At 69.3% G+C, this 56,269-nt stretch carries 52 protein-coding genes, 1 tRNA gene and 1 other RNA gene (1 of these 54 only partly in view); 22 read left to right on the top strand and 32 right to left on the bottom strand.

Translation table 11 applies throughout. The features are described from left to right. The 3 genes from ACFWX1_RS27845 to ACFWX1_RS27835 form a co-directional block, all read right to left on the bottom strand. Positions 1-1,321: the 5' portion of a DUF6541 family protein gene (locus tag ACFWX1_RS27845; protein ID WP_378392160.1), read on the bottom strand. It extends 659 nt beyond the left edge of the window; only the first 1,321 of its 1,980 coding nucleotides appear in the window; it begins with the start codon at positions 1,319-1,321; its stop codon lies beyond the left edge, outside the window. 69 nt (positions 1,322-1,390) lie between these two features. Next, positions 1,391-2,713, bottom strand: coding sequence for a lipopolysaccharide biosynthesis protein (locus ACFWX1_RS27840; RefSeq protein WP_378392159.1), 1,323 nt, complete (start codon positions 2,711-2,713; stop codon positions 1,391-1,393). Beyond that, the gene (locus tag ACFWX1_RS27835; RefSeq protein ID WP_378392157.1) at positions 2,710-3,726 is read right to left on the bottom strand and encodes a glycosyltransferase family 2 protein; all 1,017 of its coding nucleotides are present in this window, start codon (positions 3,724-3,726) and stop codon (positions 2,710-2,712) included. The genes ACFWX1_RS27840 and ACFWX1_RS27835 overlap by 4 nt, the downstream gene beginning before the upstream one ends. Positions 3,727-3,790: 64 nt before the next feature. Between ACFWX1_RS27835 and ACFWX1_RS27830 the strand changes: the two genes are divergently transcribed. Continuing rightward, positions 3,791-4,900, top strand: a complete 1,110-nt coding sequence (locus ACFWX1_RS27830) for a UDP-N-acetylglucosamine 2-epimerase (RefSeq protein WP_378392155.1) — start codon at positions 3,791-3,793, stop codon at positions 4,898-4,900. Between the two features lie 643 nt (positions 4,901-5,543). On the opposite strand, the gene recR is transcribed toward ACFWX1_RS27830, so the two are convergent. After that, positions 5,544-6,140, bottom strand: a complete 597-nt coding sequence (recR, locus tag ACFWX1_RS27825) for a recombination mediator RecR (protein ID WP_378392153.1) — start codon at positions 6,138-6,140, stop codon at positions 5,544-5,546. 7 nt (positions 6,141-6,147) lie between these two features. Next, positions 6,148-6,507 carry a YbaB/EbfC family nucleoid-associated protein gene (locus ACFWX1_RS27820; RefSeq protein WP_378326889.1) on the bottom strand — a complete coding sequence of 120 codons (360 nt, stop codon included), beginning with the start codon at positions 6,505-6,507 and terminating at the stop codon, positions 6,148-6,150. A 112-nt stretch (positions 6,508-6,619) separates the two neighbouring features. Between ACFWX1_RS27820 and ACFWX1_RS27815 the strand changes: the two genes are divergently transcribed. Then, on the top strand, positions 6,620-7,411 hold the full coding sequence (locus ACFWX1_RS27815; protein ID WP_378392151.1) for an N-acetylmuramoyl-L-alanine amidase: 792 nt from the start codon (positions 6,620-6,622) through the stop codon (positions 7,409-7,411). On the opposite strand, the gene ACFWX1_RS27810 is transcribed toward ACFWX1_RS27815, so the two are convergent. After that, positions 7,399-9,540, bottom strand: a complete 2,142-nt coding sequence (locus tag ACFWX1_RS27810) for a DNA polymerase III subunit gamma and tau (RefSeq protein ID WP_378392149.1) — start codon at positions 9,538-9,540, stop codon at positions 7,399-7,401. The two genes, ACFWX1_RS27815 and ACFWX1_RS27810, sit on opposite strands and share 13 nt — an antisense overlap. Positions 9,541-9,584: 44 nt before the next feature. Here ACFWX1_RS27810 and ACFWX1_RS27805 point away from each other — a divergent pair, with 44 nt between their 5' ends. Continuing rightward, on the top strand, positions 9,585-10,460 hold the full coding sequence (locus ACFWX1_RS27805; RefSeq protein WP_378392147.1) for a spermidine synthase: 876 nt from the start codon (positions 9,585-9,587) through the stop codon (positions 10,458-10,460). Here the strand turns inward: ACFWX1_RS27805 and ACFWX1_RS27800 are convergent. After that, complete coding sequence (locus tag ACFWX1_RS27800) at positions 10,457-11,089, bottom strand: TetR/AcrR family transcriptional regulator (protein WP_378392145.1); 633 nt, start codon at positions 11,087-11,089, stop codon at positions 10,457-10,459. The two genes, ACFWX1_RS27805 and ACFWX1_RS27800, sit on opposite strands and share 4 nt — an antisense overlap. 98 nt (positions 11,090-11,187) lie before the next feature. On the opposite strand from ACFWX1_RS27800, the gene ACFWX1_RS27795 reads away from it, so the two are divergent. Beyond that, positions 11,188-12,825, top strand: a complete 1,638-nt coding sequence (locus tag ACFWX1_RS27795; RefSeq protein WP_378392143.1) for an FAD-dependent monooxygenase — start codon at positions 11,188-11,190, stop codon at positions 12,823-12,825. A 244-nt stretch (positions 12,826-13,069) separates the two neighbouring features. On the opposite strand, the gene ffs is transcribed toward ACFWX1_RS27795, so the two are convergent. The 8 genes from ffs to ACFWX1_RS27755 all read right to left on the bottom strand — a co-directional run bounded on the left by ffs (position 13,070) and on the right by ACFWX1_RS27755 (position 20,127). Then, an RNA gene (gene ffs / locus ACFWX1_RS27790) (signal recognition particle sRNA small type) lies at positions 13,070-13,164 on the bottom strand. A 29-nt stretch (positions 13,165-13,193) separates the two neighbouring features. Next, entirely contained in the window at positions 13,194-13,742 is a 549-nt protein-coding gene (locus ACFWX1_RS27785; RefSeq protein WP_378392178.1) for an ATP/GTP-binding protein, read from the bottom strand. Between the two features lie 34 nt (positions 13,743-13,776). After that, positions 13,777-14,157: a DUF742 domain-containing protein gene (locus ACFWX1_RS27780; RefSeq protein WP_378392141.1), complete on the bottom strand. Its 381-nt coding sequence runs from the start codon at positions 14,155-14,157 to the stop codon at positions 13,777-13,779. A gap of 20 nt (positions 14,158-14,177) precedes the next feature. Further along, on the bottom strand, positions 14,178-14,612 hold the full coding sequence (locus ACFWX1_RS27775; protein ID WP_378326899.1) for a roadblock/LC7 domain-containing protein: 435 nt from the start codon (positions 14,610-14,612) through the stop codon (positions 14,178-14,180). Continuing rightward, complete coding sequence (locus ACFWX1_RS27770) at positions 14,609-17,341, bottom strand: nitrate- and nitrite sensing domain-containing protein (protein ID WP_378392139.1); 2,733 nt, start codon at positions 17,339-17,341, stop codon at positions 14,609-14,611. Before ACFWX1_RS27770 ends, ACFWX1_RS27775 begins: the two co-directional genes overlap by 4 nt. Before the next feature lie 28 nt (positions 17,342-17,369). Beyond that, the gene (locus tag ACFWX1_RS27765; protein ID WP_378392137.1) at positions 17,370-18,161 is read right to left on the bottom strand and encodes an ABC transporter ATP-binding protein; all 792 of its coding nucleotides are present in this window, start codon (positions 18,159-18,161) and stop codon (positions 17,370-17,372) included. Then, positions 18,158-19,120 carry an ABC transporter permease gene (locus tag ACFWX1_RS27760; RefSeq protein ID WP_378392135.1) on the bottom strand — a complete coding sequence of 321 codons (963 nt, stop codon included), beginning with the start codon at positions 19,118-19,120 and terminating at the stop codon, positions 18,158-18,160. Before ACFWX1_RS27760 ends, ACFWX1_RS27765 begins: the two co-directional genes overlap by 4 nt. After that, positions 19,117-20,127, bottom strand: a complete 1,011-nt coding sequence (locus tag ACFWX1_RS27755; RefSeq protein ID WP_378392133.1) for an ABC transporter substrate-binding protein — start codon at positions 20,125-20,127, stop codon at positions 19,117-19,119. Before ACFWX1_RS27755 ends, ACFWX1_RS27760 begins: the two co-directional genes overlap by 4 nt. A gap of 388 nt (positions 20,128-20,515) precedes the next feature. On the opposite strand from ACFWX1_RS27755, the gene ACFWX1_RS27750 reads away from it, so the two are divergent. Then, positions 20,516-21,433 carry a threonine/serine dehydratase gene (locus tag ACFWX1_RS27750; protein WP_378392131.1) on the top strand — a complete coding sequence of 306 codons (918 nt, stop codon included), beginning with the start codon at positions 20,516-20,518 and terminating at the stop codon, positions 21,431-21,433. 69 nt (positions 21,434-21,502) lie between these two features. Here ACFWX1_RS27750 and ACFWX1_RS27745 read toward each other — a convergent pair whose 3' ends face one another. The 4 genes from ACFWX1_RS27745 to ACFWX1_RS27730 all read right to left on the bottom strand — a co-directional run bounded on the left by ACFWX1_RS27745 (position 21,503) and on the right by ACFWX1_RS27730 (position 25,135). Further along, a complete protein-coding gene (locus tag ACFWX1_RS27745; RefSeq protein ID WP_378392130.1) occupies positions 21,503-22,363 on the bottom strand; it encodes a DUF5753 domain-containing protein in 861 nt (286 codons plus the stop codon). A 442-nt stretch (positions 22,364-22,805) separates the two neighbouring features. Continuing rightward, positions 22,806-23,648 carry a helix-turn-helix domain-containing protein gene (locus tag ACFWX1_RS27740; RefSeq protein WP_378392128.1) on the bottom strand — a complete coding sequence of 281 codons (843 nt, stop codon included), beginning with the start codon at positions 23,646-23,648 and terminating at the stop codon, positions 22,806-22,808. Further along, a complete protein-coding gene (locus ACFWX1_RS27735; RefSeq protein WP_378392126.1) occupies positions 23,632-24,141 on the bottom strand; it encodes a DUF6879 family protein in 510 nt (169 codons plus the stop codon). Before ACFWX1_RS27735 ends, ACFWX1_RS27740 begins: the two co-directional genes overlap by 17 nt. A 370-nt stretch (positions 24,142-24,511) precedes the next feature. Beyond that, on the bottom strand, positions 24,512-25,135 hold the full coding sequence (locus ACFWX1_RS27730; RefSeq protein ID WP_378392124.1) for a DUF1062 domain-containing protein: 624 nt from the start codon (positions 25,133-25,135) through the stop codon (positions 24,512-24,514). Between the two features lie 559 nt (positions 25,136-25,694). Between ACFWX1_RS27730 and ACFWX1_RS27725 the strand changes: the two genes are divergently transcribed. Then, positions 25,695-26,861: an FAD-dependent oxidoreductase gene (locus tag ACFWX1_RS27725; RefSeq protein ID WP_378392122.1), complete on the top strand. Its 1,167-nt coding sequence runs from the start codon at positions 25,695-25,697 to the stop codon at positions 26,859-26,861. 106 nt (positions 26,862-26,967) lie between these two features. Here the strand turns inward: ACFWX1_RS27725 and ACFWX1_RS27720 are convergent, their stop codons facing one another. From ACFWX1_RS27720 to ACFWX1_RS27710, 3 genes are read right to left on the bottom strand one after another with little or no spacing between them, the layout of a single operon-like run. Continuing rightward, positions 26,968-28,926 carry a glycosyltransferase family 39 protein gene (locus tag ACFWX1_RS27720; RefSeq protein ID WP_378392120.1) on the bottom strand — a complete coding sequence of 653 codons (1,959 nt, stop codon included), beginning with the start codon at positions 28,924-28,926 and terminating at the stop codon, positions 26,968-26,970. Between the two features lie 52 nt (positions 28,927-28,978). Continuing rightward, complete coding sequence (locus tag ACFWX1_RS27715) at positions 28,979-30,478, bottom strand: ATP-binding protein (protein ID WP_378392118.1); 1,500 nt, start codon at positions 30,476-30,478, stop codon at positions 28,979-28,981. Beyond that, entirely contained in the window at positions 30,453-31,199 is a 747-nt protein-coding gene (locus tag ACFWX1_RS27710) for a response regulator transcription factor (protein ID WP_378392116.1), read from the bottom strand. Before ACFWX1_RS27710 ends, ACFWX1_RS27715 begins: the two co-directional genes overlap by 26 nt. Positions 31,200-31,382: 183 nt before the next feature. Here ACFWX1_RS27710 and ACFWX1_RS27705 point away from each other — a divergent pair, with 183 nt between their 5' ends. The 4 genes from ACFWX1_RS27705 to ACFWX1_RS27690 all read left to right on the top strand — a co-directional run bounded on the left by ACFWX1_RS27705 (position 31,383) and on the right by ACFWX1_RS27690 (position 34,167). Next, positions 31,383-31,937, top strand: coding sequence for a hypothetical protein (locus ACFWX1_RS27705; protein WP_378392114.1), 555 nt, complete (start codon positions 31,383-31,385; stop codon positions 31,935-31,937). 56 nt (positions 31,938-31,993) lie between these two features. Then, a complete protein-coding gene (locus ACFWX1_RS27700) occupies positions 31,994-33,169 on the top strand; it encodes a sensor histidine kinase (protein ID WP_378392112.1) in 1,176 nt (391 codons plus the stop codon). Further along, positions 33,166-33,819 (top strand): response regulator, encoded by a 654-nt coding sequence (locus tag ACFWX1_RS27695; RefSeq protein ID WP_378392110.1) that lies wholly within the window; start codon positions 33,166-33,168, stop codon positions 33,817-33,819. Before ACFWX1_RS27700 ends, ACFWX1_RS27695 begins: the two co-directional genes overlap by 4 nt. Before the next feature lie 87 nt (positions 33,820-33,906). Next, positions 33,907-34,167, top strand: a complete 261-nt coding sequence (locus tag ACFWX1_RS27690; protein ID WP_378392108.1) for a hypothetical protein — start codon at positions 33,907-33,909, stop codon at positions 34,165-34,167. On the opposite strand, the gene ACFWX1_RS27685 is transcribed toward ACFWX1_RS27690, so the two are convergent. Continuing rightward, on the bottom strand, positions 34,114-34,560 hold the full coding sequence (locus tag ACFWX1_RS27685) for a nitroreductase family deazaflavin-dependent oxidoreductase (protein WP_378392106.1): 447 nt from the start codon (positions 34,558-34,560) through the stop codon (positions 34,114-34,116). The genes ACFWX1_RS27690 and ACFWX1_RS27685 overlap by 54 nt on opposite strands. Positions 34,561-34,713: 153 nt before the next feature. Between ACFWX1_RS27685 and ACFWX1_RS27680 the strand changes: the two genes are divergently transcribed. Beyond that, complete coding sequence (locus ACFWX1_RS27680; protein WP_378392104.1) at positions 34,714-35,391, top strand: TetR/AcrR family transcriptional regulator; 678 nt, start codon at positions 34,714-34,716, stop codon at positions 35,389-35,391. Here the strand turns inward: ACFWX1_RS27680 and ACFWX1_RS27675 are convergent. Then, on the bottom strand, positions 35,376-36,008 hold the full coding sequence (locus ACFWX1_RS27675; RefSeq protein WP_378392176.1) for a TetR/AcrR family transcriptional regulator: 633 nt from the start codon (positions 36,006-36,008) through the stop codon (positions 35,376-35,378). The two genes, ACFWX1_RS27680 and ACFWX1_RS27675, sit on opposite strands and share 16 nt — an antisense overlap. A 56-nt stretch (positions 36,009-36,064) precedes the next feature. Here ACFWX1_RS27675 and ACFWX1_RS27670 point away from each other — a divergent pair, with 56 nt between their 5' ends. Beyond that, a complete protein-coding gene (locus ACFWX1_RS27670; protein WP_378392102.1) occupies positions 36,065-37,591 on the top strand; it encodes a 3-hydroxyacyl-CoA dehydrogenase in 1,527 nt (508 codons plus the stop codon). 141 nt (positions 37,592-37,732) lie between these two features. Here the strand turns inward: ACFWX1_RS27670 and ACFWX1_RS27665 are convergent, their stop codons facing one another. Continuing rightward, on the bottom strand, positions 37,733-38,362 hold the full coding sequence (locus ACFWX1_RS27665; RefSeq protein WP_378392100.1) for a L,D-transpeptidase: 630 nt from the start codon (positions 38,360-38,362) through the stop codon (positions 37,733-37,735). A gap of 215 nt (positions 38,363-38,577) precedes the next feature. On the opposite strand from ACFWX1_RS27665, the gene ACFWX1_RS27660 reads away from it, so the two are divergent. Beyond that, entirely contained in the window at positions 38,578-39,087 is a 510-nt protein-coding gene (locus tag ACFWX1_RS27660) for a hypothetical protein (protein ID WP_378392098.1), read from the top strand. Between the two features lie 30 nt (positions 39,088-39,117). Here the strand turns inward: ACFWX1_RS27660 and ACFWX1_RS27655 are convergent, their stop codons facing one another. Both ACFWX1_RS27655 and ACFWX1_RS27650 read right to left on the bottom strand, forming a co-directional pair. Continuing rightward, positions 39,118-40,011 carry a serine/threonine-protein kinase gene (locus ACFWX1_RS27655; RefSeq protein WP_378392096.1) on the bottom strand — a complete coding sequence of 298 codons (894 nt, stop codon included), beginning with the start codon at positions 40,009-40,011 and terminating at the stop codon, positions 39,118-39,120. 26 nt (positions 40,012-40,037) lie between these two features. After that, positions 40,038-41,795 carry a class I SAM-dependent DNA methyltransferase gene (locus ACFWX1_RS27650; protein ID WP_378392094.1) on the bottom strand — a complete coding sequence of 586 codons (1,758 nt, stop codon included), beginning with the start codon at positions 41,793-41,795 and terminating at the stop codon, positions 40,038-40,040. Positions 41,796-41,874: 79 nt separating this feature from the next. Between ACFWX1_RS27650 and ACFWX1_RS27645 the strand changes: the two genes are divergently transcribed. The 6 genes from ACFWX1_RS27645 to ACFWX1_RS27620 all read left to right on the top strand — a co-directional run bounded on the left by ACFWX1_RS27645 (position 41,875) and on the right by ACFWX1_RS27620 (position 47,478). Beyond that, the gene (locus ACFWX1_RS27645; RefSeq protein WP_378392092.1) at positions 41,875-42,639 is read left to right on the top strand and encodes a PP2C family protein-serine/threonine phosphatase; all 765 of its coding nucleotides are present in this window, start codon (positions 41,875-41,877) and stop codon (positions 42,637-42,639) included. Between the two features lie 60 nt (positions 42,640-42,699). After that, positions 42,700-42,784: transfer RNA gene (locus ACFWX1_RS27640), tRNA-Ser, on the top strand. 1,045 nt (positions 42,785-43,829) lie between these two features. After that, positions 43,830-44,090, top strand: coding sequence for a hypothetical protein (locus ACFWX1_RS27635; protein WP_378326921.1), 261 nt, complete (start codon positions 43,830-43,832; stop codon positions 44,088-44,090). Positions 44,091-44,098: 8 nt separating this feature from the next. Further along, positions 44,099-44,344, top strand: a complete 246-nt coding sequence (locus tag ACFWX1_RS27630) for a hypothetical protein (protein WP_378326922.1) — start codon at positions 44,099-44,101, stop codon at positions 44,342-44,344. Between the two features lie 9 nt (positions 44,345-44,353). Further along, positions 44,354-47,101 carry an FtsK/SpoIIIE domain-containing protein gene (locus ACFWX1_RS27625; RefSeq protein WP_378392090.1) on the top strand — a complete coding sequence of 916 codons (2,748 nt, stop codon included), beginning with the start codon at positions 44,354-44,356 and terminating at the stop codon, positions 47,099-47,101. Next, the gene (locus ACFWX1_RS27620) at positions 47,098-47,478 is read left to right on the top strand and encodes a hypothetical protein (protein ID WP_378392088.1); all 381 of its coding nucleotides are present in this window, start codon (positions 47,098-47,100) and stop codon (positions 47,476-47,478) included. Before ACFWX1_RS27625 ends, ACFWX1_RS27620 begins: the two co-directional genes overlap by 4 nt. 384 nt (positions 47,479-47,862) lie before the next feature. Here the strand turns inward: ACFWX1_RS27620 and ACFWX1_RS27615 are convergent, their stop codons facing one another. Together ACFWX1_RS27615 and ACFWX1_RS27610 are read right to left on the bottom strand one after the other, a co-directional pair. Continuing rightward, the gene (locus ACFWX1_RS27615; RefSeq protein ID WP_378392086.1) at positions 47,863-48,438 is read right to left on the bottom strand and encodes a hypothetical protein; all 576 of its coding nucleotides are present in this window, start codon (positions 48,436-48,438) and stop codon (positions 47,863-47,865) included. Positions 48,439-48,506: 68 nt separating this feature from the next. Continuing rightward, positions 48,507-49,799: a hypothetical protein gene (locus tag ACFWX1_RS27610; RefSeq protein WP_378392084.1), complete on the bottom strand. Its 1,293-nt coding sequence runs from the start codon at positions 49,797-49,799 to the stop codon at positions 48,507-48,509. Between the two features lie 116 nt (positions 49,800-49,915). Here ACFWX1_RS27610 and ACFWX1_RS27605 point away from each other — a divergent pair, with 116 nt between their 5' ends. Genes ACFWX1_RS27605 through ACFWX1_RS27595 form a run of 3 tightly spaced genes read left to right on the top strand, consistent with a single transcriptional unit; the run spans position 49,916 to position 51,400 of the window. Then, positions 49,916-50,347, top strand: coding sequence for an SRPBCC domain-containing protein (locus tag ACFWX1_RS27605; RefSeq protein ID WP_378392082.1), 432 nt, complete (start codon positions 49,916-49,918; stop codon positions 50,345-50,347). Further along, on the top strand, positions 50,337-50,690 hold the full coding sequence (locus ACFWX1_RS27600) for an ArsR/SmtB family transcription factor (RefSeq protein WP_378392080.1): 354 nt from the start codon (positions 50,337-50,339) through the stop codon (positions 50,688-50,690). The genes ACFWX1_RS27605 and ACFWX1_RS27600 overlap by 11 nt, the downstream gene beginning before the upstream one ends. Next, entirely contained in the window at positions 50,687-51,400 is a 714-nt protein-coding gene (locus ACFWX1_RS27595) for a DUF899 family protein (protein WP_378392078.1), read from the top strand. Before ACFWX1_RS27600 ends, ACFWX1_RS27595 begins: the two co-directional genes overlap by 4 nt. A gap of 58 nt (positions 51,401-51,458) precedes the next feature. On the opposite strand, the gene ACFWX1_RS27590 is transcribed toward ACFWX1_RS27595, so the two are convergent. The 3 genes from ACFWX1_RS27590 to ACFWX1_RS27580 all read right to left on the bottom strand — a co-directional run bounded on the left by ACFWX1_RS27590 (position 51,459) and on the right by ACFWX1_RS27580 (position 55,751). Continuing rightward, complete coding sequence (locus ACFWX1_RS27590) at positions 51,459-53,927, bottom strand: endonuclease/exonuclease/phosphatase family protein (RefSeq protein ID WP_378392076.1); 2,469 nt, start codon at positions 53,925-53,927, stop codon at positions 51,459-51,461. A 418-nt stretch (positions 53,928-54,345) separates the two neighbouring features. Then, positions 54,346-54,801 carry a limonene-1,2-epoxide hydrolase family protein gene (locus ACFWX1_RS27585; RefSeq protein WP_378392074.1) on the bottom strand — a complete coding sequence of 152 codons (456 nt, stop codon included), beginning with the start codon at positions 54,799-54,801 and terminating at the stop codon, positions 54,346-54,348. Continuing rightward, a complete protein-coding gene (locus ACFWX1_RS27580; RefSeq protein WP_378392072.1) occupies positions 54,798-55,751 on the bottom strand; it encodes a TauD/TfdA dioxygenase family protein in 954 nt (317 codons plus the stop codon). The genes ACFWX1_RS27585 and ACFWX1_RS27580 overlap by 4 nt, the downstream gene beginning before the upstream one ends. Positions 55,752-56,269: the final 518 nt, after the last annotated feature.

Here is a 56,269-nt window from a genome sequence, read left to right as displayed (position 1 = left end):
CGAGCGCGGCGATGCGCCAGTGGTCGTTGTAGAAGATTCCGGTCAGGGTGTGGACGAGGTTGGTCTCCAGCGACACCGTCGCCGCGAAGAGGCCGCCGAGCAGCACGTACGCGGCCACCATCCACAGCATGCGGCGGTGCTTGACCATCAGGAAGATGCCGATGATCGCCGGGATGCCGATCCACCACTGCGGGAACGCGGCCATCGGCGAGAACGTGATCGTCTCCCCGATCCCGCCGGTCACGGTGGCCTCGGAGGCCCACCACGCGCTCGTGACGCCACCCACGTTGTACAGCGAGGGCAGCACGACGGGCACGCCGAACACGACGGCCAGCCCGACCATCGTGATCAGGGAAGCCGCCGAGCGCCGCCAATCGATCTTCTCGAACTTGAAGATCACCGCGAGCAGGATGAGCAGGAAGTACAGGATGACGACGAAGACGACGCTGGTGTGCAGCCCGGCCAGGCCCGCGACGCCGACGCCGATCGCGACCGGTCCCGCGATGCCGCGGGGCTCCAGGATCAGGCGCGCGAGCGCGAGCATCGCCGGGATCATCGCCACACCGGCGACGTAGGGCCACAGCGGGCCGCGCCACAGCGAGTCGTACGGGAACGAGGTGAACCAGGTCGTGACGGCGGCCGCGGCGGCGACGCCGATCGCGGGCATGCGCCAGGTGTTGCACATCGCCGCGACGCCCAGCGGCACGGTGAGGATGACCGCCAGCACCGCCAGGTTCAGCGTCGGCATCATCGTCAGGCCGCCCTTGCCGAAGACCAGGGCGAGCAGCGCGTGGTAGGTGTCCGGGTAGAAGTAGTGGGTCTCGTTCGGGACGTTCGCGATCGTGCCGACGGTGGACGGCCGCGCGTCACCGTGCTCGGCGATCCAGCGGACGAGGTTGCCGTGGAACGGCGCGTCCCAGCCCTGCTGGACGCGGTCGATCGCGTGGGTGCCACGCAGGAAGGTGACCGTGCCGACGGCCATGCCGGCCAGGACGCCCAGCCCGATCAGGACGTGGTCGCGCAGCGAGCGCTTCGGCCTGTTCTCGTCCTGTTCGGCCCATTCCGGATGACGTCGTGCGGTGAACCGGTTCACGGCGAACGCCAGTGCGAAGCCGACGACGGACAGCACGACTGTCCACAGTGCTACGTCGAGCATGTTCCAGCGGATGCCGAGCCCGCCGAGCACCGGGATGCCGAGCGCGACGATCCCGAACGTCAGCAGCGGCGCGGCGGCGGCGAGTGTCCAGCCGCGCAGCCTGATCGCCGCGCCGAACACCAAGCCCGGCAGCCAGAACGCGAGCAGAACGAGAACTACATTCATCGAATTCGCTGTCCCAACTTCACCAGCGTTACGCGCCGTCCCCACGGACGGCGCAGACCCGCGGCCACACTATCGGGACGCCTCGGCGGCGTTCGCGTTGCCCGGTCGCCGCAGCACGAACACCAGCACGACGGCCAGCCCGACGGTCGGCCCGGCACCCAGCCCGACGACCGCGCGAAGAATGGCGTCGCCGGGGAAGAACAGCAGGATCAGCGCCGTCGTCAGGGTGACCGACGCCCAGGTCAGCAGCACCTTGTTGGCCTGGGTCCGCGCCACGAGCACGGCGGCCATGAGCTGCATCGCGGTCAGCAGGACGGTGCCCCAGACCAGGCCGGTCATCCACCAGGCCTCGGCCACGAAATTGGCACCGAACAGGAGCTTGATGAGCCACGGGCCGATCAGGAAGCCGACCAGCGCGCCGACCGCCGCGAGCACGAGGGTGCCCAGCGTGCCGACGGCGAGCATGCGCCGGAGCCGGTGCATGCCCTCGGCGGTGCTGGACAGCCGGACCGCGGTGGGCACCGCGAGCGCCTGCAGCGGGGAGAGCAGCAGCAGCGGCACCCGCGCGACCATCAGCGCGGCGGCCAGCACCCCGAATTTCGTCTCGTCCGGGGTGGGCGCCAGGAGCTTGATCAGCGTCGGGTAACCGCCGATCACCGCGGCGGCGAGTCCGGACCCGATGAGCAGCAGCACGATCCGGCCGATGAGCGGGCGCCAGGCCTCGCCGTCGAGATGCGGGTCGACCAGCTGGGTGACCGGGCGCGCGAAGACCAGCCAGGCGAACGAGCCGAGCGCGGCCGCGATGGCGAGCGGCACCAGCCCGGTGATGCCCGCGATGACGACCGCGCCGAGCCCGGCGATGCGGACGACCGCCTCGGCGATCACCAGCCAGGAGTACGACCTGATCCGGTCGTGCCCCATCAGCAGGCCACGTGCGGAGAACTGGCAGGCGAACGAAATGGCGCCGCACAGCACGATGATCGCCAGTTCGGTGTGTCCTGAGTAGACCCTGTCGCCGATCATCGGGACGAGCGTGAGCAGGGCGATCGCGGTGACGATGACCATGCCGATCGTCATCGCCCTGATCGACGACTTCCCGGCCTTCTTCCCGTCCAGCGCCGCGACCGCGGACTGGCGGGAGATTTCCTGCTCCAGCGGGGAGAGCGCGCTGCCGAGGCCCATCAGCAGGCCCCAGAACGAGCTGAACACGCCGTAGTCGGCGGGGCTGAGCAACCGGCCGATGACGAGTGTCAGCACGTAGCCGAGGCCGATGGCGATCAGCAGGGAGAGGCCGACTTTCCCGGCGGACTTCCCGGTGTCCTTGGCGAGCGTCCTGCCGTCGACGCCGGCCTTGTTGTCGGTGCTGTCGGTGTTGTCGGTCACGGTGCTCATCGGCGCAGCCGGGCACGCAGGGCCATCACCAGGCCACGGATCGCACCCGCCCCGAAGCCCGCGGCGAACACCGGGGTGAGCTGGGCGACCGCGCGGGCCTCCGCCTTGGTCGCGCCGAACCGGGTCACCGCGGCACCCGCGGCGGCCGAACCGGCGGCGGCGAGCGCGACGGCGGTCTTCGGCCGCTTGGCGGCGACGCCGAGGCCGAGGAGGCCGAGGCCGAACGCGGCGAACAGGCCGTTGCGGGCGGGGCCGGGCGAGGCGAGGTAGGAGTCGACGAACGTGGTGCCGCGGAAATACGACTGCGCGACGAACTTCTTGAAGGAGTCCCGGCCGTGGTAGGTCGCGGAGAACTCCGGGGCGAGGTGGATGCGGTGGCGCTCGGCGATCCAGCGCAGGACACCGGTGTCGTCACTGGCGAAACGCACGTCGTCGAAAAGCGAGACGAAGGCGTCGGATGCCTCTTCGAGGACCTTGCGCGGCGCGGAAAAGAATCCGGTTCCCTTGGGGAAGACGTCGAATTCCTCGATTCCGAACGACATCAGCCGCGGGTTCGCGCAGTAACGGCGCCACGGGATCTTGACCAGTCCCGCCATGAAACCGGCGTAAGGATTGTGTTCGGAGGCGACGTTGATGTGGCCGTTCCAGACCAGCCTGTCCGGATGCTCGCGGAGCTGGTCGCGCAGGAAGGTGAGCGAGCCGATGTCCACGATCACGCGGCTGTCGAGCAGCAGGATGTGCTCGCCGGAGGCCTTCGCGATCCCCGCCCGGCGCGCCTCGAAGCGCCCGCCGTTCGGCTGCGACAGCACCGTGATGCCGTACCGTTCGCGCAGGTCGTCGAGCCTTTCCGGGGTGGCGTCGGTACTGCCGTCGTCCACCACGACGACCTCGGCCGGCCACTGCGCGGCCTGTGCTGAGGCAACCAGGGCGCCGACGCTCTCGGCGATCCAGTCCTGCTCGTTGTAGACCGGGATGACGACCGACAGCTTCGGGAGGAGCGTGTGGGCACTCACCGGGCCGAGGCTACGCGATAACGGGGGACCAGTATCCTTCGGGCACCGCAACACCCGACCAGAAATGGGCCCTCCGGTGATTTCCTTCATTCTCGGCACCACCGCGGAACTGATCAAGATCGCGCCCGTCTACCACGGGATCGCCGAACGCGGCATGCGGCCGAAGATCTGGTTCACCGCGCAGCACGTGGACGAGGTCGCCGACGTGCTCGCCGATCTGAACATGCCGGAACCGGACGTCTGGCTGGTGCCGCAGGACAAGGCGCACAACCTCGAGTCGCCCGCGCAGGTGCCGGGCTGGGCCGCGCAGGTGCTGCGCACCGCGTGGAGCCGCCGCGCCGAGCTGCGTGCCGCGCTGACCGAGGACGGCCGTCCGCCGCTGGTGCTGGTCCACGGCGACACGTTCACCACGCCGTACGGCTCGCTGATCGGGAAGCGGATCCTGAAGTCGCGCGTCGGGCACGTCGAGGCGGGCGCGCGGTCGGGCAGCATCCTGTCCCCGCTGCCCGAGGAGCTGAACCGCAAGATCGCGGCGAAGATCGTCGACATCCACTTCGCGCCGAGCGCGCGTGAGGTGAACAACCTGCGCAACGCCCGCGGCGTCGTCGTCGACACCGAGGCCAACACCGCGATCGACGCGATGCGGCTGGCGATCAACCAACCGCTGGACGTGCCGAACCTGCCGGAGAAGTTCGGCCTCGCCACGCTGCACCGCTTCGAGCTGGTGTCGCGGCCGGACAAGTACCGCGAGGCGCTGGAGATCCTGCGCGAGCAGAGCCGCAAGATGCCGATCCTGTACATGGCCGGGGCGCCGGAGCGCGAGAAGATCCGCGCGCTGGGCATCGGGAACATCTTCGACGACCAGTTCATCGTCCAGCCGAAGATGCGGTACCTGAAGTTCCTGCCGCTGGTGGCCCGCGCCGAGTACGTCGTCACCGACTCCGGCGGCCTTTCGGCCGAGTGCTACTACCTCGGCCTGCCGTGTGCCGTGCACCGCGAACGCACCGAGACGCCGCAGCACCTCGGCGAGACGGTCGTGCTGACCGAGATGCGCGGGGACAAGCTGCAGAACTTCCTGGACACCTACCAGAACCGGCGCGGCGAATCCTGGATGGACAAGTACCACCCGTCGGAGATCGTCGTGAACACCCTGGCGCAGCTGGGCTACTGCTGAGTCCCCGGCTTTGCCGTCAAGGCCACCTTACGGGCGTCTGATGCCCGCAAGGTGGCCTTGACGGCATCGGTGTGTGGGTGGCGGCGGCGTTTCGTTGTTTCCGCGTTTGCGGCTGTGTCCACAGTGGACGCTTCGGGGTCCGGATACCCTAGGCATACCCCCACCCTCCCGGGGGCACCCCTGCAACCATCGTATCGCCGTGGGGGTGTGCGGAGGGGGTGTTCGGCGAATCTGTGGATGGCCGGGGTGGTTGTGGACACCTCGCCGGGGAGTGCGTTCCGGGTCCGTGAATGCCACATTGAGGGACTCTGGGTCCGTGAATGTGGCATTCACGGACCCACGCCCCCGGGCCGGCCAAGGTCCCCTAGCGGCGGCGAGGCGGGCCGGGTGCTGAGGGACGCCACCAGCGAGGTCGAGACGTCCCGAACGACGCGTTCGAGACGGTGAACGTCCCCATCGGAGCGTTCGCGACGCGCTCGGGGGCCGCCGGGGAAGAGCCTGTCCCGAACGCTCCGTTCGCGACGTAGAGCGTCCCGAACGCTCCGTTCGCGACACCCGGCCCGGCGCCACCCGCACGCGAAAAGTCCGTGGGGGCCTCCTTGCGGGACCCAGAGTCCCTCAAGGAGGCCCCCACGGACCAAAACTAGAGCGCGCGGCGGCCGGAGAGGGCGCGGCCCAGGGTCAGCTCGTCGGCGAATTCGAGGTCGCCGCCCATGGGCAGGCCCGACGCGAGCCGCGTCACCGATAGGCCGGGGAAGTCCCGCAGCATGCGCACGAGATACGTCGCGGTGGCCTCGCCCTCGGTGTTCGGGTCGGTCGCGATGATCACCTCGGTGACGTCCGCCTCGCCGATGCGGGCCAGCAGCTCACGCATGCGCAGCTGCTCCGGGCCGATCCCCGACAGCGGGTCGAGCGCCCCGCCGAGCACGTGGTAGCGGCCCTTGAACTCGCGGGTGCGCTCGACCGCGAGCACGTCCTTGGGTTCCTCCACGACGCAGATGACGCTGAGGTCGCGCCGCGCGTCACGGCAGATGCGGCAGGTCGCCTGCTCGGAGACGTTGCCGCAGATCTCGCAGAACTGCACGCCCTCCTTGACCTTGCCGAGCACGTCCTGCAGCCGCGCGATGTCGGCGGGATCGGTCGCCAGCAGGTGGAAGGCGATGCGCTGCGCGCTCTTGGGCCCGACCCCCGGCAGCCTGCCGAGTTCGTCGATCAGGTCCTGGACGACACCTTCGTACACCGGGCTGTCAGCCGCCGAAGCCGAGGGCGCCGAGGTCCGGCATACCGCCACCGCCGCCGAGGCCGCCCGCGAGCGGGCCCAGCTTCTGCTCGGTGAGTTTCTGCGCGCTGGCCGACGCGTCCCGCACCGCGGCGACGACCAGGTCCGACAGCGTCTCCACGTCGTCCGGGTCCACCACCTTGGGGTCGATCGCCAGCGTCTTGAGCTGACCGTCGCCGGACACGGTCGCGGTGACCAGCCCGCCGCCCGAGGTACCGGTGACCTCGGTCTTGGCCAGCTCGTCCTGCGCTTCGACCAGCTTCTGCTGCATCTGCTGAGCCTGCTGCATGATCTGCGACAGGTCGAAGCCGCCGCCGGGTTGCACCATGATCCGCCCGATCCTCTCTGTCTGTGTCCTCCCAGGGTAGCCGCGTCCGCGGGGCCCCCGGTCGAGGCCGCCCAGGGTGTCTTGACCGGCGAAGCGGATCCGCTGTGGCACCGTGGTCGCCGTGCGACACCGCGTGACTTCTCCGCTGCTGGTCTCGTGCCTGCTGCTGGGCGCCTGCGGAACCGGCGACGTCGCCGCGCCACCCGCACCGAAGACGTCACCCAGCACACCGGCGACCACGACGACATCGGCGCCGCCGGAGCGAGTCGTGGTGCTCGATCCCGGGCACAACGGCGGCAGCGCCGCACATCTCGCCGAGATCAACCGCCTGGTGCCCGCGGGGCGCGGCAGGACGAAACCGTGCAACACCACGGGAACCTCGACGAACGCGGGCTATCCCGAGCACGCGTTCACCTGGGACGTCGCGCAGCGGGTCGGCACCGCCTTGGGAGCCAAGGGAATCAAGGTCGTCTACACCCGCCAGGACGACTCCGGCGCCGGACCGTGCGTGGACCAGCGAGCCGCGACCGGCAACGACGCGAACGCCGACGCGGTCGTGTCGATCCACGCCGACGGTTCGAATTCCGCTGGCGCGCACGGCTTTCACGTGGCGTATTCGTCGCCACCGCTGAACGACGCGCAGGGTGAACCCGCGGCGAAACTCGCACGAACAGTGCGGAACACCTTGCGGGACAAGGGTTTCAGCACCGCCAACTACCTCGGCGCCGAGGGCCTTGCACCACGTGACGACCTGGCGGGCCTGAACCTCTCGACCCGCCCGGCCGTGCTCGTCGAATGCGGGAACATGCGTGACGCCAACGAAGCGGCCGCGATGACGAGCGCGACCGGACGTCAGCGCTACGCCACGGCGATCGCCGCCGCCATCGAGGCCTACCTCGGCTGATCGAGGGGCCGGGCCCCGAGATGGTCGGAGATCAGCTTGTGCGCGATGTCGTGCGGGTCCTCCTCTGGCGGCGGTGGCGGCGCGGGCGGCGCCGGGCTCGCGTCCTCCGAGTAGAGCTCCTCGTCGTCCTCCATCGGCTCCGGCGGGAGCGGGATGTCGGGCTCGGAGGTCGCCACCTTCGGCCGTGACGGCGCGGCGGGCTCCGGCGCGGGACGGCTCGGGGCGGGACGGGCCTGCTCGGCGGGCGCGGATGCGGCGGCCGCCGATGGCCGCGTGAACGACCGCTCCGGTGCGGGGGCGGCCTGCTGCGCAGGTTGCGCCGCGGGCCGGGCGGGCGCCGCCGCGGCGGCGGCACCGTGCACGCACCGCACCTGCCAGTCGCCGGGGACGACGGTCTTCAGTGCCCCGGCGATCTTCTGCGCGTTGGCCTGATCGGACAGCCGCCGGGCGAGCGGCTCGGACTTGTGCGTCAACGTGACGACCGAGCCCTCGACGCCGACCACGGTGGCCTGCGTCAGCATCGCCTCGAGGCTGCGCCCGCCGGGGACCTGACGCAGCGCCGCCAGCAGCTGTGGCCAGGCGTTGCGCAAGGCCGCGGCATCCAGGCCGCCGGACTCCGCCGGCGCGACGGACTCGGCGGGCGGGGCGGCAGCGGGTTCGGCCGCGCGTGGTTCCGGCTGTGCCGCGGGCCGCGACGGCGCCGCACTCGCGGGAGCGGGAGCAGGCGGAGCCTGCTCGGCAGCGGGTGCCGCCGAGGGCCGGGTGAACGACCGCTCCGGCGCGGGAGCCGCCTGCGGCGCGGGAGCGGGCTCTGGCGCCGGACGAGCCGGGGCCGCGGGCGCGACGGCCTGCGGTGCCGGGGCCGCGGGCTGGGCCGGTGCGGCCGCGCGCTGGGACGGACGCTGGAACTCGCGCTCCGGCGCGGTACGCACCGGCGCCTCGGCACCCGCGTCCCCACCGCCACCGGCGGCCGGCCCCCGGCGTTCGAGCCGCTCGATCCTGGCCAGCAACGCCTTCTCCGCGTCGGTGACCGAAGGCAGCAGCATCCGCGCGCACAGCAGTTCGAGCACCATGCGCGGCGAGGTCGCGCCGCGCATCTCCAGAAGTCCATTGTGGACAATGTCGGCGTAGCGGGACAGCGTGGCGAGGCCGACGCGCTGCGCCTGCTCGTCCATCCGCTTGAGCTCGTCGTCCGGCGCGGACACCAGGCCCCGCGAGGCGGCGTCCGGCACCGAGCGCATCAGCACCAGGTCACGCAGCCTGTCGAGCAGGTCGGTCGCGAACCGGCGCGGGTCGTGCCCGGCGTCGGCGAGCTTCTCCACCGTGGAGAACACGGTGGCCGCGTCCTCGGCGGCCAGCGCGTCGACCATGTCGTCGATCAGGGCGACGTCGGTGACCCCGAGCAGCGCGACCGCACGGGAGTAGGTGACACCGTCCGGCCCGGCCCCGGCGAGCAGCTGGTCCAGCACCGACTGCGTGTCCCGCGCCGAGCCGCCGCCCGCGCGGACGACCAGCGGGTACACCGCCGGCTCGACCTGCGCGCCCTCGGCCGCGACGTTGCGCTCCAGCAACGCACGCATCGAGCTCGGCGGGATCAGCCGGAACGGGTAGTGGTGCGTCCGCGAGCGGATGGTGGTGAGCACCTTGTCCGGCTCGGTCGTGGCGAAGATGAAGATCAGGTGTTCCGGCGGCTCTTCCACGATCTTCAGCAGCGCGTTGAAGCCCTGCGTGGTGACCATGTGCGCCTCGTCGATGATGAACACGCGATAGCGCGATTCGGCGGGCGCGTAGAAGGCCTTGTCCCGCAGCTCACGCGCGTCGTCGACACCACCGTGACTGGCGGCGTCGAGCTCGGTGACGTCGACACTGCCCGGCCCTTCCGGCGCGAGCGCCTTGCAGGAATTGCATTTCCCGCACGGATCGGGTGTCGGCCCCTCGGCGCAGTTCAGCGAGCGCGCCATGATGCGCGCGCTCGACGTCTTGCCGCAGCCGCGCGGACCGGAGAACAGGTACGCGTGGTTGATGCGGCCCGCGGCGAGCGCGGTGCGGAGGGGTTCGGTCACATGCTCCTGACCGACGACCTCGGCGAAGGTCGCCGGACGGTACTTGCGGTACAGCGCTAATGCCACGCCGCGAGGGTACCGGTAGGGGACGACACAACTAGGCTCGCCCGGTGAGCCATGGCCGATCAGCCCGCAACCGGCCCACCCGGCAGGCCCATCCGACCCCGGGCAAGTACCCCGTTCGCTTCGGCATCGCGGAACTGCTCCGGGACGCCGACAACGCGAACGCGTGGATGCTGTCGGTCGACGGCGTGGCCCAGTCGTACGTCGACCTCGACGATCCGACGAACCTGGAGTTCGACTACGTCCGCCGGATCGCCGACGTCGTCGACCACCTCGCGCCGGGCCCGCTCGACGCCCTGCACGTCGGCGGCGCCGCGTGCACGCTGCCCCGGTACGTCGCCGCGACCCGGCCCGGCTCACGTCAGCACGTCTTCGACGCGGACGGCGAGCTGGTGGACCTGGTCCGCGCCCAACTCGGGCTGAAGGTGCCGAACCTGCGAGTCCGCGTTTCGGACGGCCGCGCCGGAGTCGCCAGCCGCCGCGACGCGACCGCCGACGTCGTCATCGCCGACGCCTTCGAGAGCGCGAAACTGGCAGGCGGCCTGGCGACCGTCGAGTTCACCGCGGACGTCGCACGAGTGCTGCGCCCGGCCGGGACGTACCTCGCGAACATCACCGACGGCCCCGGACTACCGTTCGCACGCCGCTTCATCGCGACGCTCGCCGAGGTCTTCCCGCACACTCTCCTGCTGGCCGAACCCGCCGTACTGCGCGGCCGCCGCTTCGGCAACCTCGTGCTCGCCGCGTCGCGCGTCGATCTCCCGGTCGCCGCGGTGGCCGCCCGGACCGCGTCGTCAGCCTTCCCCGCGCGCTGCGTAAGTGACGCCGAACTGCGCAAACTCCGCGGCAAGGCCACGCCGATCTTCGACGACGCGCCGGCGGAAGCACCCGAGCCGCCCGACGACGTCCTCGGCTTGTTCTAAGCGGGATCGAGGCCGAGGAGCCGGGTCACGAGGGCGACCTGATCGGCGTAATGGCGAATGAACTCGGGTGACCGGGGATCGACCTCGCAGACGCCCTCGATGACGTGCGGCAGCGAGGTGACCGCCATCGCCCCGGCCATCAGCATGATCATCAGGCAGGCCGGGTCCACCTCGGCGGGCAGCCGGCCGGATTCCTGCAGGGCACGGATGCCGTCGACGCTGTGCCGCATCCGCTCCGCGCGACGTACCTGGTCGGGGTCGTCCTGCGGACCGCTGTACTCCAGGCCGCCCCAAGCGAACAGCCGGACGCCGTCCGGATTCTTCAGCGCCTCCAGCGCGTACCGACGGATCGCCTCGGACGGCTTCATATCCGAGGTCACCAGCTCGCTCTCGTACTGCCACCAGCTGTCCGAAAGTGCCTGGTAGAGGCCTTCCTTGCCGTCGAAGTAGTACGAGATCAGCTGCTGGTTTACCCCGGCCCGCGCGGCGATCGCGCTGATCCGCGCGCCCGCGAACCCGTGCCGGGCGAACTCGGCCGCCGCCGCGTCCAGGAGGAGCTTCCTGGTGCGCTCCGGATCGCGCTGCCGTTCCTGTGGCTTGGGTGACCTGCGGGCCTTCGAAGGGGACACGCCCGGGACTATACCCGCGCTTGGCACTATCACCTGTCCAGATCACTCAATCAAACAGATAGTTGACACAGTCGACCAGCCTCTTGATTATGGGAGACATGAGCGAACCCCAGCAGACCGCCGTCCTCGTCGCCGGCGGCGGCACCACCGGCCTGTCCACCGCACTTTTCCTTGCGAGACAAGGAATCCGCCCGATCCTGGTCGAGCGGCACCCGTCGACGGCGATCATGCCGCAGGCGCGGGCGTTCAACCCGCGCACGATGGAGATCTACCGCGCTCTCGGCCTGGAGGAGGACATCCGTGCCCGCACGTCGATCCTCGCCGGACTGCCGGGGATGATCGGCGCGGACACCCTCGCCGGCGAGGAACGCTTCCGCGTCGAGGTGCTCGATCAGCTCCGGCCGCCGCCGGACCTCAGCCCCGCGGACTGGGGACTCGTCGACCAGGACGATCTGGAGGACGTTCTGCGCATCCACGCCGAACGCAGCGGCGCCGACGTGCGCTTCGGCACCGAACTGATCTCCCTCGACTCCGGCCCCGACGGCGTGACGGCCCTGGTACGCGAAGGCGACGCCGAATACCGCATTCACGCCGAGTACCTGGTCGCCGCGGACGGCAACCGCGCCGGCATCCGCGGACGGCTCGGTGTCGGCGCCGACGAACTCGCCCCGCGGGGTCACGTCCTGTACTGCCTCTTCGACGCCGACCTCACCGAGGCGCTGCGCGGACGCCGGTTCCTGCTCGCCTACCTCGACCAGCCGGCGACCGGCACGGTGCTCGTGCCGATGCGCCAGCACGGGCGCTGGATGCTGGGGATGCCGTACGACCCGGCGAAGGGCGAAAACCCGGACGACTTCACCGAACAACACTGCGTCGAGCTGATCCGCACCGCGGTCGGGGAGCCGGATCTCGACGTCACGCTCGTACCGCCGGTGCCAGGATGGCGTCAGAAGGTCTCGCACAGCACCGGCGGCGCCTGGGTCGCCCACCGATTCCGCGACGGACGGGTGTTCTTCGCCGGCGACGCGGCCCACGTCATGCCGCCCGCGGGTTCCTACGGCGCCAGCACCGGGATCGCCGACGCGCACAACCTCGCCTGGAAGCTCGTCGCGGTGCTCGACGGCCAGGCGGACGAGGCGCTGCTGGACACCTACGAGCAGGAACGCCGCCCGGTCGCGCGAGTCACCGCCGAGCAGTCGATCCGGCTACTGCACCTCCGCTACCAGGGAAGCACCGAGGAGGTCTCGGCCGCCGAGGACCTGGCCGTGACCTTCGGCTACCGCTACACGTCCCCAGCCATCCTGACCGAACCGTCCACCCCGGACACTCCGCTCGCTCCGGTCGCGGACCCCACCACCTTCACCGGCCACCCCGGCCTACGCGCCCCCCACGTCCGCCTCACCCGCGGAAACACCGAACTGTCCACAATAGACCTCTTCACCGGCGCCTTCACCCTGCTCGCAGCCCCGGACGGCCAAGCCTGGCTCCCCGCAGCCAAGGCAACAGCGAACGCCCTCTCCCTGCCCCTGCACGTCCACCACATCGGCACCGACCTGCAAGACCCGGAACACCGCTTCACCCCCACCTACGGCCTGACCAGGACGGGCGCCACCCTAATCCGCCCCGACGGCTTCGTAGCCTGGCGCTCCCCAACCCTCCCCGACACCCCCCAAGAGGCCCTGCACCACGCCCTACGCCGCATCCTGGCCCTCTATAGTCCGTCAATGCCACATTGAGGGACTCTGATTCCCTCAATGTGGCATTCACGGACTACGGCAAAAGGAAGGCCAGGGCCGCCAGGCCCGAAGCCGCACCGCACGGTCGGACGTGACCACAAGAGAGGCCAGGGCCGCCAGGCCCGAGGCCGAAAGGCCGGGACCACGCTGGGTCGGGAGTTGCCGCACCGTGGGGGTCCGGGGGGCTCGGCCCCCCGGGTAGACACCCGGGTGGGCGGCCTCAGCGAAGTCGCGAAGCGACGAGTATAGGGGACCCCGCACACCCGCCAGAGCCTGCTTATCCTTGCTGCCTTCCGGCCCTGGGGAGGTTCACAGGGTGGACGCCGCGCGGGGTCCGTCGCCCAGTGTAGCGGTACGCCGGGCGGGGCCTACGGGGCACCCGCCGCGGCGCGCGCCCGGTTGAACGTGTTGTGCAGGACGGCGAGCAGCGCGTCGCGGACGGACAGCTTCTGCCGGGCGTCGAACGTGATGATCGGGACGTCCTCGCCGACGGCGAGTGCCCAGCGGATGTCGTCGAGCTGGTGGGCGAGCGCGCCGTCGAACATGTTGACGGCGACGACGAACGGGAGCCCGGCCTTCTCGAAGTAGTCGACGGCCGGGTAGCAGTCGTCCATGCGCCGGGTGTCGACGATGACGAGCGCGCCGAGCGCCCCGTTGACGATGTCCTGCCACATGAAACCGAAGCGGTCCTGGCCGGGGGTGCCGAACAGGTACAGCTTGATCTCTTCGTCGATGGTGATGCAGCCGAAGTCGAGCGCGACGGTGGTCGTGGTCTTGGCCGGGACGTGCCCGGTCCGGTCGACGCCGGTGGCGACCGAGGTGATCGCGGCCTCGGTGGTCAGTGGCTTGATCTCCGAGATGGCGGACACGGCCGTCGTCTTGCCGACCCCGAAGCCGCCCGCGATGACGATCTTCACCGGGGCGGGTGGGCGGGCGGTGGCGCCCGCGGGGTCAGCGTATGGCGTTGAGTCCACTAATGATCCTTTCGATCATCCCGAGATCGTGAGAGACGTGGTTGCCCGGTCTTCGGACGACGACGTAGCCGAGCGCGGCGAGGTCGGCCACCAGCACCCGCGCCACCCCGATGTGCAGGCCGAGCAACGCCGCGATCTCCGCGACCGACATCGTCTTGCGGCACAGCGAGACAATCTCGCGCCGTTCGAAGGTGAGTTTGGGATGCGAGGCGGCGCCGAGCCTGCTGGTCAGCACCTGCGCCTCGATTTCCAGCGTGTGGTCGACAGGCTGGGCCCTGCCCGCGGTCAGCAGGTAGGGCCGCAGCAGGGAAACCCCGGTGTCCTCCAAGCCGGGCGACGGATCGTCGTCGCCGTTCATGGACATCCTCCTCATCCGCGCTACATCCCGACGGTGTTCTTGAGCTCCTCGATCAGCCCGGGTGTGAGCACTTCGGTGGCGCGGTTGGCGAACATCGCCATCTCGTACGCGATGGTGCCCAGGCTGGACTGCTTCCCGGCGAGGACACCGAGCGAGCAGCCGATGCTGATCGTGCTGACGAGCAGGTAGCCCCGCTCCAGCTCGATGATGACCTTGTCCGGGGCGCCGAGCGGGTGACTGTCGGAGACGCCGTTGGCGAGGCCGAGCATCGCCGAGGAGATGGCGGCGAGCCGGTCGGCGTTGGACCGTTCCAGTTCCGACGACATCGCGATCAGCAGCCCGTCGGCCGACACCGCGATGGCCGCGATCGCGCCAGCGGTGTTCTGGGCGAACCGGTTGACCAGCCAGTTGAAGTTCTTGGCCTCAACGCTGACGCCGGGTGCGGGTGTGGTCATTTCGTGCTCTCTTCCATCGGATCCGGCCGTACTGCGGCCTTGGCCAAACCTGCGGTGAACGAGTCGAAGGCCGCCCGTTCCGCGTCGGGGTCGCGTCGCGGCCACGCGGCACCGGACGGCGACGTCACCGGCTTCGCGTGCCGGCGGGGTGCGGCCTGTTGCCGGAGGCCCGGAGCGAGCTGGGCTCCCGGCACGCGGCGGATGAGCCCGCCGCGTTCGAGCGGTTGCGCCGGTTGTGCGGTCATCGTCGGCGGCGAGGGTGCGGCGGGCGCTGGTGGCGCGGCAGGCTTCGGCGCGGCGTGTTTCGCGGGTGCCGGGGCAGCAGGCGCCGGGACGACGGCCGCCTTCGCGAAGCCTTCCTGGAAGCCGTCGAGCGCGTCGCGGGCGGCGTCCGGGTCGTGCCGGGGCGTGCTTGCCGCCGCGGGTGCGGGCGCTGCGGCCCCGGGCAGCTGCGCCCCGGCGACCCGGCGGCGAAGGCCGCCTCGGCGCTGCTCCACGACCGGTTCGTCGAGAACCGTCGTGGCGTTGTGTGTGGCGTTCTGCGTCCGAGAACCGACCGAGGGAATGTGGCCGGGCGCCGACTGGTCGGTCTGCCGGAACCAGCGGAATCCCTGTGCCTGCCTGGCCGCCGGGACGACGAGCGCGGGAATCGCGGGCATCGGCAGCTCGGTGGGCGTCGCGAGCGGGCCGGGCTCGATGTGGACGGACTCGACGGGCACCGGTTCGACGGGAGCGGGAGCCGGGGTAGGCACCGAGGCGGGCGCGGGCTCGATCGGCGCCGGGATTCCGGTCGTCGGCAACGGCCTCGGCGTCTGGTGGGCGAACAGCGAGTGCGGGATCCGCACCCGCGCGGTCACGCCGCTGCCCGGTGTCTCGGCGAGGTCGACGGTGAGCGCGTGCCGCCGCGCGAGCCTGCCGACCACGAACAGGCCGAGCACGCTCGTCGGCGCGAGTTCGAGCCGTTCGCGTTCCACCAGCCGCCGGTTTTCCTCCTCCAGCCGCTCCTTGGTCATCCCGATCCCGTGGTCGACGATGCTGACGACACACGAGCCGTCCTCGTCGAACGCGGTGCGGACCTCGACCACCGAACCCGGCGGCGAGAACGACGTCGCGTTCTCCAGCAGCTCGGCGCAGATCAGCACGAGATCCGCGCCGAACGCCGAGTTCAGCAGGATCTCGGCCACCACGCTGAGGTGAACCCGTTGGTAGTCCTCGATTTCCGCCAGCGCCGAGCGCAACGCGGTTGACAGGTCGATCGGCCCGGCGATCCGCGACTCGTCGGAGGTGCCGGACACGACGAGCAGGTTGTCCGCGTTGCGCCGCAGGCGAGTCGACAAATGGTCGAGCCGGTAAAGCCGTTCGAGCAGGCGGACGTCCTGTTCGTTGCGTTCGAGTTCGTCGACGAGCGCGAGCTGGCGGCCGACCAGGTTCTGGGTGCGCTTGGCGACGTTGGCGAACATCAGGCTGGTGTTGCGCCGGGTCAGCGCCTGGCGTTCGACCAGACTGGACGCGGTGGCCTGGACGCGGTTGAACGCCTCGGCGAGCTTGCCGAGTTCGTCGGAAGAGGCGACGTCGATGGTCGCGAGCTGCGGCTTCTGTTCCTCGTCGCCCTCGGTGTCGGTGACCCGCACGAGTTCGGTGTCGGCGAGGTCGGCGACCGAGGTCGCGGCGGAGGTCAAGCGGCGCAACGGATCCGCGATCGAGCGGCTGACCGCGATGGCGAGCAGCGCAACCAGTCCGAAAAGGACGGCCGCACCGGCACCGACCGCCCACACGAGACGGGTGGCGGCGTCGGCACGCGCGGACGCCGCGGCGGTGATCTGGCTGATCACCTCGTCCTGCGCGTGCTTGCGCTGGTTGGACTGCCCGTCCGCGGTGGCGAGGACGTCACCGACGTACGACTCGGTCCTCGCCTGGTTTCCCGTGGCGGGCACGGCGGCCGCGAGTTCGTCGATCTTGCGGGCGGCGTCGCCCTGGTCGACCTTCACCGCGAGCGCGGCCTGGGCGACGTCGGCCTGCTGGACGAACCGTTCGGTGAAGATCGGCCCCTGGAACGTGGCGTCGCCGAGCACGGTCCGGCCCGCCTCCGGCGACACCGCGGACACGATCAAAGCCATACCGCGCAACGAGTTCTCCTCGTTCGCGCGCAGCAGCGCCTCGAGCGCGGAGAGCTGCCGGTTGCCGTCCGCGTCGCCGGTGGTCTGGGCGGTGAGCCGCAGCGAGTCGATGACCGCGCCGATGACGGCGTGGTAGGTACGCGCGACGCCGTCCAGCGAAACACCGCGGCGCACCGCGTTCTGCCGCAGCTCCTGGAGCGAGCCGATCCGCACCAGCGCCGCGGCGAGTTCGTCCGGTGCGTCCGGGCCGAGCGCGGCACGCACCTCGTTGACCGTCGAATCGACGGTACGGCGTTGCCGCGTCATGTCGCCGTCGCCTGCCGACGGCGACGCGACGTAGGCCGCGGTGAGCAGCCGTTCGCGCTGGAGCTGCCAGATGAGGCCGCCGAGCTGCTCGGCCTGCCGTGCGACGTCCGCCGTCTGCCCCGCCGATCGCGCGCTTCCCGCCTGCATCACCACGAACGGGACGGAGACCAGCAGCACCGCCGCCAGCGGTGGCAGGAGGAGCAGGTTCAGCTTGCCGCGGATCCCGAGCCTGCCCAGGAACTTCTTCACCCCGGACCGGCCACGAATCCGGGCCGTGCGCCCCGGCTTCGTCCTGCCGTGCCTCATGCCTTCCCCATCCCGTTCCGCTCGTGTGTCAGCCGCCGACACCGCGGGCCACTCTGCCGCGGTGTTGTTCCCGGACCAGGTCCTCGATCGAGGCACGCAACGCGAGGAACTCCGGCGCGCGCTTGACCGCGAGGTCGCGGTCGTCCGGCAGCGACACCTCGACGTCGGCGGCCACGCGCCCCGGATCGGAAGCGAGGACGACGACGCGCCTGCCCAGGAACACCGCCTCCTCCACGTCGTGGGTCACCATCAGCACGGTCGTGCCGGTGTCCTGCCACACCTGCCTGATCAGGACCTGCATGTCTTCCTTGGTCTGGACGTCCAAGGCGCCGAAGGGTTCGTCGAGAAGCAGCACTTCGGGCTCGCACGCCAGCGCCCGCGCGATCGCGACCCGCTGCTGCTGCCCGCCGGAAAGCTGTTTCGGCAGCGATTGCCGCACCGCGGTCAGCCCGGTTTCGGCGAGGTACCAGTCGACGCGGCGGGCACGCTCGGCGGCGTCGATCGGAAGCAGCTCCAGTCCAAAAGCGACATTCCGCTCGACCGTGCGCCACGGGTACAACGCGCCCGACTGGAACACGAGCCCACGATCCGGGCCCGGCCCGGTGACCGGCACGCCGTCGAGCGTGATCCGGCCCGCCGACGGCCCGGACAGCCCCGCGATCAGCGACAACAGCGTCGATTTCCCGGATCCGCTGGCGCCGACGACACAGACGAAGTCGCCGGGCGAGACGTCCAGATCGACGCCGTCGAGCGCGCGAACGTGTCCGCCGCGCACCGGATAGTCCTTGGCCACCCCCCGGAGTTCGAGCAACGTCGTCATGCCGTCCACTTCCCCACTCGCGTGCGCAGCAGCCGCAGCGCCACGTCGATCACCAGTCCGGCGACGCCGATCACCACGAGCACGGCGAAGATCCGGTCGGTCTGGATGAACCGTTGCGAGCGCAAGATCCGGTAACCGAGGCCCTCGGTCGAGTTGATCAGCTCGGCCACCACGACGAAGTTCCACGCGGCCGCCGCGTTGACGCGGATCGCGTCGATGATCCCCGGCAGCGAATGCGGCACGACGATCTTGCGCAGCACCTCGCCCCGCCGCGCGCCCAGCGTGTAGGACACGTCGATGAGCGAACGCGGGACACCGCGGACGACGTCGGCTGTCATCAGGATGTTGAAGAAAACCGTGCCGAGGAACAGGATCGCGATCTTCGACGGTTCGCCGAGGCCGAGCCAGATGATGAGCAGCGGAATGAAAGCGCTCGCCGGCAGGTATCGCAGCAGGCCGATGACCGGCTCGAAAGCGAACTGGCCGGCACCGAACGTCCCCATCACGATGCCGAGCGGCACCGAGACGAGAACCGCCAGCCCGAACCCGTACAGCACCCGGGCCGCGGACGCGCCGAGGTCGTCGAGAAGGTCGCCCGACCGCAGCATTTCGAGCCCGGCGGACAGGACGGCATCGGGCGACGGAAGGAACGTCGACGGGACGGCCCCGCTCATGACGAGCACGACCCACGCCAGGAACGGCACGGCCAGCGACAGCACGGTGAGCAGCCACCGCCAGGCCTGCGGAATCGGCGTGCGGATGCTCAGCAGCGGCGAGGCCGGTTTGATCCCGGCGCGGCGCGGCAGCGGGGCCCAAGCCGCCCGCGGCCGCCGGGCCGCCGCCTCGTGCGCCTCCGCGAGCCGCGCCTCGACCTCGAGTTCCTCGGCCTGACGCGCCTCCGTCGAGCCCGCGGTCGTGCGCGAGCTCGACGGGGCATTGCCACCGGAGGTTCCGGTCACTGCGGGACCGCCTTGACGAACTGGTCGTTGAACAGACCGTCGAGTGACGGCCTCGCCTTCGCCAGTCCGGTGCCGACCAGGAAGTCGATGATCTTGTTCGCCTGGAAGTCCAGATGGGCCGGTGTGACACCCGGTGTGAAAGCGTCGAGGTTCTGCTGACGGGTGAAGATCGTCGTGCCCGCGTCGTAGGTGTTGTAGTCGGCCGGGGTGACCCCGCCGCGCTTGGCCATGATCTCGACAGCCGTCGCCTTGTTGTCCTTGATCCACTTCATGGTGTCGAACCAGGTGTTCACCAGCGCCTGGACATCCTTGGGCCGATCCTTCGTCAACGCGGCCGAGGTGACCAGGTGGTCCGGGATGGCGCCGGGGAATTCGGCCGATGTCGCGATCGGACGGCTGCCGGGCCGCTCCAGTGCCTTCGAGGTGTTCGGCGCGAACACGGCAACCGCGTCGACCTGGCCGGCGACGAACGCGGCCGCGGCGGCGTCGGTGACCAGCGGGACGAGCTGGATGTCCTTTTCGGTCAGATGCGCTTCCTGCAACGCGAGCAGCAGCAGGTAGTGGTCGACCGCACCCTGTTCGACGGCGACCTTCTTACCCTTGAGGTCGGCGACACTGGTGATCCCGTCCCGCGCGATGATCTTGTCGTTACCGGTCGAGTTGTCGTTGACCAGCACGATCGACAGCTTCGCGCCACCACTCACCGAGGAAAGCGTGTCGTTCAGCGTCTGACTGTTCGCGTCGATGGCGCCGCTGGAGAGTGCGTTGATACTGTCGGTGTAACTCTCGAAGTACTTCAGCTCGACGTCGACACCGTTCTTGGCGAACAGGCCTTTTTCCTGGGCGATCTGCCAGGGAAACCAGCCTGGCCACGCGCTGAAGCCCAGCGTGATCTTGCTGCCGCGGCTGGCGTCGCTGCTGCTGCAGCCGGACAGCGCGGTGACACCTGCCAGCGTGAGTGCACACAGGATCGCCACCAGCACACGGGGGCGAAAGCGGGAAATCACAACGAACTCCTGGGGAGGGGAGAGGAGTGAGGGTTCGGGGCGTTGTGGATTCGGGGGACTGCGGCGCTCGGCCGCCGATGGGCATCGTCAGGGCCGTGCGATCGATTACTCCTCGCGTCCAGTCGCGGGTTTCTGCTCCGAGAGAGCCCGCAACGAGTTCACCACATCCAGTGAAGGGCGAACACGTTGCGTAAAGGGTTCGCCACCCCTTGTCTCCCAGGGAGGTGAGCCTAGCGACCTGCACGAGATTCCGACAATGCCTACCAAGCAGTTTGACCAAGCTCTATTTCTGTCGGCCGACCAGGCAAAACTCTGAATGCGCGACACAATTTTCCCGCTTCGGAGTGCGGCAATGCTGATGACCAGCCCGAATGCAAGAGTGGGAGCTATGTCCAACCCGATCGTGTTACCCACCGCGGCGGACATCCGCGCCGCCGCGGAGCGGATCCGTCCCTACACCCGGCACACCCCGCTGCTGCGCGCCGAAGTGGACGGACGTCCGCTCGCACTCAAACTCGAGCACCTTCAGCGGAGCGGGTCCTTCAAGTTCCGCGGCGCGACCAACGCGCTGCTCGACGGCCCGCGCCCGGAACGCGTCGTGACGGCGTCCGGCGGCAACCACGGTCTCGGCGTCGCGACCGCCGCCGCGCTGCTCGACATCCCGGCAACCGTGTACGTCCCCGAATCCGCTCCGAAGGCGAAGACTGTCCGGATCGAACAGACCGGCGCGAAGCTCGTCCAGCACGGTGCGACCTACGGCGAGGCGGCCGCGCAGGCCCTGGCCGCGGCGGACGCGCCGGGCACCCGGTACCTCCACGCCTATGACGACCCCGCGGTCGTGGCCGGCCAGGGCACCATCGCCGTCGAAATCGTCGAGGACGCTCCGGACGTCGACGCCATCGTGGCCTCGGTAGGCGGTGGCGGATTGGCCTCCGGTGTCACGCTCGGCGCGGACGGCCGCCGGATCTTCGCGGTGGAGCCGGAGCACTGCTCTTGTTTGAACGCGGCGCTCTCAGCGGGCGAGCCAGTCGATGTCACCCTCGACTCGGTGGCTTCGTCCGCGCTGGGCGCGACGCGCGTCGGCAGCATCGCGTTCCAGGTCCTCAGTGGCCCGTCGGTGACTTCGGCTCTCGTCAGCGACGCGGAAATTCTCGCCGCGCGGGATCGGCTGTGGGCCGATTTCCGGCTGGCCGTCGAACCGGCCGCCGCCGTCCCGTTCGCGCTCTGGCTGTCGGGCCGGGTCGAGGCGGAACTGGCGTGCCTGGTCCTGTGCGGTGCCAACTCGACGTGGACCCCGGACAGCTGAAGGGGACTTTCGTCTCGTCCCGTGAGCTGAAGGGGACTTTCGTCGCATGCGATGCGAGGAAAGTCCCCTTCAGCCCAGCCGCGTCAACACGTCGGTGAGGAGCGCCCGCGAGTCCTCCTCGCCGAGGACGCGTGCGCTGAGACGGTCCTGGGCCGCCCGGTATCGGTCCACTTGGGACTCCTCCGTGAGATAGGCGCGGAGACAGTCCTGCCCCACACCCACGATCGGCGCCCTGTCGACGAACTCGTAAACCGCGAACGGATCGGGCACGCTTGCCTGCCCGTCATCCGCGGCGGGAACGATCCGCACCGACACCTGATTCGCCTCGACCATGTCCAGCACCCGCCGCACCTGTTCGCGCATGACCACCGACCCGCCGAAACGGTTCCGCAACACCGCGTCACCCAGTAGCACGGTGCACGCAGTCGGCTTCTCCCCGCAGAGCACATCCGGCCGGACCAGGCGAATCATCACTCCCTGCTCGATCTCGTCACCCGTCAACATCCCCGTGTCGAGCACCGCCCGCGCGTACTCCGGCGTCTGCACCAGATCGGGGAACACGGACGGCGCCCAGGTGACAATGCCGCTCGCCGTGCGCTCGTACTCCATCAACAACGCCGGATACTCCACCGGCCCGACCTCGAGCCAATTCGGCTCCGCCGCCACCCGCGCGATCGCCACCATCCGCCGATATTCCTCCCCATTGACCCGGAGGAACCCTAAAATCCGCATCACGTTTTCGATTCTCGCGTTCCGCGTCCCCAATTCCATGGTGCACACCGACGCGGGATCGAGCCCCAACTGCCCGGCCATCTCCCGCAGCCCGACCCGACGCTCCTGACGCGCGGCCCGCAATCCCAGCGCAAGCGCCAACGCCGCCGGCGTCAAACTCCTCCGCGCGACCGTCGCCGATTTCTCCATGAACTCCATCCCTCTTCGCTCCCGATCACCCAGTCAACCCCGGCGAACCCCAAAGTGGGATTCCCACTACCGAGGCCGCGGCACACCCTCGTAACCAGGCCACAACGCGAAGCCGTGTTCACGGCGGTAAACAGCTTCACAATCCCAACACTGTCTCGCCACGCCATGCACGTCCCGCTGCTTCGCCCCGTCGAACGCTGCATTGGCTGTCACCCCACAGAGCATCGTGACGCCCTCACCCGGCTCCGGAACATGCGTCAACCGCGCGCGATGCCACACCCCGTCGACAATCGGATGCACCGCCTCCAGATCCACATAAATCATCGCAGTCACAACCACGCATCCCCACTGGCATACCTCTTGACAGAGGTGAAACTCGATCAGTTAATGAACCCCAACCACGGGAACGCTAGAACACTGGTATCGATGAGTTCCAGGCCAACTCGTGCAATCACATAAACTCGTCGCGTGCATCGAGCAAAAAGGAACGCGCCCGATCACCCTTCAAAGCATGACCGTAGAAGAAGTTGAACAGATCGAGGTGATGCGTCACATCTTTGTAGTCGCGCAACACTACCTCGCCCGAAAAGAGTTCCGCGATGACCAACCGGTCGTCGTAGACCACGAACGTGTTGAGCGGCGCGCCAAGAATTTGAGCACTGAGCGGGATAACGGCCATGTCGATGTTGGGCCGATCAGCCAACTCCGCTAACCTGGCACACTGTTCCGCCATGACGTGCCGACCGGCTCGCTTCCAACGAACAGCCTGCTCAGTCAACACAAACACGAACTGGCGATCAGCATCGTCGAGCACTGTTTGCCGAGCGAGTCGCGCCACGAGGGCGCGATCCACATCGCGTACCGGGCTACTGGCCACCACAGGTGACAACGCATGGCGCGCATACTCGGCTACCTGAAGCAAACCACTGGGGATGGCAGGCAGAAAGAGTCTCTGCACAGCGCAACTTTCCGCGATAGCCTTTAGCTCGTCTTGTTTACGCCAAAAACCGCCTTCGGCCACTGTTCGCCACGATGTATGTTCCACGTTCGCTCGGCGCGCCAACCCGACGAGCTTCTGCGCGGCATCGGCAGGAACATCTAGTGCGGTCAAGATCCGCTCGACATCGAGCACAGTCGGCAAGACCTTGCCTCGCTCGATTCGACTGATCTTTGCCTGAGACATGTGGCAGCGGACAGCCAACCGCTCGCCAGACAAGCCAGCCGCCTTGCGGAGCTTCCACAACGCCTCGGCTAGCTCATCTCGCGCTCCGTGCTCGTTACGGTCGATACTCACCGAATGGCACGGCCTCCGCCAGCGCCAGGTCACGCCAGCGCCGGTAGGTATCGAGTTCGGACGCGTCGACCAGCTCTCGGTCCCGCAAGACCCCATCCTCTGTGAAGTTGAGCAGCGCGACCGTTGTGTCGTCGAAAAGCCAGAAATCCTGCTCAGGCAGGTGCATTGCGCTGTCAGTGAGATCCAGAATTCGGTAATCTTCACCAGCATCGACGTTACCGGGGATAGCCCAGGCGAACAGGAAGCGCGTGTAGTCGGTGAACGGCCGCCGCACCACCTTGAGCCGCTGCATGGTCTTCCCGGCTGCCACATTGGCCCGCACCGTGGCTGTCCAGCCAGCGTTGTGCTCATCGGGCTTCGGCTCACCTGCGAGGAAACGCTGCAGACCTGCCTGTTCACTGGGCATGGTGTAGGTCTGGTGCGTCTCCATGCGGAATGCCGAGCGCTCGAAGTCCCGGAACAGCGCCCCTAACTCCTCGCTGGACAACAGCACCGTCAGCGACCTCCGAACAGTTCAGGCCATGCGCTCGCGACAACCGTAAGCGGCAACTCTACGGCCTGCTCGCCGACACCGAGCCTAAGCCCCGTCGCAGCAGGCACCACATCGCCCTGGAAGACAACCGTGCCTCGGTCACTCAGGTAGACCGTCGGACACTCCCCACCCTCACAGCCAGCAGCCGATACCTTACGTAGTTTCATGACTACAGCTTTGCTGACCATGTGCCCGACGGCAAGCGCCAGACGTGTCCAGTCGCGGTCACGCATAAGTTCACTTCACAGCGTCTGCATTGCGGGATCTCCCGGGCAGCGGGCGCGTCGTCGCCAATGGCCCATTCGCTACATCAGGGCCGGGCGCAATGGCGTCATGCGGGTTCGGCCTCAGGGCCGGGTACGGCGAAGAGGGTGAAGTCTTCGCGGGCCTTCGCGTCGATCGCCATGGGTAGGCGTAGGCGGCCGAACGCGACCAGGTCTCGTACGGCGGAGCGGCTCAGATCGAAGCCGGTCATCAACAGCTTCTCGACCCGAATGGGTGCCGGAAGCTCGAACCTGACGAAAACCGCAAGCGGCACCGGATTCTCGTGCTGGAGTTCGTAGAACGGCAGGTCGGTGTCCAGCTTCCAGGTGCCGCTCCAGTCGAGCCGGTAGGCGGACTTGGCGGCCAGCGTCGCATCCATGGTCAGTTGCCGCACTATCGCCGGATCGTTGTTCTCGAACATCAACAATCGCTCGTGGTCGAGGGCCTGCACGTGGACGCGCTCGTGGACGGAAATTTTCGACGTGCGGCCGCACAGTTCGCAGCAGATCAGCATCCAGACGTCGAGGAGTTTGCCGCTCGCGTTCACCCGGAACTTCCCGGTGGGGTGATGACGTGCGGACCGGCACGACACGCATGCTTTGACGATGGCAGGTAGTCCGAGTTCTCGGACCACCCACAGCGATTTCCGGTCGATTTCGGCGGGCACACGGGTATTGCGAAAGTCGCTCATGGCGAATTCCCAGGTTCGTGGAGGGAGGCGGGCGCTTTATCGCGCGCCGAAATACCTCGTGAATTCAGTGACGTTCGGCCAGACGACCGAAACAGGCGCAACATCGGAAATCACGTCGCGTGAAAGAGCCCGCACCGCTCGGCGGTGCGGGATCCGAACGGCAGGACGGAGAGACGGGATGACCCGACTCCGCCCTCGTTCCGCATGTGCGTCACTGTTCACGACTCCATGCTCGCCATGATGGTCAACCACCGGGCCGCCGGACAACAGGTTTTCCCAGAGGCACGGCCGTCTGCCGCCGCGACGGCGGGTAGGTCGCGAACGCTCCGTACGAGACGTTGAGCGTCCCCAACGGCCCGTTCGGGACGCAGGGCCCGGCCGCCACCAGGCGCGGAAATCGGTGCTTGACAAATCGGCTCCGGCGGAAGTTATCGTGGCCTAGGACGTCGAAAGCCACAGCCCGGTGGGTAGTCCGGGCGGCGCTCCGCGCTCGTACGCGCACCAAGTTCGGTGCGTCCAGGGCGTCCCTTTCCTTGCCGTACCGAGAGAGGGAATTACCGTGCCCGAAAACTTGCGTGTAGTGGTCGTCGGCGCCGGGCTGGGCGGGCTCGCTCTCGCTCAGGGCCTTCGCCGCAGCGGTATCGACGTCGCCGTCTACGAGCGAGAGGAATCGCCGACCTCGCGGCTGCAGGGTTATCGCCTGCGGCTGACTCCGGAGGGACTCGACGTGCTTGAACGGCTGTTGCCGCCGCCGCTCAGCCAGCTCGTGTGGGAGACCAGCTCGTCACCATCCCGCGCCGCATTCCTTAGTGGACAGACCGAGCCCGCCGTGGATCGCAACGTCGCGGTCAATCGCCTGACGCTGCGGCAGATTCTCCTCCACGGGCTCGACGACGTCGTCGAGTTCGGGCGGGAATGCACAGGGTACCGGGCCAACGGCGACAAAACCGTGACGGCGCTATTCGCGGACGGATCCCACGCGACGGGTGACGTACTGGTTGCCGCGGATGGCGTGAATTCGGTGATACGGCGGCAATATCTTCCTAAGGCGCATGTCATGGACACCGGCGTGCGCATTTTGTACGGTCGCTTCCCGCTCACGCCGGAGGCCGCCGAGCTGATCCCCGAGGAGATGTTCACACTCTACAGTGGAATAACTGGGCCCGACCGCCAGCATGTCGGTATCGCGCCGGTGCATTCCCGGCGTCCGGCCAAGGAGGCGGCGGCGCAGCACGCGCCGGCACTGGAACTGACCAGCACCGACGACTACGTGATGTGCCTGTTCGGGGCTCGCACCGAAATGTTGCCGTTCACCGACGAGGAACTGCGCAAGGCTACCGGTAAACAGCTTCGCGACACGGCGGTGGCGATGACACGGGAATGGAACCCGGCTGTCAGCGCACTCGTCGAACTGACGAACACAGAGACCCTTTTCCCCATTTTCATGCGCTCCAGCGTACCTTTCCCGCAGTGGCCCACTACCGCGGTCACACTGATCGGCGACGCGATTCACGCGATGAGCCCGGCCGTCGGGGTCGGCGCGAACATCGCGCTGCGCGACGCGGACACGCTTGCCGCCCGGCTCATCGATGTCAAGCGCGGCACCGAACTCATCCCGGCGTTGCGTGCGTACGAGACCGCGATGATCGATTACGGCTTCGACGCCGTCCGCACTTCCGCGCACTACGGTCGGCTGCGCTTGGGCCAGTCCCCATTGCCGGAGTGAGCTGAAGGGGACTTTCCTCCCTGGGGTGTAGTAGAGGAAAGTCCCCTTCGGCAAGGGTTCCAGTACGCGCGCCCTTTGCCAAGCTATTCCAGCTCAGTCGAAACCCTCACCGCGAAAGCGGTTTCGTCAGGTCGTAGACCGTAGTGCCACCGACGTTGAGCGACGTGAAGTGCTGCTCGACCCACGTGGTGATCGACCCGGCCGTGCCACGACTGCCACCGGGACCGCCACCACGACCACCCGCGACGTAGTAGTGCACCTGGCCGTCGGCGACGTACTGCTGGAACTGCGCGAGCGTGGGCGCCGGGTCACTGCCGCTGAAGCCGCCGATCGCGATGACCGGACGTCCGCTGCCGAGCGCCAGTGACGCGGCGGCGTTCGCGCTCGGCTGGGCGGCAGCCCATTTCGTCGTCGTGTCCGCCTTGAGCAACGCGATCACCTGAGCGTTGGCATTCTCCTCGAAGCCACCGCGACCACCTTGCAGAGCACCTGGGGGACGTTCCATTCGAGCGCCGCCACCGAAGCCACGCGCCTTCGACGCCACGGCAGCAGGGCCCGCCGAGGGAGTCCCGCCGGAGTGCCGCGTCGCCGCAGTGGCCACCGTGAACGACGTGGTCCCCAGCAACGCCGCGACGAGTCCGGCGATGGCCACCGCGGGCGCGAACCGCCGGATCCGATCGGCGCCGAACAGCAGCGCGAACACCGCGACGACACCGAGAACCAGGACGGTGTAACGGATCCACGGCTGCCAGGAAGGCGTGTGCGCCAGCATGACGAAGCTCCACGCGACCGTCACGGCCAGCATCACCGCGAGCACCGCGCGGGCCGCGATGTTGCCGCGTCCCCGCCACAGCTCCCGCGTCGACACGGCCAGCGTCCCGGCGATCCCCGGCGCCAGTGCGACCGTGTAGTACGGGTGGATGATGCCGCTCATGTAGCTGAACACCACCGCCGTCACGACCATCCAGCCGCCCCACAGCAGCAGCGCCGCCCGCGTCCGGTCGGTCCGCGGCGCACGGCGGGTGAACCACAGCCCGGCGACCAGCCCGATCAGCGCGGCGGGCAGCAGCCACGACGCCTCGGTGCCGAATTCGGAGCTGAACAGCCGCGTAATGCCGGTCGCGCCGCCGAAGCCGGGGCCGCCACCGCGGTACATCTCGGCACCGGCGGGCAGTTCGGTGACCGCACGGGCCGCGTCGCGAGCACCGCCACCACGCTCGTTGCCGAAGATCCGGCCGAGCCCGTTGTAGCCGAAGGCCAGTTCCAGCACACTGTTGTCCGTCGATCCGCTGATGTACGGCCGGTCCGACGCGGGCCAGAAGGCGACCGCCGCGACCCACCAGCCCGCCGAGACGACCACCGCACCCGCCGCCGCGAGCAGCTGCCAGATGCGGCGGCCCAGCGACGTCGGGGCCGCGACGAGGTAGACGAGCAGGAACGCGGGCAGCACGAGGAACGCCTGCAACATTTTGTCCAGGAAACCAAAACCGATCGCGACCCCGGCGAGCAACAACCACTTCGTGCTCGCCTTGTCCAGCGCCCGCACGACGCAGTAGCCACCGGCGACCAAGAGCAGCACGAGCAGCGCGTCCGGGTTGTTGTAACGGAACATCATCGCGGCGACCGGGGTCAGTGCGAGCGCCGATCCCGCGAGCAGGCCCGCCCCCGGGCCGGAGAGGCGGCGCACCGCCAGGTACAGCAGGCCGACCGACGCGACCCCGGCGAGCGCGTCCGGGACGAGCATGCTCCACGACGAGAACCCGAAGATCCGCCCGGAAAGCCCCATAAGCCACAGCGAAAGCGGTGGTTTGTCCACTGTGACCACATTGCCGGGATCCAGTGATCCGAAGAACAACGCTTTCCAGCTCTCGGTCCCGGCCTGCACGGCCATCGCGTAGAAGTTGTTGCCCCAGCCGTTGATCGACAGGTTCCACAGGTAGAGCAGGGCGGTCGCGAGCAGCAGCGCGGCCACCGAGGGACGGACCCAGCGTGGCCGGGCCACGGTGGTTTTGCCCGTTAGTGGCTCGGTCGCGCGCGGCGAAGTCAGGGCGGGGGCACTCGTCATGTCCGCCACCCTGTCGGGCCGGAATGTGCCGAGGTTGTGGGCGGCCTGTGGCCTACCTGTGAGCGGGCGCCGCCGGGAAGAGGATCTCGAACTCCGTCCACCCCGGACGGCTTTGGACGCTGACCCGGCCCCGGTGCGCGGCCACCACGGCGGCGACGATCGCCAGCCCGAGGCCCGTGCTCCCGGCGGCGCGCGACCGCGAGTTGTCCCCGCGCGCGAACCGCTCGAACACTTCGGGCAGCACCTCCGGGGGAATTCCCGGGCCGTCGTCGGCGACCCGCAGCCGCACCGTGCCGTCCTGAGTGGACAGAGTCGCGGTCACCGCCGTCCCCGGCGGAGTGTGCGTGCGCGCGTTGTTGAGGATGTTGATCACGACCTGGTGCAGCTGCCCCGCGTCGCCGAGCACCTCCAGCGGCTCGCCGGGAACGTCGAGCAGCCACTTGTGTTCCGGGCCCGCCGCGTGCGCGTCGGCGACCGCGTCCGCGACGAGCCGGGAAAGGTCCACCGGCTCGTGCACCACCGGACGTCCGGAGTCGAGCCGCGCGAGCAGCAGCAGATCCTCCACCAACGTCGTCATGCGCGCGGATTCCGATTCGACGCGGCTCATCGCGAAGGCGATGTCCGGGGGCACGTTCTCCCGGCTGCGGCGGGTCAGCTCGGCGTACCCGCGGATCGCGGCGAGCGGCGTCCGCAGTTCGTGACTGGCGTCGGCGACGAACTGGCGTACCCGGCTCTCGCTGGCCTGCCGCGCTGCGAGCGCGTTCGCGATGTGCCCGAGCATCCGGTTCAGTGCCGAGCCGACCTTGCCGACCTCGGTACGCGGGTCGGTGTCCACATCGGACACTCGCTCCGACAACGCCACTTCGCCCCGGTCGAGGGGTAGTTCCGACACTCTCGTGGCGGTCGCGGCCAGCCGGTCGAGGGGTTTCATCGTGCGTCTGATCGTCGCCGCGCCGACGGCCGCGGCGAGCACCAGCCCGCCGAACGCGACGGCGGCGAAGATGAAACCCAGCCGCCACAAGGTTTCGGCCAGGTCCTTCATCGGCAGCCCGACGAGGACGAAGTCGCCCTTCGCGTTGTGCCCGGCCACCACCCGGTAGTCGCCGAGCGAGCCGAGGTCGACCGTGCGTTTGGTCCCGTTCGGCGGCACCCGCAGCAGGGTACGGAGATCTTCGGACGGCACCTCCTGGAACTCCATCCGGCCCTTGACCGAACGCAGCACCTTGCCGTCGGCGCTGGCACCGTGCACCTGGACGGCCAGCGTGCCGTCGCCCTGGCCGAGCGCCCGCAGCGGATCCGGCGGCGGGCGGCCGCCGGAAGTCCACGGTGGACGGTCGGACGATCCCTTGCTCCCGCGGTCACTCGCCGCGCTGAGCCGGTTGTCGAGCTGGCCGATCAGGAATTCCCGCAGCGCGAACTCCGTGACGACCCCGACGACGAGGCACACAAGCGCCAGCAGCGCCGCGAGCTGGACGATGAGCCGCCGCCGCAATGACCAGGGGCGGCGGGCACGGGCCACGCGCGGATCAGCCGGCGGCTGGTTTGAGTACATACCCGGCGCCGCGCATGGTGTGGATCATCGGCTCACGGTCGGCGTCGATCTTCTTGCGGAGGTAGGAGATGTAGAGCTCGACGATGTTGGCCTGGCCGCCGAAATCGTAGCTCCACACGCGGTCGAGGATCTGCGCCTTGCTCAGCACCCGCTTGGGGTTACGCATGAGATAGCGCAGCAGCTCGAACTCCGTCGCGGTCAGCGGCACGAGTTCGCCGCCGCGGTGCACCTCGCGGCTGTCCTCGTCCAGGGTCAGATCGCCGACGACGAGGGTGGACCCGCTCGCGCCGAGCACGCCGTTCGCGCGGCGCAACAGCGCGCGCAGCCGCAGCGCGACCTCTTCGAGGCTGAACGGCTTGGTCACGTAGTCGTCGCCGCCGGCGGTGAGCCCGGCGATGCGATCCTCGACGGCGTCCTTCGCGGTCAGGAACAGGACCGGCAGGTTCGGTGCCTCGGCGCGCATGCGGCGCAGCACTTCGAGGCCGCTGAAATCGGGCAGCATGACGTCGAGCACGACGACGTCGGGCCGGAAGTCCCGCGCGACGCGCACCGCCTCGGCCCCGTCACCGGCGCTGCGGACTTCCCAGCCCTCCATCCGCAGTGCCATGGAGACCAGCTCGGCCAGGGTGTTCTCGTCGTCGACGACCAGTACCCGGACCGGGCTCCCGTCGGCACGCCGCAGCTCGCTCCTGCCCTGCGCCGTCGCGTCCATACCGCTCATGGTGCCTCATCCTCGGGCGCGGGTGTGAGGCCTCGCTGTGGGACGGCTGTGCGTTTCCTGTGAGCCTCACCTGAACCGGTGACCAGGCCCGTCACCCACACAGCAGGCGCCCACCGGCACCACAGCTCTCGCACAGCGGGCGGAGCGACGCTGCCTCCAGACAGGTACGACCGGAGGAACACGATGAGCAGCGAACAGCCGGCGACCCCACCATCCGGGGCCAACTGGGGCGATCAGCCGCCCGCCAAGAAGTCCTGGTCCGGCCGCAAGACCGCGATCGCCGCGGGCATCGCGGTCGTAATCGTCGCGGGTGGCGGCGCGGCGATCTGGGCGAGCACGAGCGGAAGTGACAACGCGCAGGCACAGGAGCCGGCCGGTCAGGGCGGCCCCGGTGGTCAGCCCGGCAAGGGCAACAACGTGGGTGGTGGCGCCGCGGCGCTGCGCAACGCGGTGCACGGCGACTTCGTCGTCGCGGACCGCGACGGCAACTACACCACCGAGCGGCTGCAGACCGGCGGCATCACCGCGATCAGCGCGACGTCGATCTCGCTGACCAGCAAGGACGGCTACCAGCAGACCTACACGATCGACTCGTCGACCAAGAAGACCGGCGATCCGAAGACCGGGCAGACCGTGACCGTGGTCGCCAAGGTGTCCGGGCAGACGGCTACCGCGACGACGATCGGCCAGCAGGGACAACGCCAGGGACAGGGCACCGGACGGCGGGGCGGCAACTAGCGCTGACCCGCGAAGACCGCCCCCGGACGGCGGTGGATTAGGGCAGAGTTGGGCTGGTGCGGGACATCAGCGGATCACTGACGCGCCAGTCGCTGCTGGTCGCGCTGGTCTGCCTGATCGCCGACGCCGCCATGTTCGTCCTGCGCGGCCCGTTCCCCGAGGCGGGCTGGCGCGCGTGGGCGGTGCTCCTGGCCGGCATCGCGGTCAACGCCGCGCTGGCAGGCCCGGCGCGCTACGCGGGCTGGGTTTCGCTCGCGCACGCGGTACTGCTGGTCGCCGCGACGCTGTTGCTCTGCGACTGCCGCGGCTACATCGCCGTCAACAGCTCAGGCGTCCTCATCGCCGGATATCGCTCCGGCGCGTGGTTGCGGACGGTACCCGCGCTCCTCGCGCTCGCCGCGATGCTGGCCGGGCTCACCGCGACCGATCTCCTCGCCGGTGGCCGCACAGCGAGCGACTGGCGGCTGCTCGTGATCGGCGTCGCGGTGTCCGGGCTGCTGCCGTGGCTGGTGGGCCGGTACACCACGGCGCGGCGGGCCTACATCGCCGATCTCGAACTCGCGGCCGAACAACGCCGCCAGAACGAGGCGGAAGCGGTACGCCGCGCGGTGATCGAGGAACGCACCACCATCGCGCGCGACCTGCACGACGTCATCTCGCACCACGTCAGTGCGATCGGTGTGCACGCCGGCGCCGCGCGGCTCGGGCTGCCCGCCGACGGCGAGCCCGCGGTACGCCGTTCGCTGGGCGCGGTCGAGTCGTCCAGCCGGGCCGCCATGGCCGATCTGCGGCGTCTGCTCGACCTGCTGCACGCCACCGGCCCCGACGCGCCGCAACGTCAACCAGGGCTGGAAAATCTCGACGAGTTGCTCGACACCGTCCGCGCGGCCGGGTTGCCCGCGCGGCTGATCGTGCGCGGGCAACCACGGGATCTGCCGGATTCGCTGAACATCGCGCTGTACCGGATCGCGCAGGAAGCGCTGACGAACGCGTTGCGCCACGGCGAAGGGGCGGTCGAGATCGAACTCGACCACCGGCGCACCGAGTTCGTCCTCACCGTAACCAACGGCGTCGGTCATCCCCGCCCCGCCGCGGCCGCGAACCGGGCCCACCACGGGTTGAGCGGGATCCGGCAGCGGGTGACGTTGTTCGGCGGGAAGGTCGAATACGGTCAGCTGCCCGATGGAAAGCACTGGCAGGTCAAAGTGAGTTTTCCCGTGGAGAGTTCATGATCAGGGTGTTGCTGGCCGATGACCACGCGATGTTCCGGTCCGGGATGCGGGCGCTGCTGGACACCCAGCCGGACTTCGAATGCGTCGGCGAAGCGGCGGACGGCCGCGAGGCGGTGGCCGAGACCGCGCGGCTGCGGCCCGACGTCACCGTGCTGGACGTCCGGATGCCGCGGCTCGACGGCCTCGCCGCCACCGAAGCGATCCTCGCGACACCGGGCAACGACACCCGGGTCCTCGTGCTGACCACTTACGACGCCGACGAGTACGTCTACCGGGCGCTGAGCGCGGGCGCCTCGGGGTTCCTGCTCAAGAGCCTCGCGCCGGAGGAACTCGTCGCGGCGATGCGGGTCGCGGCGCGCGGGGACGCGCTGATCGACCCGTCGGTGACCCGGCGGCTGGTCGCGAAGTTCACCAGCAGTCTCGAACCACCCACCGCCGAGCCGCCCGAGTTGTCCCGCCTGACCTCCCGCGAACGCGAGGTGCTGCTGCTCATCGCGAACGCGTGCAGCAACGCCGAGATCGCGCGGCGGCTGCACGTCGGCGAGGAGACCGTGAAGACGCACGTGTCGCGGGTGCTGTCGAAGCTCGGGCTGCCCGACCGGGTGCACGCGGTGGTGTACGCCTACAAGAACGATCTCGTCGACAAGTGAGTCCTTTGTGGACGCTGCGCGGGTCATGGCTCGCCTCCCGGCGCCCGCGGTGCGAAACTGGACGCCGGTGACGGGAGGAGCTGAGCCATGAAGCGCTGGATCCTGCTCGCGGTCGGGGTGGTGCTCGCACTGGTCGGCGCGGTCTGGGTGCTCCAGGGCATCGGTGTGCTCGGCGGCAGCTTCATGACCGGGCAGAAGCTCTGGTTCCTGATCGGGCTGATCGCGTTCCTCGGCGGGGTCGTGCTGGTCGCCGCCACCGCGACCCGGCGGAAGCCGGCGACGCCGTCACCCTCGTCAGCCTCGGGCGAGAACGTGGAAGATCGGGTATCCGGGGGCGATTCCGCGTAGCGTCTCGTCGCTCGCCTTGTCGTCGACGCCGTCGAAGAACACGCCGACCTCGAACTTCCAGCGCCGCAGGTAGGCCCGCAGCACGGCGGGCTTCTCGTCGTCGGTCAGCTCCCGGTAGCCGAAGTCCTCGGTCCGGCGGCCGACGCGGAGCTGTCCTTCACCGGCCGCGCGAAGGTTACGCACCCACTGGGTCTCGCCTCGCGGAGCGACCAGGTACCGGCTGTCGTCCAGCGTCAGCAGGTTGACCGGCACCGACCGCGGTTCGCCGCTCTTGCGACCCCGCACCACCAGCACCCTGCTGCCCCACACACTCACCCCCAGCTTGGTCAGGCCCTGGATCACCCGGTTGAACACCGCGGTGGCCTTGCCCGGCTCGACGTAGCGCCTGGTCATGTCGTCCTCCTCGATTCGTGGATCCCGTGATCCCCGCTCCAATGTGAGAGCAGTGCTCTCGGTTAAGAGCAGTGAACACCAGAGCATCGGTCTTCGTCAAGAGCAGCGCTCTCGAATTTGTGCACCGCTCTCACTCCTGGCACACTGAGCACCATGACCGCGCCGAAGACCGCCCGCGCACGGGCCAGGGCCGAACTGACCAAGGAGATCAAGGACGAGGCCCGCCGCCAGTTGGCCGAGGTCGGGGCGAACGGGCTTTCGCTGCGCGCGGTGGCCCGCGAGCTGGGCATGGTCTCTTCGGCGCTGTACCGGTACTTCCCCAGCCGCGATCACCTGCTGACCGAGCTGATCGTCGACGCCTACAACGCGATCGGCGAGGCGGCCGAACAGGCCGACAACCAGCCGGGCATCGCCCCCCGGGCACGCTGGAGCCGGATCTGGCACGCCACCCGCGCGTGGGCCAAGGACCATCCGCACGAGTACGCGTTGATCTACGGCTCACCGATCCCCGGTTACCAGGCACCGCAGGACACGATCGCCCCGGCGGGCCGGGTCGCGCGGGCACTGATCAACGCGATGCGGCTGGAGGACCTGCGCACGCCGCGTCAGGAGATCCTCGATCCCCGGCTGCGCGAGCAGGTCGAGACGGTCGCGGAGGAACTGGGCGTCGACATCTACGCGCAGACGATGCTCCGGCTGCTCACGGCGTGGACCCAGCTGTTCGGGACGATCAGCTTCGAGCTGTTCGGCCAGTACGTCGGCAGCGTCGACCCGTCCGACCTGTACTTCGACTACGTGACCGAACGGATGGCGGACTACGTCGGGCTCTGAGCACCGGAATCGCCGGACGACCAGGACCGCATGAGCAGCTCCAGCGCGTCCACCACGACGTCGTCGCCGATGCCGTCCGGGGTCAGGAACCGCTGACGCAGCAGCCCGTCCTCCAGCGCGTGCACGATCAGCGCGAGGAACTCCGGATCCGCGGGTGACCGCACACCACGCCGGGACAGCTCGGCGGAGATCCCGCCCTCGAGCAGCGCACGTGCCTCGAGTTCGCCCGCGCCGACGAGTGGCCGGGCCGAAGGATTGCGGAGCGCATACAGCGTCAGCTCGGTCCGCAGGATGAACCACTCCGGCAGGTGCCGCGCCCGCTCGACGTGCCACTCGCGCAGGCGTCGCAACATCTCCTCGAACGACCCCACACCTTCGGCGAGAGCACTGATCTCGGCTGCTTCCCGTGCTCTCCGCTGGGCGAGCAACGCGACGACCAGCTCGTGTTTGCCCTCGAAGTTCCCGTAGAACGCACCGCGCGTGTACCCGGCCCGTTCGGCGATCTGCTCGACCGACGTCCCGTTGACCCCGCGCTCGGCGAACAGCTCGGCCGCGGCGGTGAGCAGCCGTTCCCTCGTCCGTTCGCGGCTTTCCGCCCGCGTCAGCCGCTTCGCCATCACGGCCGAGACGGTACCTTTCGCGGGAGAAGGACATCGGCGGAAGGCGGCGCGACGTGACGGAGTGGGCAGCACAGGTCGGCAGGATCCGGGTCGTCGGGACCGGCGTGATGGGGCGGGGCATCGCCCAGCTCGCCGCGACCGCCGGGGTCACCGTCGAACTGGCCGACGTCCGGCAGGACGCCGTCGTGCGCGCCATCGAGTACATCGGCGGCATGGCCGACAAGCTCGCCACGAAGGGAAAACTGTCCACAGAGGACGCCGAGGCCATCAAGGCCCGGCTCGTCGCCGTCGACAGCCCCACCGCTCCGGCCGACGACGTGGACCTGGTGATCGAGGCCGCCCGCGAGGATCTGGAAACCAAGCGGACGCTCTTCGCCGAGCTGGAACGGGTCTGCGGGCCGCGGACGGTCTTCGCCACGAACACCAGCTCCCTGTCGGTGACCGAGATCGCCACCGGTTTCGCAGACCCGGCCCGGTTCGTCGGCCTGCACTTCTTCAACCCCGTCCCGCTGATGCGACTGGTCGAGGTCGTGCCCGGCGCCCGGACCGCCGACTGGCTGCCCGCCGCGGCCCTCGACCTCGTCCGCCGCTGGGGCCACGAACCGGTGCTCGCCCCCGACGCGCCGGGATTCCTGGTCAACCACGCCGGTCGCGGCCTGGGCACCGAGGCACTGCAGATCCTTTCCGAGGCCATCGCCACCCCCGCCGACATCGACCGCATCGCCCGCGACGTGCTCGGTCTCAAGCTCGGCCCGTTCGAGCTGCTGGACCTCACCGGGCTCGACGTCTCCCACGCCGTACTGGAAAGCATCTGGAGCGGGTTCCACGGCGATCCGCGGCTGCGGCCGTCGTGGCTGACGCGGCCGCGAGTGGCCGCCGGCTTGTTCGGCCGGAAGAACGGCGAAGGCTTCTACCGTTACGAGGACGGCGTCCAGCAGGTCGAATCCGAGCCCACTCCGCCGCCCGCCCCGGACTGCCCGGTGTACGCCGCCGACGAAGGTCTCGCCCGGCTGCTGGGCAGCGCTGGTGTCCAGGTGGTCTCGGATGCCTACCCCGACGCCGTTCTCCTGGTCACCCCGTTCGGAGAGTCCACAGTGGACGCCGCACGCCGGGCGGGGCTGCCGCCCGAGCGCGTCGGCGGCGTCGATCCGCTCGGCCGGTTCGAGCGGCGGCTGACGCTGTCCGTGCATCCCGGCCTCGACCCCGCCGCGGGTCGCGCGATGTGGGGTGCGCTGGCCGCGACCGGGCGCCCGGTGAGCGTCGTCCGCGACGGCCCGGCCCCGATCGCGCAGCGCCTGCTCGCTTCGATCGTCAACACCGCCTGCTTCATCGCCGAACAGCGGCTCGCGGCACCCGCCGACATCGACACCGCCGTCCGGCTCGGGCTCGGCTATCCGCGAGGCCCGCTCGCCTGGGGCGAAGCGCTCGGCGCGGACGAACTGCTGCTCATCCTGCGCGGCCTCGCCGCGAGCACCGGCGACCCGCGCTACCGGCCCAGCGCCTGGCTCACCGAGCGCGCCGCGCTCGGCCTCCCGCTCACCACGACCGGCACCACCCCTGCCGACCTGCTCGGCACCTGACCGGCCCGAGTCCCACACTCCAGCCGCCGAGTCCCACACTCAGGAGCCCGAGTTCCACACTCGCGGGCGAACACGGTGCACGCGAATGGGGAACTCAGCCCCGCGAATGTGGGACTCGGGCGCGCGAATGTGGGACTCGGATCAGGGCACGACCTGCACGACGTCACCGACGTGGAGGGTGTCGAAGAACGTCAGCGACGCGCCGGGCGACAGGTGGATGCAGCCGTGCGAGTACTGCGACAGGCTGCCCGAGTGGAACGCGTCGCCGGGGTAGAAGAACACCGAGTTCGGCATCGGCGCCTTGAACTCCGTGGACCAGAAGTTCTTCACCTTCGACAGCACGTGGAACTTGCCGGTCGGCGTCGGGTAGCTCTTGAGGCCAGGGAGCATCGGCACGGGACCGTAGATCACCTTGCCGCCCTGCAGTAGCCACGCCTGGTGTGCCGAGATGTCGGCACACGCGCTCGTCCCTGGTGACGCCGCCGCGGCCGGGCACGGCACCCCGGAATCCTTCGCCGCCGGCTGAGACACGGGTTTCGTCGTGCCATGCAACGTCGCCGAAACGACCTTGCCGTGCGACGCCGCCGACGCTGCCGTGTTGGTGCGCGGTGGCGGTGGCGCGGCCGGAGCACTCGCCGGAGCCAGGGCCGGGGCGGCCATCGCGGCGGGCTCCGCCACCGCACCCGGTGTACCCGCGCCTGTGCACGCGGTCAGCACGAACGTCGTCGCCAGCGCGGCCGACCCCGCCAGCAACCGCTTCGTCGTCCGCATGTCTGTCACCTCCCGTTTCGTGTTCCGCCTTGCTGACGAGCATCGCCCCGGCGCCGGTCGCCCCGAAAGGCCACGATCGAGTGGCCTGGCGTCTCCACCCCTGGGTTGAGGCCGGGATCAACCCGGGACCGGCCCGTACGCCGACGTTTCCCCAGCCCGTTCCGCCGATGCTGGGAACACACGGCAAGCCCGCCTGATCGAAGGAGTACCCAGCCATGAACACCGCAACCACCATCCTGCTCTACGCCGGGGTCGCGGCTCTCGTCTTCTACAAGGTGATCTACACGCAGCTGCGCGGCACGCTGCTCACCCGGAGCGGCCTGGCGAAGCTGCCGCTGCTGCTCGTGGCGATCGGCGGGTTCTTCACCATCAAGGCACTGCCCGGCGCGTCCGCCGCCGAAATCGGCCTGCTCGCCGCCGACGTCGCGGCGCTCGCCGTACTGGGCGCGATCCGCTCCGCCTCCACCACGCTGACCGAACGTGCCGGGACGACGTTCCAGAAGGGATCGGCCATGACGGTGGTGCTCTGGGTGGTCACCATCGCGGTGCGGTTCGGCTTCGTCGGCCTCGGCACGGTGCTCGGCATCACCGGTCCGCTCACCTCGGCGTCGATCGCACTGACCATCGGGATCAGCATCGGCGTGCAGAACGCGCTGACGTACTACCGCATCCAGCAGCTGCGGCTGCCGCTGGCGGAGCAGCGGGCCGTCGCGGCCGCCCGTTGACCACCGTCCACAAAGATCGTCCGAAAAGGACTATCCGGAAAGGACCTCGCCGACCATGCGCGCGTACATCCGCCCCGGGCTCGGCTCGTCGGCCGGACGCAGGAAACCGGGCAGCGGCGGGAGGTTCCGGGCGAACGGGCCGAGGCGGTCGTACAGCGCGGCCGCCCCCGCCGGACGACGTTCCGGGTCCTTCGCCAGCATCTCGGCGAGGACGGCGTCGAGTTCGCGTGGCACACCCGGAATCCCGGACGGCGCGTCCTTGACCTGCTTCTCGAACACCGCGTACGCGGTCGGCCCGCTGAACAGCTGGACGCCGGTGAGCATCTCGTGCAGGACGCAGCCGAGCGCGTACAGGTCGCTGCGTGGTTCGGCCACGCCGCGCTGGATTTGTTCCGGTGCCATGTACGAAGGGGTGCCGAGGATCTGCCCCGCCCTGGTGAACTGCGCGACGTCGGCCTCGCGCAGCACCGCGAGCCCGAAGTCCATCACCTTGACACTGCCGTCCGGGCACAGCATCAGGTTCGCCGGTTTGAGATCGCGGTGGCAGACCGAAAGCGCGTGCGCCGCGGTCAGCACCGCGCAGGTCTGCGCGGCGATCGCGGCCGCCCAGGGCACCGGCAGCGGCCCGTGCTCGGCGAGCAGGTCCGCGACGGTCACCCCGTCGACGAACTGCATGACCTGGAACAACCGCTCGTCGTGGGTCCCGAAGTCGTACAACGTCGGCACGCCAGGATGATCCAGGGTGGCCAGGATGCGGGCCTCCCTGGCGAACCGCTGTTCGAGCTCCTCGTCGCCGCCGGGCAGCCGCAGCAGTTTGACCGCGACCCGCCGGCCGAGCCTGCGGTCGTGACCGCCGTGCACCGAGCCCATCCCGCCACGCCCTCTCGGCAATTCGTCGAGCTCGTAGCGATCGGCGATGAGCATCCGGCCTCCTGTGTGACCTCCCGACCTCACCCCTGCGCGCTTCCCGGCTCGAGGCGCCCCTCGGTGAGCCCGGCAAATCCTAGCCTGACCAGCGTGCGGCCGATCTCGGCCGCCTCGCGCACGGCGTCTTCGAACGCGGTCAGCCGGGCGAACGCGCGGCCGTGGACACGCTGCGTTTCCACCGGGTGACGCGGAATCCGCGTCCGGCGCACGTCGATCCGGGTCGAGCCGGTGTTCGCAGGCAGCTCCGCCGCGCGGAGGCAGCCCACCAGGAACCACGCGTCCAGCCGGCCGGGATCCACCCGGTACACCGACAGCGCGGGCCCGACCCGCACTGTCGGTCCACTGTGGACACGAGCGAGCCCGGTCACCGACGCGACGACGTCGCCCGCCGCGGCCAGCACCTCACCGGCCGCCGCCTCGGCCCGTCCGGTCGGCGCGCGTCCGGCGGCCAGATCGTCGAGGGTCAGCAGCGGGTGTTCCCCTTCGAACGTCCTCGCCGGGGCGTGCCGCAGTTCGATCACCCCGGCCTTGATCAGCTCGCCGATCGTGGTGAACGCGGGCTCCGCGTCACTCGGCTCGAACGACGGCACGGCCAGCGGCAACGCGGAAAACCGTTCGTACGCCTCGGCGAAGGCGCGGCCGGAATGCTCCGAGCCGCCCTGCCGCCGCGCCGGGGTGAGGTCGATGTCGTCGTCGAGCAGGTCGATGATCCGGGTCCCCGACGCCTCGGGGTCGCGCTCGTACTCCTGCCACAGCCGCTCCACTGTGGACGGTGCATCGACCGGTCCGGCCAGCAGCACGGTCGACGGCGGCTGCCCGCCCGGTTCGGGACGCCGCAGCAGCCAGAGGTCCGGCCCGGTGGGCGCGAGGGTGAAGATCGCGCGCAATGCCCCCGCCCGCAACAGGTTCCCGCGGATCCGCTTGCCGCTGCGGCGCGCGGCGGGCGCGCCGGGCATCAGGATCGCCACCACCCCACCCGGTTTCACCCGCGCGAGACAATGCTGCACCCAGGCCAGTTCGGACTCACCGCGCGGCGGGAGCCCGTACTCCCAGCGGGTGTCGTCGATCAGCTCGTCGTGTCCCCACACCCGCTCGTTGAACGGCGGGTCACACAGCACGGCGTCCGCGATTCCCCCGGAAAATCCGTCGTCCCGCAAGGAATCCGCCGCCCGGACCTCGCCGTCGTAGTCGTGCAGGGCCAGGCGCAGCGCGGCGATCGACGCGGCGATCGGATCGGCGTCCCTGCCGAGGACCTTGGGCGCCGCACTCGACAGCAGGAGCGTCCCGAACCCGCACGCCGGGTCGAGCACGGTCTCCGCGTCCCGGCCGGCGAGCGCGGCCAGCAGGCGCGCGATCGGCGCCGGCGTGTTCGAAAGCTGCCGAGAGTGCGCCTCGATGTAGCGCCCGAACAACAGCTCGAAGGCGGCGGCCGCACCGATCTCGGCGGCCAGGTCGTCGAGCAGCGCCGAAAGTTCGGGGTCGACGTCCTCGTGCCGGTGGACGAGGTACTCCCCGGCCCTGCTCAGGCGGGCCCCGAGATCGAGATCGTCGCCGAGGGCACGTAATCGCCGCCAGGCTCGTTCACCTGTCGTGAGTTCGAAGTGCTTGCCACGGGCGGCCATCCAGGACTGGACGGCGGCGAGGGAGAAGAGCGGGCTGGACGCGGTGCCGCCGGTCGGCGCCGGGAAGTCGGCGTACCGGCGGCGCCAGTTGCTGACCGCGGCGCGCCCCACCCCGGCCAGCCGGGCGATCTCGACCGCGCTGATCGTCGCGTCGTCCATGACCGGCCACTCTAGTCGCAACTTCTGTTTTCGCCAGCTTTGCTTGTGAACTGAGTCAACCAATGCTTTTATGGGAGCCATGACACAGCAGCAGACGCCGCGCTACGTCCTGCGCTACGCGGCCGGGTCGGACGTCGGACGACGCCGGGACGTCAACGAGGACTCGGTCTACGCCAGCGGGCGCCTGCTCGCCGTGGCCGACGGGATCGGCGGCCAGCCGTACGGCGAGGTGGCCAGCGCCGCCGCGGTCGCGGTACTCGGCGAACTCGACGCCGAACTGCGGGCACTGGACCCCGCCGCGCTCGACCTCCAGGCGACACTGGGCGAAACGGTGAGCCGGATCCCCGTCCGCCTGGCAGAAATCTCCGCGCGCGAACCCGCCACCGAAGGCATGGGGACCACCCTCACCGCGCTGCTGTTCGACGGTTCCCGGTTCGCCGCCGCGCACATCGGGGACTCGCGCGGTTACGTTCTGCGGCACGGCGAGTTGCACCGGATCACCCGTGATCACACGTTCGTCCAGGCGCTGGTGGAAGACGGCCGGATCGCCCCCGACGAAGCGGCCGGGCACCCCCGCCGCTCCCTGCTGATGAAAGCGCTTCAAGGGTCCGGCGCGCCGGACCCCGATCTGTGGACGTTCGCCCCCGAACCCGGTGATCGCTACCTGCTGTGTTCCGACGGGCTCACCGCTCCGGCGGCCGAATCGGCCATCCGCGAGATCCTCGCCGGCGCGCCCGGCCCCACCGAAGCCGTGCCCGCCCTCATCGACCTCGCCAACGACGGCGGCGGGCCCGACAACATCACCTGCGTCGTGGCCGACGTACTCCCCGCCACACCCGCCTGAGCTTCGCGCAGGTCAGACCTCCTGTACACCGGCGCCGACCCATCCGGTATCGTTTCCCGCGGAGGATTGGCCGAGCGGCCTAAGGCGCACGCTTGGAAAGCGTGTTGGGTTCACGCCCTCGCAGGTTCGAATCCTGTATCCTCCGCAGCGGTAACCAGGCGAAACGCCGGGTGTTCCCTCAAGGGCACCCGGCGTTTTCCGTAGCGGGCTTGCCTCGGTTGCCGTCTCGGCAGTGGCTAGGCCGCGAATGAACTGTCCCGACCGCCCCGTTGGGGACGTTGAACGTCGCGAACGGAGCGTTGAGGACAGGTGAATGAACGAAGCCGGGTGGCGCCGCCCCAGCCGCTGGTCAAGTAGCTTGTTCCCCTCGCAGGCGGGGATGTCCCGTAGAGAGGTTCGCCGCACACCTGGTATCCCCCCTCCCCGCATGCGCGGGGACGATCCGGCTTGGTTGCGCCGAGGCACGAATCCAGGCCGGCCCTCCACGATCGGAACTACCGTGCTCCAGCCGGTGGCCTACGCCGTCGCACGAATCGCCGACGCCGCCGACCAAGCGCCACCCGTCGAGCGGCACCAGTAGCCTCAGCCGAGGGTGCAGCGCTTGCCTGCGGCGCCACCCGATCGGCTGCCCGCCGAAACGCGTAACCCGGGCCGGACGACGCGGCGGTGACATCCCCGCCCCGCTTGTCAATCCTGTTGCCAACCTGGCATTTGCCTTGCCCGCCAACACCTCCGGCCGCGTCATACTGGCCTCATCCAGCTCGGCGACCCGGTACGGGGCTCCGGCTGCGCGCCGACGTCACCACCCGACCGGTCCTCACTGGTCACGAACGCCGCCGGGCGCGAGTCCGGCGCCCCGCCGTTGTTGCCGCGACAACGAAGTCGGCTCCGGTGGCGGTGAGGTCCGATGCCCACGCTAGTCTCAATCACCGTCTCGTTCGTACCGGTTCGCGGAGGTTCACCGTGTCACGAATACCCCACTGACCTGGGGCCAGCGGGGCACGAGCCCCGATGCACGACACCTGCGCGGGTTCGAATCCGGTACTTCCGCAAGCCCGTTAGGCCCCGGACATTTTTCCCGTCCGGGGCCTTGTTGGTTCCACCCTAACCTTCACTTACCAGAGTCACTTGATCACGCTAAGTTTGTACTAGTCGTTTCCAGCCTCATACATCCCAAGGAGTCCGCCCCCATGGCCGGAGTCGAAGAGATCCGCGCTGGTATCGCGCTCGCGAACGAGAAGGCGTCCGCGAGCATCGCCGCACTTCAGCAGGCCGCGCAATCTCTTGAAGAAGCCCAGCAATCGCTCGCGCAGGCGACGCAGGGCAGCAGTCAGCAAGAGGTGAACCAGGCTCACGGCCTGCTCGCCGAAGCGCTGAATGGCATCAGCGGTATGCAAAGCACCATCGAGGCGGGTATTTCCTCGGCCGACTCCTACTCGGCACGGCTCTGACCTCCCACATGGGACTCGCCGAGCTCCACCAACTGCTGACCGCGGTCCAGGACGGACTGGCGAACGGGCGGGCCCACACCGAGCGGGCCAAAAGCCTGCTCGGTGACGCCCGGCGGGCACTGGTCGACGCACAGGCCAAGGCCGATCCCTGGCTCCCTGTGCAGCTCGCGCAGGCCGACGAGGGGCTCGAACAGCTCCTCTCCCGGCTCGCCACCGCCGACGACCTGGTAAGCGGTTACCAGTCACGTCTCTAGGGAATTCCCATGAAGAGCAAGGCAGCCGAACAGCGCGAGCGGGTACGAACCGCGCTGAACCGGGTCCGGCACCAGATCGGGCTGGTGCTCGGCGCCGCCGCGGGCGCCCGCAAGGCCGCGGCGGCCGAGCTCGCCAAACTCGAGCTGGAACAGCAGATCGTCAAGGTCGGCATGGACCACGCCAGCACCGAGCAGCAACACGAATGGTCCCGTCACCCCGCCGCGCACGACGTCTTCACCGCGCTGAGCGGCGTCCGCAGCGCGTACTACACCGATTGGTCCGCAGGGCCGAACGAGTTGCGGGAATTGGTCGCCGCCAACGCACCCGGCCCGGCCGGACGGCCACCGGGCGAATGGCTCGGCCGCGTCGGCCACAACCCCGGCATCACCGCGCCGGGGTTGTGGCGGGTCGGCTCGGTGACCACCGCGGGCCGCGACATCGCCCGCACCTTCGACGTCGCCGTCCCGTTGCTGGACGAATCCCATCTGGCGATCACGTCGGCGCCGAAGACAAGGCCCGCCATCGACGCGATCGTGCAGAACCTGCTCATCCGCGTGCTCAGCACGTTCGAGCCCGGCGCGGTCCGGGTGCATCTCTGGGACATGGGGCAGCTGACCGCGATCCTGCCGGACCTCTATCCGCTCAGCCGCACCAGCGCGCTGACGCTGTACGACCCGGGACGGCTCGAAGATCTGCTCGACGAGCTCGCCGGGCACATCCGCCGCATCCACGCCACCGGGATGCAGGCGGGGCACACGACGTTGCGGGAGATCCGCCGCGCCAGCGGGCAACGAGTCGAACCGTTCCGCATCGCGGTGCTCTACGGCAACGGCGAAACCCTGGAACCCGAACGGGCGCGGGAACTCAAGCGGGTCGCGACCGGTGCGCTCGCCGCGGGCATCTGCCTGATCATGGTGGACGTGCCGACCGCGGTGAACGCGGCGGTCGAAACGCTCAGCCTGCTCGACGACCGCCGCGCGATCAGCAGCATGACCGGGACCGACCTGGTCGTCGATCTGGATCCGCCGCTGCCGTCGGGCCAGGTCATCCGTGCCGCGGGCCGGATCGCCGAGGCGCTGATCGCCAAACAGGGCGGCCCGCGTTCGTTCGCCGATCTGCTGCCGACCGAGTTCGGCAAGGAGAGCTCCGCGCGTGAACTCCGTGCGCCCGTGGGGTTCTTCGAGGGCGAGCCGGTCGAGGTCGTCATCGGCGACGCGAGCCCGCACGCGCTCATCGGCGGCCCGAGCGGTTCGGGGAAGACGAACTTCCTCTACGCGATGCTGGGCAGCATGTGCGCGCGGTACGGCCCGGACGAGCTGGCGCTGTACCTGCTCGACTTCAAGGAAGGTGTGTCGTTCGCCGGACTCGCGCCCGGCCGCAAGGACGCCAGCTGGCTGCCGCACGCCCGGCTCGTCGGCGTCAACGTGAACACCGACCGTGAATTCGGCTTGGCGCTCCTGCGATTCCTCGCCGACGAACTGCGCCGCCGCTCGGCCGCGGCCAAGGAACACGAGGTGACGAACCTCGCGGACCTGCGTGAGCAGGACCCGGAAGGGCACTGGCCGCGGATCGTCGCGGTGATCGACGAGTTCCAGTACCTGTTCGCCGGCCGCGATGGTGTGACCGCGCAGGCGACCCAGCTGCTGGAGGACATCGCGCGGCGCGGGCGTTCGCAGGGCATCCACCTGGTGCTGGCCAGCCAGGACGTCGCGGGGATCGAGGCGTTCTGGGGCAAGCCCGCGGTGTTCGAACAGTGCACGCTGCGCATCGCGATGCCGAAGGCGCGGCGCGTGCTCGCCGAGACGAACAACGCGGCGGTGTCCGCGCCGAAGTGGCACGCCGTGCTCAACCACGATTCCGGTGTGTCACACGGAAACCAGCTGGCGCACGTGCCGGACGCGAGCAGCAAGAACGTCTTCGTCGACCTGCAGCACAAGCTGTGGGAGAAGTACGCGGACAGCTTCGCGCGGCCGCGGCTTTTCGACGGCGCGCATTCGCCGATCCTGGAACACTTCCCGGTGTACACGGGCCTGGAACCGAACACCAAACCCCGTGCGCTGCTCGGTCAGTCGATCGACGTCACCGAGGCCGCCTGCGGCGTCGACCTCCCGCCAGCGCCCGGCCGCAACATCGCCGTGCTGGGCGCGGCGACAGCCGAGGCACTGTCCATCATGGACTCCGCGGCGCGGTCCCTTGCCCGCCAGTACGAGCACGGGGCGGTCGAGTTCGTGGTGAGCTGCCCGGTCGAGGCCTGCGCCCCGGCCGTCGGCGAGCTGGCCGAACGTTTGCGGCACGAGGGCCACCGGGTCGATCTCACCGAGGACCTGCCAGCCCGGCTGGGCGAGATCGCCGCAGAACTGTCCACAGGGGACACTGCGAAGATACTCCTGCTGTACGGCGTCGACGCGGCGTTGCCCACGTTGGAGGCCAAGGCGGTCGGACAACCCAAGAGCGGGCTCGACCACCTGCGCACGCTGCTCAAGCAGGGCCCCGGCCACGGCGTTCACACCATCGGCTGGTGGCGCAGTATCGCCCGGCTGAAGGACACCCTCGGTTTCGGCGGCACGGACGACATCGGCACGTGGGCGGCGCTCGACGTGCAGGGCAACGAGCTGTCCCCATTCGCCGCTGGCCAGGTCGTGCACTGGTCACCGCGGCCGGGCCGGGCGCTGTTCTTCGACCGCAGCACCCACGGCGCGCCCGAAGTGATCATCCCGTTCCAGCGGCCCGATTCCGAAGGGACAGGTGTGTCATGAGCGATCGCATCAGCGACGACGGCGTCACCGCCGCCATGCGGTACAAGGAAATCGTGGGCATGGCCAGGGGATCGGCGGAGAACCTGCGCAACTGGGAACTCGCCCGCGTCGACGAGCTCGAAGCCGCGATGGCCGACGCGCAGGCCGCCGTCGCCGCCGCCACCGAACGCGAGGAGCGCGCCGCCGAACGCGCCGCGCGCTGGTGGAAAATGGCGCTGCACAACGTGGAACGACTGGTCTGGCTGGAGATCGAGGAACCAGAGCCAGTACCCACTGCCCGGCCACAGTACCTGGAACGTTACCTGGAAGAAGTCAAGCCGAGCTACCAGGAACTGGTCCAAGCCGTCCTTGCCCTGGGCTGGCGCGCGAAGCGCTGACGCTCGGGCAGTGGCGCGGTCGTGTCCCGGACGTTCGAGACACAGCCACCGACCATGATGCTTCGCGCGACAGGCTTGTCCACAGGGGGTCTCGTGCTCGGCCGCGCGGATGGTTGATTCGCCATGCGCGCATCCAGCAGGATGGAGGCCATATCTCCGCGTGACTCCCTATCGGTAGGTGTTCTTGTCGTCCTCCGGGCTGCCCCGCTTCAGCAGTATCTGCCTGTCTCTGCAATACCTCTCGAAGATCAGCGCTTGCCTCGCCAATGCGACGGCAAGTTCCCTGCCTGCCTGAAGCTCCGGATAGCTGCCTCCCACGACTAAGAACAGTTCATCCGATCCGTCTACAAAGGACACCGCTGGGGTGACGAGCCAAAGGTCTGACTACTTGTCCCATACCGTCACGTGTGACCGGATCACCACGCCGACGTTCTTGAGGTCAATGCGAAAGATTCGACCTTCGTCCGTGCGGCCGCAAACCCGGCTTGTGGCGACAAGGCCATTGGCCTCGTTCGTTCCCTTCTCGTCCACCAGCGCCCCACACTGGTTCTTGTCAGGCACGGAGTCGGTCTTCCACTCAACAAGACGAGTCTTCCCGCCACTGACGTGTAGCCAGTTGGTGGTTACGTAACGAGCGATGCTCTGCTCAGCTACCGGCCGCGGTGTCCGATAGTCCAGGTTGTACTCGCCGAATTCCAGATCGCCCTCGAAGTAGACGCTATGGTTCGTGGGTGCCTGGGCGGCAGTGCTGCCTTGCGGCGCAGGGGCCAGCGCCGGAGCTGTCACGGTGACGGTGGCCGTCGTCATGACGGGCGCTGGCTTGGGGTCTGTAGCGCTGGCGCGGCCGACGAAGAAACCCGCACCGGCCAGTGCGGTGATCAGGCCTGCGATTGCGGTGATCCACTTGGGGCCGACCTCGGACCAGCCACTTTTCCCCTGCTGCGCAGGCGCTCCAGCCACAATATCCCCTCTCGTCTCGGAGACGAGAATACCGCTGGAACCCGCTCTTCGTTCGTGGGATTCGACTTTTAGCTATCGATCCGGCCGGTGAGGGCTTCGGAGCGGCTTTGCCGTGCGGTTTCCAGCAATGTCCGACGTAGGTCTTCGCCGCCGCCGGTGTGTTCGCAGACCCAGTCGAGTTCGTCGGCCAGGGTGGTGTCGAAGATGCCCGGGTCGTCGGAGGAGACCACCACCGGCAGACCTGCCGACAGGAACCGGTGGATCGGATGTTGTGCGGGGTCGGTGAATCCGCCGATCCGCCGGTTCGACGTCGGGCAGACCTCGATCACCGCGCCGGTCGCCCGGACCCTGGCGATGGCGTAATCCTGGCGGCGGCGAACTTCGGCGAGTCGCGCGTGGTCGTAGTCGACGGTGATGGTCGCGTCCTCAGGCATCGCATCGAGCCGGGCGAGCTCCACGCGTAGCGAGGCCGGATCGACGTGGACACCGGCAGCGCGCAGTCCGTCGTGGTGGCGGAGGTCGTAAGCGATCTGGTCCCGGCGCTCGGCAACGGGCTCCGAACGGGTGTGCACGCCGAACAGCGCGGGCTCCACGCCCAGCGCGATCGCGTGCCCCAGCCGGTGCGCCCCGAGTTCGGCCGCTTCGTCCACCCAGCGCACCGCGCTTTCCAGGCTCTTGTCACCGAAGCTTTCCCCGACGTGGTACAGAATCGCCAGCGCGCGTTCCGGGTGCGCCACGTTGAAGTCGTGGACGGCGGCGAAGAACGCCGCCTTGTGCTTCGGCGGATGTCCTTCCTCGTTGGCGCAGAAGTCCACACCGGTCACCGAAGCCCCGTACGGTCCGAGGGCAAGTGCCTGAACGCGCGCCCATTCCGGCCAAGGATCCTTACGAGGCAACGAAATCGCGTACCGCTCGACGAGCCCGTCTTCGGCGCCACCGCACGCCGCCGCGACCATATCGGCGCTGACCCGGAACTCCGCGTACTCGACGCCCTGCCGCCGATGCTCGGCACGGATCCCTGCGGCGAACCGAGCGACCTCGGCCGCGGTGTCGGACCACGGCTTCGAGTGGTCTTCCGGCCGCGCCGCGAGCCACAGCAGATTCGCCTTGGCCTGGAAACGGGCGAACGTGCCGGCGTCGGCGTCGCCGAACACGAACAGCTTCCCGAACTCGTCGGCCGCGGTCTCGTCACCAGCCCGGTACCGCTCGACAAGCTGCCGTGCCGGCGGCACGACCCCATACGCGGCCGCCATTTCCGTTTCGTACCAGTCCCACAGCACGTGCTCGGCCCGCGCGAGGTGATCGAGCAGCGCGGGCGCGCGGATACAGCCGTGGAAGTGGAGGTGCAGTTCGGCGAGCACGTCGCCGAGGCTCGCACCCGCTTCACCGCGGCCACAACCCGTTTTCGCCCCATTGACGCAACCGTTCGGTTGCCATACAGTAGCAACCGAACGGTTGCTACTCACTGGAGGCCGCGATGGCTTTTCCCGATCGCATCGAACGGACCGTCGAGATCACCCGCCCGCCGGAGCAGGTCTGGGCGGCGCTCACCACGGCGGAGGGACTCGCCGCCTGGTTCGGCGAGACCGCCGAAATCGACCTGCGGCCCGGCGGTTCGGCCCGGATGACCTGGACCCACGGGCACACCGCCGACATGCGGGTGGAGCGCGTCGAGGAGCCGGCGGTCTTCGGGTTCACCTGGCGGATCTACGGGCTGCCCGAGGACGATCCGCGCCGCACCTATGTCGAGTTCACCCTCGAACCCGTGGCGGCGGGCACCCGGCTGACGGTGGTCGAGACCGGCTTCGCCCAGCTGTCCGGGGACACCTACCGCGTGGCGTTCGACGGCAACACCACGGGCTGGGCGAAGGAACTGGGCGAACTCGTCGCCTACCTCGATGCCGCCTGACACCGAGGCGATCGCCGAACAGGTCTTCGCCGCATTGGCCGATCCGAGCCGCCGCGCCATCCTGGCGGCGCTCGCCACCGGAGGTCCGGCCACGGCAACGGACCTGGCCGCCCGGTTGCCGATCACCCGGCAGGCGATCGCCAAGCATCTCGCCCTGCTGACCGAGGCCGAGCTGGTGATCGCCGTACCCGGCGAACGCCGCAGAGTGCGCTACCGCCTGCACTCCGCGCCGATGCACGTCGCACAGCGGTTCCTGGCGGCCCTGGCCCGCGACTGGGACGGTCCGCTCGGCGCGTTGAAGAACCACCTCGAAGCAAGCGAACCGAAGGGAGACGACCAATGACCGCGAGTATCCCCACAGTGGTCGACCGGGCCACCTGGCAGTCCGAAGTGGACGAATTGCGGGTCAGGGAAAAAGCACACACCCATGAAGGCGACGCCATCGCGGCGGCGCGGCGACGGCTGCCGATGGTGGAAGTGGATTCCGGCATCGAGGTGATCGGTCCCGACGGGCCGGTCTCGCTGCTGGACGTTTTCGAGGGCCGACGGCAGCTCATCGCCTACTTCCACATGTGGCACACCGGTCATCCGGCGGCCGAGCAGTGCGAAGGCTGTACGTTCTACAATGGACAGGTCCGCGAACTGTCCTATCTGCATTCCCGCGACGTCACCTATGCGACGTTCTGCCAAGGCCCGTATGAGGAAAGTGTCCGCTATCGCGACTTCATGGGCTGGGACGTGCCGTGGTATTCGGTCAAGGACTCGGCCGACGCACTGCTCGCCGGGCGCCCCTTCTTCCTGCTGGCGTTCTACCTCCGAGACGGCGACAAGGTGTACGAGACCTACTCCACCGGCGGACGCGGCTTCGAAGTGATGGCGCCGAGCTACGGGCTGCTGGACAGGACCCCGTACGGACGGCAGGAAACCTGGGAGAACTCGCCGGACGGCTGGCCACAGGGGTGGCCCGTCGACCAGAGCCTTCTCCGCGTCGACGGACGTCCCACGGCCCAGTGGTCCCGGCTCCGCGCCGGACGATCCGACGCCCTGCGCTGAACGGAAAACCGCCCCCGAGCCGACGGTCTCGGAGGCGGTTTTCCTTACCGTGGAAGGGTTACCGGCCGAACAGCTGGTCCAGGCGGTCCAGCCAGTCGTACAGCGCATCCTGGAACGCGTTGCCCGCACCCGGCCGGAAGCGCACCACCTGCGGGTCGTGGTCGCTGGCCTGATCGGCGAACTCGGCGTTGACGTGGACGACGTCGTAGTCGACACTGCGCGGCGCGGCCGAGGCCAGGATGTGGTCGAGTACCTGCGACTGTCCTTCGTAGACATAGCTGTACCGCTCGACCTCCGGCAGCCCGGCGATCAGATCCTTCAAAGCACCGCCCGCGGTCAGCGTCTGGACGGCGGGCGAGAACGGGTAGTCGTTCAGGTCGCCCGCGACGATCACGTTCGCGGTGCGGTCCGCGGCGAGGATCTTGTCGACGAAGCCACGCAACACGGTCGCCTGCTTGGCCCGCTGGACTTCCGAACTCCGGGAAGGCGGCTGGAACCGGCCGTGGGTCGGCTGGTCGCCGCCCTTGGAGTTGAAGTGGTTGGCGATGACGAACACCGTCCTGCCGTGGAACACGAACTCGCCGGCGAGCGGCTTCCGGCTCGTCGTCCAGGCTTCGTTGGCGGGGTCGACCCGGCCGGGCGAGAAGGTGAGATGCGGCTTGCCGTGGGTGGTGGTCACGCCGACCGGCGCCGTCGCCGTGCCACCCGGCTTGTCTGCAAAGGACACCCGGGCCGGGTTGAACAGGAAGGCGACACGGATATTTCCGCCCGGCTGCCCGCCATCGGTGTCGTCGACCGGGTCGATCTCCCGCCATTCGTAGCGCGGCCCGCCCGCCGCGGCGATGGCGTCGGTGAACTTCCGCAGCGTCTGGTCGGCCGCGACGGTGCCGTCGTCCGTCGGGCCGTTGTTGTCCTGGATCTCCTCCAGGTTCACGATGTCCGGCGAGGCCAAACTGTCCACAATGCCCTTGGCCAGCTTGCCGAACTTCTCCGCGCTGTCCTTGGGGGACAGATTCTCGACGTTGTAGGTCGCCACCGCGAGTTCACCCGATCGCTGTTTGCGAGTGGTCTCCCGCTGGAGCCCGTTGTCCTTCTCGGTGCCGAGCGTGCTCGCGAACAGCGTGTACCCGCCGAAGCTGCTGTATTCGACCGGCCCGGAGGTCACCCCGGCCAGCACGTCACCGACATTGACCTTCGGGAACGGCCGCTGCTCGAACGGAATCAGCGACTGAACCTTGAGCACGCCGGTGTTCAGCTTGTCGTAGCCCAGATACACCGTCCCGCCGCGCGACGTCTCGTGCTGCTGGGGCTTCGTGGTGACGTAGAGCTCGTTGTACTGGGTCGTCGGGCCGACCACCCGCGCGTCGGTGACGCTGATGATCTCGCTCTCGTGGGACTCCCAGAAGTCCAGCGAATACTTCGAGGGCTCCAGCGGCAACGATTCGATGTTCCCGCCCGGCGACGGCGCATACGCGTCGGGTACCTGATCCGGCGTGACCACGGTCGGTGCGGGCAACGAGTTTCCGTGCGATTCGACCGTCCACTGTGCACTCGTCAGCTCGGTCAGCGACTGGTGCGTCGACGTCGCGGGCGCCTCGGGGTAGAACTCGCGCACGACACCGCTCGCCGTGACCGCGTCGCCGACCGCGACCGCCGGGCTGGTGGAGCCGGTGAACACGAACAGGCCCTCGCTGGTGCGCGGGTCGTTGTCCGGATGCGGATCGGTGAACCAGAATCCTCGCGCGGAGCCGAAAGTCCGCACCGCGGTCACGATCCCGGTCACGCCCCCGGCCTTCTGGTCCTTCAACGGGGAAATCCGTGTCGTGCCCTGGATGTCGTGGATCTTCGCGGTGACCGGCGGCGGACCGTCCCCGCCCGGCGTCTCGCCCTTGCTGTTGGTCGGGGTCGGCGCGCCGACGGTGAAATCGGCCGCGTTGTCGTCCGTGTCGGCCAGCGAGGCGGCACGGGCGGCGGACGTCGTGTTGGACGTCGCCGCCGTGGCGGAACCCTCGCGGACCACCGCCGAGCCGAAGCCGACGAGGTCCTTGATCCGCGTGTCGGCAGCGCAGTCGGCAGCGGTCTTGCAGGTCAGCGGGGTCGTGCCCTGGACGAGCGCGACGGTGCCCGCGGTGGCGGAGAGCCCGATCGTGCCGGTGGCGTCCGGGGCAGGCAGCGCTACCGTCCCGCCCGCGCCCTTCGCCTCGGCGACGAGGTAGCGCCCGCCGGGCTGGACGCCTCCGGTGAGCGTCGTGACCTGCCAGGTGCTCGACGCGCTCGGCGACCCCGGCAGGTACTGAACGCTGAAGCCGTCCAGGCTCGCGGCCGCCGCGCCGCGGTTGCCGAGTTCGATGAAGTCGCTGGTCAGCGTGGCACCCGAGTTACCGCCTCCGCCGTAGACCTCGGCGATCACGGCGTCGGCGCTGGGCGCGGCGAGCGCCGGCGCCACCGTCACCCCGCCGAGTAGCAAGCCTGCCGAGGCGATCACGATCAGTGAAGCTGTTGCTCTGGTGCGGCGGGTTCTGCTCACGCTCGGTCCCCCTGGTCGATCGGACGGTCGACGCATCGTCCCCCGAACAAGTGAGGATCAGGAAGACACAATGGCAACAATTCGTGACGCGTGACGACGCAACCGCACAAAGTGACAGCGTGGGCGGGCCTGTCACCCGGACGGCGCATCTGCCTTAAATGAAGCTCAAGCTTCGGCGCCTTTGCCGGCAGGGCGCAGTACCTTACTCATGGGCGACCGGAAAAGTGTTCTAGACCACAGTTCGAGGACACGGTGGACCGAAGGCCGCTCACCGGCCACACGGCACGGGGGGAGGGAGTCTGATCATGTGGGGGCTGATCATTCTCACTTGCGTGTCCGTGTAGCCGCGCTGCCAGGGCGCTCCTTCGCGGCGGGGGTCACCGTCGCGTGAGGGGCGCCCTGTCACCGTGTCCGGCGGTCAGCCGTGGCTGGGCTGACCCTGCCCGCGAGCCCTGGCTCGTTCGAGCAGGGTGCGCGCGCCTGCCAGCGCCGCGCGGCCCGCGCCCTTGGCGCTCGCCGCGAGGAATGTCGTCCAGTCGAAATAGTCGCGCCACAGCACGATTTCGTCGCCGACGACCTCGAACGTGCCACACACCCAGAACTCCGCCTCCCACGCGCCCGCGCGCAGCACGTCGGTGCGCTCGGTGAGCACGATCGGCCCGTCCGCGGCGATGTGATGCGTCCGCGCCTCGAACCCGGTGCCGAACCGGGCCATCAGGCGCAGTTGCTTCTCCACCGCCGCGCGGCCGCGCGCGGGCGGCAGCGGGACGTTCTGGTACACGATTTCGTCCGAAGCGAAGGCCAGCGCGCCGTCGATGTCGAGGTTCTCGAGCGCGCGAAGGAAGTGTTCAACCACGGCTTTGGGCTCGGTCATACCTTCGAGGTTAGGCCCCCGAACGGCCGGTCGCCCGCGATCGCGACGCGCTCGGCCACCCGCACGTGCGGGTGGTAGTCGTTGACCGCGTAGTGCTGGGTCGCGCGGTTGTCCCAGAACGCCACCGAACCGGGCCGCCAGCCGAACCGCACCTGGAACTCGGGGATGTGCGCGCGGGTGAAGAGATAGCGCAGCAGGCGGTCGCTTTCGGCGCGGTCCATGCCGACGATGTGGGTCGTGAACGCCTGGTTGACGAACAGCGTGCGGCGCCCGGTCTCCGGGTGCACGCGAACCACCGGGTGTTCGACCGGCGGGAACTCGTGCTGCCTGCGCGCCAGCGATTCCGGGTCGGAGAACCGGGCGAAACCGGGGATGAAATCGTGCACGGCGGTGAGCCCGTCGATGCGGACGCGGACGTCCTCGGGCAGGTTGTCGTACGCGGCGGCCATGTCCGCCCACATCGTGTCGCCGCCGACCGGCGGCACCTCGATCAGCCGCAGCACCGAGCCGAGCGCGGGGTTCGGGCGGAACGTCACGTCCACGTGCCAGATGTTCTCGAACGCGGGCATGCTCGCCGAGCGCGCGAACCGGGTCACCTGCTCCGTGTCGCCCCGCGGGATGAACGGGTTCGTCTCCAGTTCGCCCCAGTTCGCCGCGAACGCGCGCTGCTGCGCCGAAGTGATGTCCTGATCGCGGAAGAACAGCACCTTCCACTCGAGCAGCGCGCGGTTCAGTTCGGCACGCAGCGCGGGTGTCAGCGGTTCGCCGAGATCGACGCCGCCGATCTCGGCGCCGATGACCCGGCCGAGCGGGCGCAGGTCGAACAGCTCGTACGGACGTTCCTCGACGCCTTCCGGCAGCCTGCGCAACACACGCGGGCCTTCGAGGATGCCGTCGGCGGGAACGATCGCGGACCGAAGCTGGACACGGGCAGGCAGATCTACGGACATGGTGGCTCCCAGAGTTTTTCCGGATTCGGGCAGGCGAAGACAGCCACGATTTCCCCGTGGCTTTTCGAGCGACTACGCCTTACGCGGGCGGGGAGCCCAGACGCCCGCGGCGCAGGAGCAACGCCGCGACCCCTTCACCGGCCGACCGGACACGACCACGATCGGCCCACCGGACACGCGAACATTCCCGGCTGGCTGGCATGCCCCCATCGTCTTCCCCCGCCCATCCCAAGGTCAAGACGTCCACAAGGTGAGACCCCCGCGCCAGCCTCCGCCCGACGATCCGTGCGGCGACCACACGGGACAGGCAACCGGACAACGGAGGTCAGGACCGAAGACCGGAAAGGTGACCACACGGGGTCGGGACCGAACAACGAAAGGCGCCCACCACTGGGGGTCCGGGGGCGGAGCCCTCCGGGCGGGGTGGGGGGGGGGGGGCCCCCCCCAACCCGCGGCGGCGGGCGAGGGGGTGGGGGGTAGGAGCTAGAGCGGCCCCGCGACCCCTGTGGAGTGGGAGG

Source organism: Amycolatopsis sp. NPDC059021 (genome assembly GCF_042739895.1).
GTDB lineage: Bacteria > Actinomycetota > Actinomycetes > Mycobacteriales > Pseudonocardiaceae > Amycolatopsis.
This window is presented reverse-complemented; position numbering and strand designations above follow the sequence as displayed.

Bases quoted from the DNA above. Each gene is read 5' to 3' on its own strand.
- ACFWX1_RS27840 (WP_378392159.1), bottom strand. From the start codon at position 2,713: ATGAGCACCGTGACCGACAACACCGACAGCACCGACAACAAGGCCGGC.
- ACFWX1_RS27830 (WP_378392155.1), top strand. From the start codon at position 3,791: ATGGGCCCTCCGGTGATTTCCTTCATTCTCGGCACCACCGCGGAACTG.
- ACFWX1_RS27820 (WP_378326889.1), bottom strand. From the start codon at position 6,507: ATGGTGCAACCCGGCGGCGGCTTCGACCTGTCGCAGATCATGCAGCAG.
- ACFWX1_RS27795 (WP_378392143.1), top strand. From the start codon at position 11,188: ATGAGCGAACCCCAGCAGACCGCCGTCCTCGTCGCCGGCGGCGGCACC.
- ACFWX1_RS27780 (WP_378392141.1), bottom strand. From the start codon at position 14,157: ATGAACGGCGACGACGATCCGTCGCCCGGCTTGGAGGACACCGGGGTT.
- ACFWX1_RS27775 (WP_378326899.1), bottom strand. From the start codon at position 14,612: ATGACCACACCCGCACCCGGCGTCAGCGTTGAGGCCAAGAACTTCAAC.
- ACFWX1_RS27770 (WP_378392139.1), bottom strand. From the start codon at position 17,341: ATGAGGCACGGCAGGACGAAGCCGGGGCGCACGGCCCGGATTCGTGGC.
- ACFWX1_RS27765 (WP_378392137.1), bottom strand. From the start codon at position 18,161: ATGACGACGTTGCTCGAACTCCGGGGGGTGGCCAAGGACTATCCGGTG.
- ACFWX1_RS27750 (WP_378392131.1), top strand. From the start codon at position 20,516: ATGTCCAACCCGATCGTGTTACCCACCGCGGCGGACATCCGCGCCGCC.
- ACFWX1_RS27745 (WP_378392130.1), bottom strand. From the start codon at position 22,363: ATGGAGTTCATGGAGAAATCGGCGACGGTCGCGCGGAGGAGTTTGACG.
- ACFWX1_RS27730 (WP_378392124.1), bottom strand. From the start codon at position 25,135: ATGAGCGACTTTCGCAATACCCGTGTGCCCGCCGAAATCGACCGGAAA.
- ACFWX1_RS27720 (WP_378392120.1), bottom strand. From the start codon at position 28,926: ATGACGAGTGCCCCCGCCCTGACTTCGCCGCGCGCGACCGAGCCACTA.
- ACFWX1_RS27715 (WP_378392118.1), bottom strand. From the start codon at position 30,478: ATGTACTCAAACCAGCCGCCGGCTGATCCGCGCGTGGCCCGTGCCCGC.
- ACFWX1_RS27710 (WP_378392116.1), bottom strand. From the start codon at position 31,199: ATGAGCGGTATGGACGCGACGGCGCAGGGCAGGAGCGAGCTGCGGCGT.
- ACFWX1_RS27705 (WP_378392114.1), top strand. From the start codon at position 31,383: ATGAGCAGCGAACAGCCGGCGACCCCACCATCCGGGGCCAACTGGGGC.
- ACFWX1_RS27695 (WP_378392110.1), top strand. From the start codon at position 33,166: ATGATCAGGGTGTTGCTGGCCGATGACCACGCGATGTTCCGGTCCGGG.
- ACFWX1_RS27690 (WP_378392108.1), top strand. From the start codon at position 33,907: ATGAAGCGCTGGATCCTGCTCGCGGTCGGGGTGGTGCTCGCACTGGTC.
- ACFWX1_RS27685 (WP_378392106.1), bottom strand. From the start codon at position 34,560: ATGACCAGGCGCTACGTCGAGCCGGGCAAGGCCACCGCGGTGTTCAAC.
- ACFWX1_RS27680 (WP_378392104.1), top strand. From the start codon at position 34,714: ATGACCGCGCCGAAGACCGCCCGCGCACGGGCCAGGGCCGAACTGACC.
- ACFWX1_RS27675 (WP_378392176.1), bottom strand. From the start codon at position 36,008: ATGGCGAAGCGGCTGACGCGGGCGGAAAGCCGCGAACGGACGAGGGAA.
- ACFWX1_RS27665 (WP_378392100.1), bottom strand. From the start codon at position 38,362: ATGCGGACGACGAAGCGGTTGCTGGCGGGGTCGGCCGCGCTGGCGACG.
- ACFWX1_RS27660 (WP_378392098.1), top strand. From the start codon at position 38,578: ATGAACACCGCAACCACCATCCTGCTCTACGCCGGGGTCGCGGCTCTC.
- ACFWX1_RS27655 (WP_378392096.1), bottom strand. From the start codon at position 40,011: ATGCTCATCGCCGATCGCTACGAGCTCGACGAATTGCCGAGAGGGCGT.
- ACFWX1_RS27650 (WP_378392094.1), bottom strand. From the start codon at position 41,795: ATGGACGACGCGACGATCAGCGCGGTCGAGATCGCCCGGCTGGCCGGG.
- ACFWX1_RS27645 (WP_378392092.1), top strand. From the start codon at position 41,875: ATGACACAGCAGCAGACGCCGCGCTACGTCCTGCGCTACGCGGCCGGG.
- ACFWX1_RS27635 (WP_378326921.1), top strand. From the start codon at position 43,830: ATGGCCGGAGTCGAAGAGATCCGCGCTGGTATCGCGCTCGCGAACGAG.
- ACFWX1_RS27630 (WP_378326922.1), top strand. From the start codon at position 44,099: ATGGGACTCGCCGAGCTCCACCAACTGCTGACCGCGGTCCAGGACGGA.
- ACFWX1_RS27625 (WP_378392090.1), top strand. From the start codon at position 44,354: ATGAAGAGCAAGGCAGCCGAACAGCGCGAGCGGGTACGAACCGCGCTG.
- ACFWX1_RS27620 (WP_378392088.1), top strand. From the start codon at position 47,098: ATGAGCGATCGCATCAGCGACGACGGCGTCACCGCCGCCATGCGGTAC.
- ACFWX1_RS27605 (WP_378392082.1), top strand. From the start codon at position 49,916: ATGGCTTTTCCCGATCGCATCGAACGGACCGTCGAGATCACCCGCCCG.
- ACFWX1_RS27600 (WP_378392080.1), top strand. From the start codon at position 50,337: ATGCCGCCTGACACCGAGGCGATCGCCGAACAGGTCTTCGCCGCATTG.
- ACFWX1_RS27595 (WP_378392078.1), top strand. From the start codon at position 50,687: ATGACCGCGAGTATCCCCACAGTGGTCGACCGGGCCACCTGGCAGTCC.
- ACFWX1_RS27585 (WP_378392074.1), bottom strand. From the start codon at position 54,801: ATGACCGAGCCCAAAGCCGTGGTTGAACACTTCCTTCGCGCGCTCGAG.
- ACFWX1_RS27580 (WP_378392072.1), bottom strand. From the start codon at position 55,751: ATGTCCGTAGATCTGCCTGCCCGTGTCCAGCTTCGGTCCGCGATCGTT.